Origin of the sequence: Streptosporangium fragile, assembly GCF_039534445.1 — a bacterium.
In the GTDB taxonomy this organism is placed as follows: domain Bacteria; phylum Actinomycetota; class Actinomycetes; order Streptosporangiales; family Streptosporangiaceae; genus Streptosporangium; species Streptosporangium fragile.
This window is the reverse complement of the sequence record NZ_BAAAVI010000070.1, coordinates 1-44,141: the sequence shown is the minus strand read 5'-3', so window position 1 is coordinate 44,141 and position 44,141 is coordinate 1. Positions and strand designations below refer to the sequence as shown.

35 protein-coding genes and 4 tRNA genes are annotated in these 44,141 nt (G+C 72.3%); 23 read left to right on the top strand and 16 right to left on the bottom strand.

What is annotated here, in order from left to right; translation table 11 throughout:
• From ABD841_RS33000 to ABD841_RS32960, 9 genes are all read left to right on the top strand, one after another.
• The coding region (locus tag ABD841_RS33000; RefSeq protein WP_344979964.1) for an N-acetylmuramoyl-L-alanine amidase at window positions 1-1,425 on the top strand (1,425 nt) is incomplete at its 5' end.
• Between the two features lie 92 nt (window positions 1,426-1,517).
• Window positions 1,518-1,589, top strand: a tRNA-Gly gene (locus ABD841_RS32995).
• A 25-nt stretch (window positions 1,590-1,614) separates the two neighbouring features.
• Window positions 1,615-1,685, top strand: a tRNA-Cys gene (locus tag ABD841_RS32990).
• Window positions 1,686-1,759: 74 nt separating this feature from the next.
• Window positions 1,760-1,831 (top strand) — tRNA-Gly (locus ABD841_RS32985).
• Window positions 1,832-1,845: 14 nt separating this feature from the next.
• Window positions 1,846-1,917, top strand: a tRNA-Val gene (locus ABD841_RS32980).
• Window positions 1,918-2,239: 322 nt separating this feature from the next.
• Entirely contained in the window at window positions 2,240-3,127 is an 888-nt protein-coding gene (locus ABD841_RS32975; RefSeq protein ID WP_344979962.1) for a hypothetical protein, read from the top strand.
• Between the two features lie 65 nt (window positions 3,128-3,192).
• Window positions 3,193-4,113, top strand: coding sequence for a hypothetical protein (locus ABD841_RS32970; protein WP_344979960.1), 921 nt, complete (start codon window positions 3,193-3,195; stop codon window positions 4,111-4,113).
• Between the two features lie 127 nt (window positions 4,114-4,240).
• The gene (locus tag ABD841_RS32965) at window positions 4,241-6,091 is read left to right on the top strand and encodes an endonuclease/exonuclease/phosphatase family protein (RefSeq protein ID WP_344979958.1); all 1,851 of its coding nucleotides are present in this window, start codon (window positions 4,241-4,243) and stop codon (window positions 6,089-6,091) included.
• A 10-nt stretch (window positions 6,092-6,101) separates the two neighbouring features.
• Window positions 6,102-6,479, top strand: a complete 378-nt coding sequence (locus ABD841_RS32960; RefSeq protein WP_344979956.1) for a thiol-disulfide oxidoreductase DCC family protein — start codon at window positions 6,102-6,104, stop codon at window positions 6,477-6,479.
• 169 nt (window positions 6,480-6,648) lie between these two features.
• On the opposite strand, the gene ABD841_RS32955 is transcribed toward ABD841_RS32960, so the two are convergent.
• Window positions 6,649-7,689, bottom strand: a complete 1,041-nt coding sequence (locus tag ABD841_RS32955; protein ID WP_344979954.1) for a hypothetical protein — start codon at window positions 7,687-7,689, stop codon at window positions 6,649-6,651.
• A gap of 242 nt (window positions 7,690-7,931) precedes the next feature.
• Window positions 7,932-9,368 (bottom strand): glutamate-cysteine ligase family protein, encoded by a 1,437-nt coding sequence (locus tag ABD841_RS32950; protein WP_344979952.1) that lies wholly within the window; start codon window positions 9,366-9,368, stop codon window positions 7,932-7,934.
• A gap of 350 nt (window positions 9,369-9,718) precedes the next feature.
• On the opposite strand from ABD841_RS32950, the gene ABD841_RS32945 reads away from it, so the two are divergent.
• Entirely contained in the window at window positions 9,719-10,858 is a 1,140-nt protein-coding gene (locus tag ABD841_RS32945; RefSeq protein ID WP_344979950.1) for an alcohol dehydrogenase catalytic domain-containing protein, read from the top strand.
• 193 nt (window positions 10,859-11,051) lie between these two features.
• Window positions 11,052-11,741: an SDR family NAD(P)-dependent oxidoreductase gene (locus ABD841_RS32940; RefSeq protein ID WP_344979948.1), complete on the top strand. Its 690-nt coding sequence runs from the start codon at window positions 11,052-11,054 to the stop codon at window positions 11,739-11,741.
• 123 nt (window positions 11,742-11,864) lie between these two features.
• Here the strand turns inward: ABD841_RS32940 and ABD841_RS32935 are convergent, their stop codons facing one another.
• Entirely contained in the window at window positions 11,865-12,938 is a 1,074-nt protein-coding gene (locus ABD841_RS32935) for a class I SAM-dependent methyltransferase (RefSeq protein WP_344979946.1), read from the bottom strand.
• 239 nt (window positions 12,939-13,177) lie between these two features.
• Here ABD841_RS32935 and ABD841_RS32930 point away from each other — a divergent pair, with 239 nt between their 5' ends.
• The 5 genes from ABD841_RS32930 (at window position 13,178) to ABD841_RS32910 (ending at window position 21,305) form a co-directional block, all read left to right on the top strand.
• Window positions 13,178-15,073: a S9 family peptidase gene (locus ABD841_RS32930; protein ID WP_344979944.1), complete on the top strand. Its 1,896-nt coding sequence runs from the start codon at window positions 13,178-13,180 to the stop codon at window positions 15,071-15,073.
• Between the two features lie 664 nt (window positions 15,074-15,737).
• A complete protein-coding gene (locus ABD841_RS32925) occupies window positions 15,738-17,225 on the top strand; it encodes a hypothetical protein (protein WP_344979942.1) in 1,488 nt (495 codons plus the stop codon).
• Window positions 17,226-17,710: 485 nt separating this feature from the next.
• Window positions 17,711-19,147 carry a methyltransferase domain-containing protein gene (locus ABD841_RS32920; protein WP_344979940.1) on the top strand — a complete coding sequence of 479 codons (1,437 nt, stop codon included), beginning with the start codon at window positions 17,711-17,713 and terminating at the stop codon, window positions 19,145-19,147.
• A 207-nt stretch (window positions 19,148-19,354) separates the two neighbouring features.
• Window positions 19,355-20,329: an aldo/keto reductase gene (locus ABD841_RS32915; protein WP_344979938.1), complete on the top strand. Its 975-nt coding sequence runs from the start codon at window positions 19,355-19,357 to the stop codon at window positions 20,327-20,329.
• A 58-nt stretch (window positions 20,330-20,387) separates the two neighbouring features.
• On the top strand, window positions 20,388-21,305 hold the full coding sequence (locus ABD841_RS32910) for an ATP-grasp domain-containing protein (RefSeq protein WP_344979936.1): 918 nt from the start codon (window positions 20,388-20,390) through the stop codon (window positions 21,303-21,305).
• Between the two features lie 153 nt (window positions 21,306-21,458).
• Here ABD841_RS32910 and ABD841_RS32905 read toward each other — a convergent pair whose 3' ends face one another.
• The 9 genes from ABD841_RS32905 to ABD841_RS32865 all read right to left on the bottom strand — a co-directional run bounded on the left by ABD841_RS32905 (window position 21,459) and on the right by ABD841_RS32865 (window position 28,344).
• Window positions 21,459-21,731, bottom strand: a complete 273-nt coding sequence (locus tag ABD841_RS32905; protein WP_344979934.1) for a DUF6510 family protein — start codon at window positions 21,729-21,731, stop codon at window positions 21,459-21,461.
• Window positions 21,728-22,486 carry a ferredoxin reductase gene (locus ABD841_RS32900; RefSeq protein ID WP_344979932.1) on the bottom strand — a complete coding sequence of 253 codons (759 nt, stop codon included), beginning with the start codon at window positions 22,484-22,486 and terminating at the stop codon, window positions 21,728-21,730. The genes ABD841_RS32905 and ABD841_RS32900 overlap by 4 nt, the downstream gene beginning before the upstream one ends.
• Complete coding sequence (locus ABD841_RS32895) at window positions 22,456-23,052, bottom strand: sulfite oxidase-like oxidoreductase (protein ID WP_344979967.1); 597 nt, start codon at window positions 23,050-23,052, stop codon at window positions 22,456-22,458. Before ABD841_RS32895 ends, ABD841_RS32900 begins: the two co-directional genes overlap by 31 nt.
• Window positions 23,053-23,295: 243 nt before the next feature.
• The gene (locus tag ABD841_RS32890) at window positions 23,296-24,042 is read right to left on the bottom strand and encodes a copper homeostasis protein CutC (RefSeq protein WP_344979930.1); all 747 of its coding nucleotides are present in this window, start codon (window positions 24,040-24,042) and stop codon (window positions 23,296-23,298) included.
• Window positions 24,039-24,992, bottom strand: a complete 954-nt coding sequence (locus ABD841_RS32885) for an asparaginase (RefSeq protein ID WP_344979928.1) — start codon at window positions 24,990-24,992, stop codon at window positions 24,039-24,041. Before ABD841_RS32885 ends, ABD841_RS32890 begins: the two co-directional genes overlap by 4 nt.
• Entirely contained in the window at window positions 24,985-25,824 is an 840-nt protein-coding gene (locus ABD841_RS32880; RefSeq protein ID WP_344979926.1) for an amino acid ABC transporter permease, read from the bottom strand. Before ABD841_RS32880 ends, ABD841_RS32885 begins: the two co-directional genes overlap by 8 nt.
• Before the next feature lie 187 nt (window positions 25,825-26,011).
• The gene (locus ABD841_RS32875) at window positions 26,012-26,656 is read right to left on the bottom strand and encodes an amino acid ABC transporter permease (RefSeq protein WP_344979924.1); all 645 of its coding nucleotides are present in this window, start codon (window positions 26,654-26,656) and stop codon (window positions 26,012-26,014) included.
• Entirely contained in the window at window positions 26,656-27,594 is a 939-nt protein-coding gene (locus tag ABD841_RS32870; protein ID WP_344979922.1) for a glutamate ABC transporter substrate-binding protein, read from the bottom strand. The genes ABD841_RS32875 and ABD841_RS32870 overlap by 1 nt, the downstream gene beginning before the upstream one ends.
• A 21-nt stretch (window positions 27,595-27,615) precedes the next feature.
• Entirely contained in the window at window positions 27,616-28,344 is a 729-nt protein-coding gene (locus ABD841_RS32865; protein ID WP_344979920.1) for an amino acid ABC transporter ATP-binding protein, read from the bottom strand.
• Between the two features lie 104 nt (window positions 28,345-28,448).
• Here ABD841_RS32865 and ABD841_RS32860 point away from each other — a divergent pair, with 104 nt between their 5' ends.
• From ABD841_RS32860 to ABD841_RS32850, 3 genes are all read left to right on the top strand, one after another.
• The gene (locus tag ABD841_RS32860) at window positions 28,449-29,591 is read left to right on the top strand and encodes an ROK family protein (RefSeq protein WP_344979918.1); all 1,143 of its coding nucleotides are present in this window, start codon (window positions 28,449-28,451) and stop codon (window positions 29,589-29,591) included.
• Window positions 29,592-29,734: 143 nt separating this feature from the next.
• Entirely contained in the window at window positions 29,735-30,313 is a 579-nt protein-coding gene (locus ABD841_RS32855; protein ID WP_344979916.1) for a DUF4142 domain-containing protein, read from the top strand.
• A gap of 216 nt (window positions 30,314-30,529) precedes the next feature.
• A complete protein-coding gene (locus tag ABD841_RS32850; RefSeq protein ID WP_344979914.1) occupies window positions 30,530-31,915 on the top strand; it encodes a phenylacetate--CoA ligase family protein in 1,386 nt (461 codons plus the stop codon).
• A 15-nt stretch (window positions 31,916-31,930) separates the two neighbouring features.
• On the opposite strand, the gene ABD841_RS32845 is transcribed toward ABD841_RS32850, so the two are convergent.
• Window positions 31,931-32,353, bottom strand: a complete 423-nt coding sequence (locus ABD841_RS32845; RefSeq protein WP_344979912.1) for a type II toxin-antitoxin system VapC family toxin — start codon at window positions 32,351-32,353, stop codon at window positions 31,931-31,933.
• Window positions 32,353-32,604 (bottom strand): type II toxin-antitoxin system Phd/YefM family antitoxin, encoded by a 252-nt coding sequence (locus tag ABD841_RS32840; RefSeq protein WP_344979910.1) that lies wholly within the window; start codon window positions 32,602-32,604, stop codon window positions 32,353-32,355. The genes ABD841_RS32845 and ABD841_RS32840 overlap by 1 nt, the downstream gene beginning before the upstream one ends.
• A gap of 268 nt (window positions 32,605-32,872) precedes the next feature.
• Here ABD841_RS32840 and polX point away from each other — a divergent pair, with 268 nt between their 5' ends.
• The 3 genes from polX (at window position 32,873) to ABD841_RS32825 (ending at window position 37,631) form a co-directional block, all read left to right on the top strand.
• Window positions 32,873-34,555, top strand: coding sequence for a DNA polymerase/3'-5' exonuclease PolX (gene polX, locus ABD841_RS32835; RefSeq protein WP_344979908.1), 1,683 nt, complete (start codon window positions 32,873-32,875; stop codon window positions 34,553-34,555).
• Window positions 34,556-34,635: 80 nt separating this feature from the next.
• Window positions 34,636-35,889, top strand: a complete 1,254-nt coding sequence (locus ABD841_RS32830) for a sulfite oxidase (protein WP_344979906.1) — start codon at window positions 34,636-34,638, stop codon at window positions 35,887-35,889.
• Window positions 35,890-36,131: 242 nt separating this feature from the next.
• A complete protein-coding gene (locus tag ABD841_RS32825; protein WP_344979904.1) occupies window positions 36,132-37,631 on the top strand; it encodes a WS/DGAT/MGAT family O-acyltransferase in 1,500 nt (499 codons plus the stop codon).
• Window positions 37,632-37,712: 81 nt separating this feature from the next.
• On the opposite strand, the gene ABD841_RS32820 is transcribed toward ABD841_RS32825, so the two are convergent.
• The gene (locus tag ABD841_RS32820; RefSeq protein ID WP_344979902.1) at window positions 37,713-38,351 is read right to left on the bottom strand and encodes a TetR/AcrR family transcriptional regulator; all 639 of its coding nucleotides are present in this window, start codon (window positions 38,349-38,351) and stop codon (window positions 37,713-37,715) included.
• A 90-nt stretch (window positions 38,352-38,441) separates the two neighbouring features.
• Entirely contained in the window at window positions 38,442-39,500 is a 1,059-nt protein-coding gene (locus ABD841_RS32815; protein ID WP_344979900.1) for an alpha/beta hydrolase, read from the bottom strand.
• Window positions 39,501-40,190: 690 nt separating this feature from the next.
• Here ABD841_RS32815 and ABD841_RS32810 point away from each other — a divergent pair.
• Window positions 40,191-44,141, top strand: a 3,951-nt coding sequence (locus ABD841_RS32810; protein WP_425582078.1) for a DUF7379 domain-containing protein, incomplete at its 3' end; no start/stop codon positions are given.

The window sequence follows — 44,141 nt, the reverse complement described above, 5'->3', positions numbered from 1 at the left end:
GCGCCGGCGGCGCGGGGCGGCTACGCGGCCGTCAGGCGGGTGGCGCGCACGGAGGCCGCGCGGTCCTTCGCCGACGAGGTCTTCGCGACGATCCGGGCCGGGGCCACGCGCGTGACCGACGACGGCGAGCGGGTCTCGCTCCCGGCGATCCCGGGCCTGTCCGTGCCGCGGGACCGCGACCGCACGGCCCAGCGCCGCGCCGCGGGCGCGCCCGACTGCCCGGCGGGCGTCTCCTGCCAGTGGATCCCGGCCGCCTACCAGCGGCTCAAGAACGGCGGGTACGGCAACCACGACCGCTACACCGGCGACCGCCGGATCGACTACATCGTCATCCACGACGGGGAGACGACGTACGACGTCATGACCCGCCTGGCCAGGAAGCCCGACTACCTGAGCTGGCACTTCACCCTGCGCTCCGGTGACGGCCACATCGCCCAGCACCTGCGGGGCCGCGACATCGGCTGGCACGCGGGGAACTGGTACGTCAACTCCCGCTCCATCGGCCTGGAGCACGAGGGCTACCTGGCCAAGGGCGGCGCCTGGTTCACCGAGGCGATGTACCGCTCCTCGGCCAGGCTGGTCCGCCACCTCGCGGCCAAGTACGACATCCCCCTGGACCGGGCGCACATCCTCGGCCACGACAACGTGCCCGGCACCGCCCCCGACACCGTGCGCGGCATGCACGACGACCCCGGCCCCTACTGGGACTGGGCCCACTACTTCGAGCTGCTCGGCAGGCCGTTCGGTGCCTCGGACGTCGAACTGCTCGGCAGGCTGGCCAAGGCCCCGGCCGCCCGGACCGGGCACTCGGTGCTGATCAAGCCCGACTACGCCACCAACGCCCCCGGCTTCACCGGCTGCAAGGGGGGCTGTCCCCGTCTGGGCGGGGCGTCGGTCTGGCTGCGCACCCGCCCCTCCCCCACCGCCCCGCTGGTCGAGGACGTCGGCAAGCACCCCGACGGCGGCTCCAGCTACAGCGTCTACGACCACGCCGCCCGGGCCTCCACCGGCCAGCGGTACGCGCTCGCCGAGCGCAGGGGCGACTGGACCGCGATCTGGTACCTCGGCCAGAAGGCGTGGTTCAGCGACCCGGCCGGCGCCCGCACGTCCGTGAGCGCCACCGGCCCCCTGGTGACGCCCAGGCCCGGCCTGTCCTCGGTGAAGGTGTACGGCAGGGCCTACCCGGAGAAGGCCGCCTACCCCCGGGGCGTCCCGGTGCAGCAGCTGACCCCGCTGCAGTACTCGCTGCCTGCCGGGCAGTCGTACAGCGTCGGCATGACCGTCCGCTCCTCCTACCTCAGGGCGACCACCTTCGACCCGGCCGAGCACCGGATCGTCCGGGGCGCGACCCGCTACCACCAGATCCAGTTCGGGCACCGGATCATGTACGTCCGAGCCTCCGATGTCCGGCTGCTCCCCGGATGAAGATCCTCCGGATGGCGCTCGGTTGCGCGCATCCACCCCGCGGAGGCGCTAGAGTTTTCCACGTGCCCCCGGAGCAGTCGATCGGGGGTCACGCGGAAGTGGCTCAGTGGTAGAGCATCACCTTGCCAAGGTGAGGGTCGCGGGTTCGAATCCCGTCTTCCGCTCCGGCAGGTCCGCGAGGGCCTGACTGGTGGAGTGGCCGAGAGGCGAGGCAACGGCCTGCAAAGCCGTCTACACGGGTTCAAATCCCGTCTCCACCTCAGTGCACGAACAACGGACCCTCCGGGATCCGGTAAAGTAGTGCAGGCGCCGAGGGGAAACCCGAAGCACACACGCGGAAGTGGCTCAGTGGTAGAGCATCACCTTGCCAAGGTGAGGGTCGCGGGTTCGAATCCCGTCTTCCGCTCTGAGTTCCCCCGAGGACGATTAGCTCAGCGGGAGAGCGCTTCCCTGACACGGAAGAGGTCACTGGTTCAATCCCAGTATCGTCCACTCAAGAAACCCCAGGTGAACAACCTGGGGTTCTTTGTTTTCCCCACTGTCCGGCAGCCATCCGCCACCGTTCCCGGACTGCCCGCTCCGCCGCGTGCGGGGCCGCCCCGGCGCGGAGCCGCTCGTGCCCGCTCCGCGGGACGGCGGCGACAGGGGCGGCCCCGCGAAGGAGCGCACCGGGGGCCGCCGGCGCCCCGGAAAACATTACGATCATCTTTTTTGCCACACGATTCGGGCGAACAAAGAGGCACCATGGGAGGACGCATAACCTTAAATCAGGTTAATCGCTATGCTCTTGATCCACGGTGAAGGGGGCGAGCCTGTGCAGCGTGTGGTGGTCGATCCGGAGGTGCCCTCGGACGTTGCCGATCTTCTTCGCCGGAACGGGCCGCTGCTCTACCGCTTCCGTACCGGGCGGATCCCCCGGGAGATCGACGGCCCGCGGATCCCGCGGTCGCTCCTGGCGATCTTCGGCGTCACCGCGGGGGCCGGGGCGCTCGCCGTCCCCCTCGCCGGACCGGGAGCGGAGGTGATGGCCTTCCTGGTCGGCGCCCTGATCAGCCTGTACCTCCTCATCCTCACCGTGGTGTACATCGCCAGGAAACCCTCCCCCGTCGACTCCGTCGAGAACGTCGTGTACCGGCACTCGCAGCAGTGGCAGGGGCGCTACCTCATCCTGGAGGACTTCGACTACAGCTCCAGGGACCTGCTCGGCCGGGTCCAGCGAGCCATCGACTTCATCCTCCAGTCGCGGGTCAACGCCATGGGCATGCTCGACAGCGTGCGCAACTCGGTGATGCTGCCGGCCGAGGAGTGGGAGATCGCCCGGTTGCTGACCAAGCTCTCGGCGCTGCGGGCCAAGCACCGCAACCTCGCCCGGGGCGGCAGGAGTCCGGAGGTGGTCGCCGCGATGGCGCCGCTGGAGCGGGCCCTGGCCGCCAGCGAGGCCGCCGTGGTGGCGCGCGTGGAGGCGTTGGAACGCTACGCCAGGCACGTCTCCGAAGCCGAGCGGGCACTGCGCACCCAGAGCCAGATCGACGCGCTCCGGGCGCACCTGCCCGAGTACGAGCAGCTCGTCGCCGAGGCGGGCGCGGCGAGGTTCTCCACACCGGAGATCGGTTATCTGAGCGACGACGCCGACACGCTCAGACGGGCGCTACGCGACAGCGTCCGCTCGGCGCACGAGGCGTTCCGGCATCTCGACGGATGACTTCAGGACGATCCTGAGCGGGCGAAGGGGGCGAACCTGTGCGGCGCGTGGTGGTGGATCCGGAAGTGCCCGTCCAGACCGCCGACCTGTTCCGCAGACACGGGTCGATGCTGTCGCGCATCCGCGCCGGGTGGGTCCCGGAGCCGCCGCCGAGACCCTCACGCGCGCCCGCGTGGGGCCTGCGGATCGGCGGCCTGACCGCGACGCTCTTCCTGGTCTCCCTGCTCTTCGTCATCGACATCGGGCAGATGCTCTTCTTCGTCATGTCGCTGCTCGCCATGGTGATCATGGTCGGCCTGACCGGCGGCCGCGAGCCGCTGGAGGCGGAGTCGCCCGAGCGTGACCTCTACCTGCAGGCCCGCCGGTACGAGGGCCGCTACCTGCTGCCCGAGGACTTCGACTACAACGCGGGCCAGCTTCTCGGCCGGGCCCAGCAGGCGATCGACTTCGTCCTCCGCTCCCGGGTCAACGCCCTGGGCCTGCTCGACGACACGCGCAACACGGCGATGCTGCCCGCGCAGGAGTGGGAGATCGCCCGGCTGCTGACCAAGCTGTCGGCCCTGCGGAACGAGCACCACGAGTTCACCCGCGGCGGTGGCGGCTCGGAGGTGGCCGCCGCGATGGCGCCGCTGGAGCGGGCCCTGGCCGCCAGCGAGGCCGCCGTGGTGGCGCGCGTGGAGGCGTTGGAACGCTACGCCGGGCACGTCTCCGAAGCCGAGCGGGCGCTGCGCGCCCAGGAGCAGATCGAGCTGCTGCGCTCCCGCCTCCCCCGGTACGAGGAACTGCTCGCGGAGTCGGGTGCCGACAGCTTCTCCATACCGGAGATAGGCCGGCTGAGCGAGGACGCGAGCCATCTGGAGCGGGCGCTGCGCGACAGCGTCCGCTCGGCGCACGAGGCCTTCCGCCACCTGGACGGCCCGCCCCCGCCCCGGGACGCGCCCCCCGCCGCCGGGGACCGCGGCGACCGTCCCGGCGGACACTCGTGAGACGTGGGGGAAGTGACGCGGGTGGGCCGCGGCCGGCCCCGCCCGCGGTGGAGCCGCCGCGGGTTTGGAACGCTCTTGTCACCGCCTCCGAAGAAGGCGAGGATAGCTCGCATTCCTTGGAGGTAGCATGCGGATCCGCCTGGACGTCGCCCTCGGCGTCGTCGTACTGGTCGACGTGCTCCGGGTCTTCCTCCCGTCGCTGATCACACTGTTCGGCCGGGCGGGCAGCACCCCCGCGGAGATGATGGGCCTGTACGCCCTGTCGTGGTTCGTCCTGGCCTTCCTCGCGGTTCCGCTGGCCCGGCGTGTCCGGCCGCCGCTGGTGGCCCTCGGCGCCGCGGTCGCGCTGCTCTCGGCCCGGCTGGCGCTACAACTGACCGGCGGCGGCGACCCGCAGCTGTACGTGGCGAGCGCGGGGCTGCTGGCCGGGCTGGTCTGGTTGGTGGCGACCGCGATGGACGCCCGGGACGCCCGGCCCGCGATGGCGGGGGTGATCGCCGGTCTGGCGGCCGCCACGGTGATCCACACGGCGCTGGACGGCATCGATCTGATGTGGCGTCCCGGACCGCTCCCGTGGCTGGCGGTGGCGGTGGAGTTGTCGCTGTTCGGCTGGTCCCTGCTGCGGGCGGGACCTCCCGGGGAGGAGCGCTCCGGCGCCCCGCGCGCCTGGCTGGCGGTCGGCCCGGCCGTCCTGCTGTGGGGTCTCTACACAGGCAACGCCGCGCACGCCCAGGCGGCGACCGTCTCGGCCCAGCAGACCGCGGCCGTGGTCGTGGCCGCGTTCGCGGTGGTCTCGACGGTGCCCGCCGCGCTGCCGTTCCTGCGGCGCCCCCTGCTGCCCGCGGTCGCCCTGGTGGGCTCCGCGGTGGCGTTCACACTGGGCCGGGCCACCGTGGACGGGGTCCACGGTGTGGCGCCCGGCTGGACGATCGCCGCGCAGATCGTGGGCCAGGTCGCGCTGGGGGCCTGCCTGGCGCACGCCGCGGCGACCTCCGGCCCCGACCGGCCGGTCCGGCGCGGCCTGGCCGTGGCCGGGGGCATGCTGCTGTTCGTCGTGCTCGCCTTCGGCTACTACGCGGCCTACGACCTCTACCTGCCCAACCAGTGGGTTCCCGTGACCGCGGCGCTGGCGGTCGCGGGCACGGGGCTCGCCCGCGGTACGTGCCTGCCGCGCGTCTCCCACAGCCGGGGGTTCTTCGCCGCCGTGGGAGCCGCCGTCGTCCTGGTGGCCGCCGTCCCCCTGTGGCAGGGCGAACGGCCCCGGTGGACGCCGGCGGACGACGGGCTGCGGATCGCCGCGTACAACATCCGGATGGGGTTCGGCGAGTCCGGCAGGCTCTCGCTGGAGCAGCAGGCGGACACGCTCAGGGCGATGCGGCCGCACGTGGTGGTGCTGAGCGAGGCCGACCGGGGCTGGCTGCTGAACGGTGGCCACGACGGGGTCCGGCTGATCGCCGAACGGCTGGGCATGCACTACGTCTGGGCCCCGGCGGCCGACGAGGTCTGGGGCGACGCCCTGCTCACCAGTCTGCCGATCACCTCCATCCGCAACCACGTGCTCGTCCGGGGCGGCCCGACCGGAGCGCAGGCGCTGGAGGTGGGCCTGAACTGGCGGGGCAAGGCGGTCACCGTCATCGGCACCCACCTGCAGCCGCCGCCCGGCTGGCGCGAACTCGACCAGGTCGAGCAGCTCGGCCGGATCGTCAGGGACGCGACCCGGAGCGGCGCCCCGGTGGTCGTGGCCGGCGATCTCAACTTGGAGCCCGGGGACCGGGCCTGGCAGGTGCTGCTCGACTCGGAGCTGACCGACCCCCTCGCCCCGGTCCGGCCGTTCAGCACCGTCCCCGGGGACCGCCCGGCCGAGCAGATCGACCACGTGCTCGTCACCCCGGGTTTCGCCGGCAAGGACCAGGTCAACCCCGACGTCCCGTACTCCGACCACCGCCCGATCGCGGTCACCCTGGTCCCCGCGGACTAGTCTCGGTGCCATGACGGGACAACCAGTGCTGCTCTTCGACGGAGACTGCGGTTTCTGCACGACGAGCGTCCGGTTCGCCGAGCGGTGGATCGGCGTCCGCGCCCGGGTCTCCCCCTGGCAGGTCGAGGACCTGGCCGCGCTGGGCACCACCCGGGAGCGGGCCGAGCGCGAGGTGCTCTGGGTCGAGGGCGGCCGGGTGCGCGGCGGGGCGCAGGCGGTGGCCGCGCTCCTGTCCGCCGCGGGTCTCCCGTGGAGCGTGCCGGGGCTCGTGCTGCGGATCCCGCCGTTCCGGTGGGCCGCCGAAGGGCTCTACCGGCTCATCGCCGCCAACCGGCACCGCCTGCCCGGCGGCACTCCCGCCTGCGCGCTGCGGCCGGAGCGGAGATGAGGGACGCCCCGCTCACCGGCGTCGAACCGTTCGGCGGAGCCGCCGTCCCGGTCTCCCCGGGCGGCGGCTGCTCGCGCTGACGGGGTGGCCCGCCGGGCCGGCGCCTCTCCGAAAGCCGCCGGGCGCACGATGAGCCCACCGGACGCGCATGAGCCCACCGGGCGCACGCTCAGAGCGGCACGCCGTAGATCACGCGCCGGCCGGCGAACTCGGTCACGCTCCACAGCGTCTTGCCGTCGCGGACGGTGAGGTCCTCCGGGCCCACCGGGTACGGGCGCCTGCGCACCGTGTCGCCCACGACGACGAGGGTGCCGTTCCGCGCCGCGCCCGCGGCCTGGCTGAGGTACCAGGTGCCGCGGTGGGAGAGCGCGCCCTGGACCTTGTCCACGGGCAGCCGGTAGGCGTCCGCGGCCCGGGCGGTCCCGCCGTCGGCCTCCGGGGTGCCCGCGGCGGCCAGCGGCCAGCGGGCCACCCGGCCCACGGCGCCCGGCTCGTCGACGTACTCGCCGGAGATCAGGGTGTGGCGCTCGGTGCTGCGGTCGACGGCGACGAAGGAGAAGCGGGCGGAGCCCCCGGCGGCGGTCCAGGCGTCGGTCTGCGGCATCACGTAGCGGTAGCCGAAGGCGTTGTAGGCCCCGCCCTTCCTGCCGATCACGCCGTCGTCGTCCCCGTCGATCTCGAAGATCTGGCGGGTGTCGAAGACGCGCAGGCCCCGGTTGGTGTCGGCGACGTAGAGCAGGCCGGCGTACCAGGCGACGCCCCCGGCGTGGATGTTGATCGGCGCGATGTCCCCGTCGGGGAGGGCCCGCACGAGCAGGACGTGGCGGTAGCGGAGCGTCGCCGGGTCGAGGAAGGTCAGGCGCACGCCCCGCTCCTGGCCCGAGGACGGCTTGTGGTACCAGCTCACCACGAACGTGCCCCCGTCGATCCCGGCGTCGGAGGCGCAGCTCAGCCCCTGGGGGTACCACTCCCTGGTGGTGTTGTCGCCGGTGTTGAAGCAGTACCAGTCCACCGGCCTGGGGTTCATCCCGGCGAACGCCCCGGTTCCCGTCGGCCCCTTCCGCGCCGCGACGCGGTTGGCCTCGGCCAGGACGGTGCCGAGCGTCACCCGGGTGAGTTCCTTCTCGATGGCCGGGATGCCGGTTGCGAGGCCGCCGCCGTTCCGTGTCAAACCGAATGGCTCAACCGGTACGGCCGTCATCGCGCTCATGAAACCCTCCTCGTCGGTTCCCGCCGGTATCGACGGAGCAAGATACGGAATTCATGAGTATGCCGGGACTTAAATTACATTCGTTGTGATATTGCCCATGTGAGAATTTTTGCGCTCAGTGCGCCGGTCACGCCCCCGGCACCTCCCCGGCGGACCCACCCGGCCGTCCGGGGCCGCGGGGCTCCGCGACCGGCGGGCCGTGGACGAGGCGCGAGGCCGGTTCGCGGAGTGCGGCCGTCGCGTCAGATCGGCCAGGTGTGCACGGGCTCCCCGGTCAGCGCGAGTTCCCGGTAGCGCATCACCATGCGCGCCCGCGCCGCCGTGTCGCCCCCGGTCCCGGCCAGTGCCTCCCGCTGCCAGATCGCGCCGGTGCGGCGGCGCGTCACCCGCTCCCGGATGACGTCCAGCGCCCACCGGATCTCCTCCGGATCCACGCCCACCCGCCCGAGCCCGGCCTCGGCGACCGGGAGCAGGTCCAGGGCGAGCCGCTGGGCGGGGACCTCCTCCCGTAGCCCGGGCCAGCTCAGCGGGGCGTCCAGGCCGTGGACGGCGGCGCGGTAGAAGTTGCGGTACGCCCCGGCGAAGGGGAACTCCTCCACCGGCTGGACCGCCAGGGCGGCGGTGAGCCCCAGCAGGAACGCGGTGTTGGCCGCCATGTCCACGGCGCTGGGCCCCGCGGGCAGCGCACGCATCTCCACCCGCAGGTGGCCGCCGTCGCCCGGGTCGTAGACCGGCCGGTTCCACTGCCACACGGTGCCCTGGTGCAGCCGGAGCTCGGCCAGCTCCGGGACTCCCCCGAACCGCGTGGCCCCGCCGGTCGAGGTCATCGGGAGCACGGGTTCGAAGTCGCGGACGCACGACTCGAAGATCTCCTCGACGCTGTGCGCCCAGCCGGATCCGAAGCCCACCCGGCGGTCCCGGCGGTCGAGCCGCTCCACGTCCCGGTCGTCGGCCGCCTCCTCGAAGAGGGCGATCCGCGTCTCCTCCCACAGGTGTCTGCCGAGGAACCCGGGCGAGTTGCCGCTGACCGCGAGGACCGGGCCGATGGCCAGCTGGGCGGCGTTGTAGATGCGGGCGAAGTCGGCGGGGGTCGTGCGCAGGTGCACCTGCCAGGAGGTGTTGGCGCTCTCCAGGATCACCCCCTCCACCTCCAGCTCCAGCAGCTCGACGCCCTCGACGCGCACCCGGAACGGCTCCGCCCGCAGCCGCCGCATGCCGCGGGCCAGCGCCCGGTAGCGGCTCTCGCGGCTGAGCGCCTCGTGGGTGAAGTCGAACTCGCTCAGCGAGGGCAGGATCCCGATCGCCACGGCGTGCCCGCCCTGGGTCGCCGCCGCCGCGTCCACCACGGCCATGATCTCCCGCATCTCGCGGACCAGGGCGGTGAAGGGCCGCCCGGCTATCGGCAGCGGGGTGAGGTTGGCCTCCAGGTTGAACCTGCCCAGCTCCAGGGTCAGCCGGTCGTCACCGGCCCGCGCGCGGACCTCGTGGTTGCGCGGGAGCGGCCGGCCGTCGGGCGTCACGAGGAACATCTCCAGCTCGGCCCCGATGGTCGCGGGCCCGGCGCCGAAACCCGGCCGCGAGAGCACCTCGCGGAGCTCCCGGAGCTGCTCCGCCAGCCGGTCCCCGAAGCGGGCGAACTCCGCCTCGGTGAAGTGCTCCTTCTCGACTTTCTGCCCCATCGCACCGTCCGATCAGTTGGTTTTCATGCCTCCTCCCTCTCTCCCGGCAGGACGGTTCTAATCAGCGCGATGCGCAACCGGCCTTACGTACGGCGGTCCGGTGCCGGCACGACCGGCGGAGGCCCTCGGGCGCGGCCCTCCGCCGGGCGACCGACCCGTCGCCGGAGCGGCACCACCGGGCCGTCGGCCCGCGCCGGAGCGGTAGGCTCCGGACGGGCCGTCCGCGTCCGGCAGCGCGAGCCGTACGGTGGTCCGCGGCGGCTCTCCTTCCCATGACGCGCTGCCGACACCGGGAATGCCGCGGGGCCGCCGGGCAGGGCGAGCTCGACGAGCCAGAGGAGTGTGCGCGGGTGAGAGCGGTGGTCTTCGACGCCTTCGGAGCCGATCTGCAGGTCCGGGAGGTGCCCGCTCCCGAGCCGCCGCCGGGCGGGGCGGTCGTCCGCGTGGAGGCCACGGGGCTGTGCCGGAGCGACTGGCACGGCTGGCAGGGTCACGACCCGGATATCAAGGTCATGCCTCATGTGCCGGGGCACGAGCTGGCGGGGGTCGTCGAGGCCGTGGGCGCGGGCGTCACCTCGTGGCGGGCCGGCGACCGGGTCACGGTCCCGTTCGTGTGCGCCTGCGGCTCATGCGCGGCGTGCGCGGCCGGCGACCAGCAGGTCTGCGAGCGGCAGACCCAGCCGGGATTCACCCACTGGGGCTCCTTCGCCGAGTACGTGGCGATCGACCACGCCGACGTGAACCTGGTCGGGCTGCCCGAGGAGATGTCCTTCACCACCGCCGCGAGCCTGGGATGCCGCTTCGCCACCGCGTTCCGCGCGGTGGCCGCCGTGGGCCGGGTGCGGCCCGGCGAGTGGGTGGCCGTGCACGGCTGCGGCGGCGTGGGCCTGTCCGCCGTCATGATCGCCGCTGCGGCCGGGGCCCGGGTGGTCGCGGTGGACGTCTCCCCCGCGGCCCTGGAGCTGGCCCGCCGCTTCGGCGCCGCGGCCTGCGTCACGGCCTCCCCCGCGGAGGCCGCCGTGGCGGGCGGGGCCGCCGGTTCCGCCGGACCGGCGGAGGAGTCCGGGACCGGCGGGGGGACCGGGCCGGCCGGACCCACCGGGGAACCCGAGACCGCGGCGCGCGTCCGGGAGCTGACCTCGGGCGGCGCCCACGTCTCGATCGACGCGCTCGGCAGCCCGCAGACGTGCGCGGCGTCGATCGGGAGCCTGCGCCGCCGGGGCCGCCACGTCCAGGTCGGCCTGCTGCCCGGTCTCACCGGGGTGCCGATGAACCGGGCGATCGCCTACGAGCTGGAGATCCTCGGCAGCCACGGCATGGCCGCCCACGCCTACCCCGCGATGCTGGCGGCGGTGGTCGGCGGTACCCTCCGCCCGGACCTCCTTCTCACCCGCACCATCGGTCTCGACGAGGCGGGCCCCGCGCTCGCCGCGATCGGCTCGGTCCCCGGGGTGACGATGATCCTGCCGTCGATCCTGCCGTCGCGCTGACCACCCGCCGCGCCGCTCGCCCGCGAGCGCGGGGCCGGGCGGGGCGTGCCCGCCCCGCCCGGCCGCGGGATCTCCGGCGTCACGCCTGTTCACCGGGGTTCACCACCGATTCACCCGGGTTCACAACCGATCCGCAGGTCACTTCCAAGAGGCCGCACCCAGACTGTGCGATCTCTACGGAAGGAGAAAGCCTGTGAAGATCGCACTGGTCACGGGAGCCGGACGGGGCATCGGCCGGGAGGTCGCCCGGCAGCTCGCCGAGCACGGGATGACCGTGTTCGCCGGCGTCCGCGACGAGAGTCACGCCCCCGAGGGGACCCGTCCCGTGCTGCTCGACGTCACCGACGCCGCGACGGCCGCGAACGCGGCCAAGGTCGTCGGCGACGAGTACGGGCGGCTGGACGTGCTGGTCAACAACGCCGCGATCTGCGGCGACTACGGCGTGGCCCCCGCGGAGGCGACGGCGGAGCACATGCGGGCCACCTACGAGGTGAACGTCTTCGGGGTCGTCACGGTCACCCACGCGATGATCCCGCTGCTGCGGGCGTCCGGCGAGGGCACGATCGTCAACATGACCACCCGGCTGGCCTCGATCGGGCTCACCATCGCCGGGGACGACTTCAACTCCGGATGGCCGATGCTGGCCTACAACTCGTCCAAGAGCGCGCTCAACGCGCTCACCGTGCTCTACGCGAACGAGTTGCGCGCGTCCGGGATCACGGTCAACGCCGTCGATCCCGGTCTCTGCGCCACCGACATGACCGGCCACACCGGGGACCGCCAGGCGGCCGAGGGCGCGGCGGTGATCGTGCGGATGGCGACGCTCGGCGCCGACGGCCCGACCGGCACGTTCAGTTCGCAGGAGGGGCCCACTCCCTGGTAGGCGGGTCGCTCGCCCGCGGCCCGGCGACGTGAGCCACCACGTCGCCGGCCGGGGCGTCACCGTCACGGTGGCGGATCGGAGCCGTGACGGTTCGGAGCCGTGACGGTTCGGAGCAGTGACGGTTCAGAGCAGCGGGCGGACGGCGAGCCCGCCGCCCCAGCGCTCGACGGCCTCGGTGTCGGCGAAGGCCAGGGCACGCAGCATGTTGCCGCCGTCGCTGTTCTCGACGTTGCGGCGGAGGCGTTCCTGCAGCGGGGCGGGCAGCTTGGTGGTGCCCGCCTCGACCGTGTCGCCGTAGAACGGGGCGAAGGCCACCGCCGCGAATCCGGTGCGGCGCAGCAGCGCGGGCATCGTCTCGGCCGAGTAGAACATCAGGTGGTTCTTGGTGAACCCGTTCCAGCCGCTGCCGTACGCCTTGAGCTGCAGGGATGCGGCGTTCACGGTGAGGATGAGCAGCACCCCGCCGGGGGCGAGCAGGTCGCGGAAGCGCTTGAAGTCCTCCAGCGGGCGGGGCAGATGGGCCAGGACCGACCACAGGGTGATCACATCGAAGCCGCCCGCGGCGATCTCCGGCACGTCCTCGGGAGCCCCGAAGTGGGCGCGGGCCCGGGTGAGCCGCGCGTTGGCCGCGGCGACCGAGTCGGCGGAGAGATCCACCCCGACGGCGTCGAAGCCACGCTGCTCGGCCAGTTCGAGGAAGAGCCCGGCGCCGCAGCCGAAGTCGAGCAGCCGCCGCCCCTGCCCCGACTCGAACACCGGCCCGAAGGCGTCCATGGTCAGCCGGTAGCGGCGCTGCCGGTTGGCCGCGTAACGCCCGGTCAGGAAACCGCTGTAGCCGGCTGCGTACAGGTCGCCCAGGCGCTCGGGCCGGATGTTGGGGTTGCGGTACAGGAACCCGCAGGCCGGGCAGCGCACGACCCGGTAGCTCCACCCGCGTTTGGCGTCGGCCGGCTCGAACAGCGGCTGCTGGCGGGTCTCCCCGCACAGGTGGCAGCTGACGAATTCCTCGATCTCGCCCAGGGGCGTCCGCTCCCGGTATTCCTGGAGGGAAACGACGGGGGCCCTGCGCAGCCGCAGCCGCCACTGGAACTCGCGGACGAGCCGCTCACCCGGCCGGACGTAGATCCGCTGCCCCCAGGGCACGCGGGCGTAGCGCGAGCCGTACACGACTCGGGAGATTGCTCGTTTGACAGACACCGCGAAACGTCCCTTCAGGAGGGTCATTCGAGAAAAGAGAGCCCTCGTTAAAAGTGACACGGCGCCATCAATGACTCAACCGGGCTTTAGTTTTGATGTCATCTAGTATTTGACTAGATCAGGACAAGCCATCCCAATAATCCACGAACACCTCTCGACAATCCGAACAAAATGGATATAAGAGACAAATACCACTAAAGATCATCATCAATGGCGAAGCCAGTGATAGCGTCATTGGAATGCGTCCAGAAGACCTTGCCCTGCTCAACACCCCCGGCAGCGTGACCCTCCACGACGGCCTCCTCCTGGTCGACGTGGCCCGGCCCGACCTGGAGGCCGACGCCTACCGCGGGAGCCTGTGGCGGCTCCCGCAGGACGGCCCGCCCGTCCGCTTCACCTTCGGCGACCACGACAGCGCGCCCCGCATCTCCCCGGACGGGGCGTGGGTGGCGTTCCTGCGGTCCCACGACGGCGGCAGGCCGCAGCTCCACGTGATGCCCACCGGCGGCGGCGAGGCCCGGCCCGTCACCGACCTGGCGCTGGGCGCGGGCACGCCGGTCTGGGCGCCCGACTCCCGCAGGATCGCCTTCGTCACCCGGGTGGCCGAGCCCGGCCGCTACGGCACCGACGAGGGCGTGAGCGCCGGGGGCGAGGCGCCCCGCCGGATCACCGGCTTCCGCTACCGGCTGGACGGCGTCGGTTTCACCTTCGACCGGCGCCCCGCGCTGTTCGTGGTCGACGCCCTGGCCGAGGCCCCCGAGCCGGTGCGGCTCACCGAGGGGCCCTACGACGTCGACTCCCCCACCTGGACCCCCGACGGCGAGCACGTGCTGGTCTCCGCCTCCCGCGACCTCGACGGCGAGAGTCTGCACACGGACGTGTACGCGGTGCCCGCCGGCGGCGGCGCCCCCGTCCTCGCGGTGCGCAGCGGCGGGACGGCCGAGCACCCGGTCGCGCTGCCCGGCGGCGAGGTGCTCTACCTCGGCACGGAGTTCTCCGGCGTCGACGCGGTGGGCCGCAACCCGGGCCTGTTCCGGGCCCCGCTGCGGATCGGCGGCACGGCGACCACCGGGGTGCGGCTGACCGAGGAGGAGTCGGTGTGCTGCGAGGCCCTGCCGCCCGTCCCGGCCGGGGACGGGGTCCTGGTCGCGGTGCGGGTACGCGGCGCGGTCGAACTGCGCCTGGTCCCCGCGGACGCCCTCGACGCGCCACTGGAGAAACTCGTCCCGGTGCTGGGCGAGCGGGCGAGCGTCAAGGCGTTCACCGCGTACGGGGAGCAGGTCGTCGCGGTGGTCTCCACCCCGCGGAGCCCCGGTGAGGTGGTCACCCCCGCCGGGACGCTCACCGATTTCTCCGGCTCCCCGGGCGGGTTCGCCTCGCTGGAGGAGATCACCGCCGTCTCGCCCGACGGCTACCCGGTCCACGGCTGGCTGGCCCTGCCCGAGGGCCCGGGGCCGCACCCGGTGCTGCTGAACGTGCACGGCGGACCGTTCCACCACCACGGGTGGGGGTTCCTGGACGAGACCCACGTCTACGCGGGCGCCGGATACGCGGTGGTCCTGCCGAACCCGCGCGGCTCCGCCGGGTACGGCCAGGCGCACGGCCGGTCGGTGGTGGGCGCCCTGGGCACCGTGGACGCCGACGACGTCCTCGCCCTGCTGGACGCCGCGCTGGCCCGCCCCGAGTGCGACGCGGAACGCGTCGGCGTGATGGGCGGCTCCTACGGAGGGTTCATGACGGGCTGGCTGGCCGCCCACCACGGGAGCCGGTTCCGGGCTGCCTGGAGCGAGCGCGCCGTCAACGCCTGGGACTCCTTCGCCGGCTCCTCCGACATCGGCTGGTACTTCGCCGAGGCCTACTGCGGCCCCGACGTGGCGGCCCAGCGCGCGATGAGCCCGCTCTACCACGCCGACCGGATCACCCTTCCGTTCGCCGTGGTCCACTCCGAGGAGGACTGGCGCTGCCCGGTGGAGCAGGCCCAGCGCATGTTCGTCGCGCTGCGCCGCAACGGCGTCCCCGCGGAGTTCCTGCTCTTCCCCGGCGAGGGGCACGAGCTCACGCGGAGCGGACGTCCCCGACACCGCCTGCAGCGTTTCGAGGCCGTCCTGGAGTGGTGGTCGCGCCACCTGTCCTGACCGGATCCGCCCCGGCCGGGACTCCCGGACCCGGCCGGGGCGGGTGACCCACGGCGGGACAGGCCCGCCTCCCGGCCCCGCCCGGCGGTGGCGGGCACGAACCGCAAACAGCCCTGGACGGAAGCACCCGGCGGCCGATGACCGTCCCACGCCGCCTCCCGGCCCCGCCCGGCGGTGGCGGGCACGAACCGCGAACAGCCCTGGACGGAAGCACCCGGCGGCCGATGACCGTCCCATGCCGCCGGCTTTCCGATCCTTGACCGGGCGACCCGAGTGACGCGTTCCCGCCGGGGGTATCGCACCTCCGGCCGGACAGACATGCCGTCCTCTCCCTGTCCGCCGGAAGCGGCGGCCCGGGAGCGGCATGGATGCCGGCCGGAAGAGCGCGCCGGCGGAAACCCGCCGACGCGCCGGATCCGTCGCTCCCCCTCGCCGCTCCGTCCGCCTCCGGCGGCGGCCCCGCGGCGGCGGCCGTCCGGAACCGGTGCTCCCGCGCCGCACGGGTCCCGCCCCGGCCTCCGCACGCCGCGGCCGAGGTCCCGTTGTCGCGGGAGCCCGCCGACGGGAATCGGGTGGCGCCCTGGCCACCCCGCAGCGACCGGGAGAGACAGCAGATGACGACCGCCCTCACGACCGACCGGCGGAACGGCCCTGGAGGGTCCCGATGACGGGCACGCTCGCGCAGACGCCCGCGTCCCCGGCGGAGTCGCCACGGCACCGGGTCGTCAGCCCGGTCGTCCTGCTCGCCCTGGTCAGCCTGTTCTACGGCCTGGCCCAGCTGACGGTGGTCTCCGTTCACATGGGGATCGGCTGGGACGAGTCGATCTACGCCAGCCAGTACGCCGCGCACACGCCGCCAGCGGATTTCAGCGCGCCGCGTGCGCAGGGGATGCCGTTGCTGGTCGCGCCCGTGGTGGCGCTGACCGACTCGGTGGTCGCCCTGCGGGCCTATCTGACCGTGCTCTCCTCGCTCGCCCTGTTCGGCGCCTTCCTGGTCTGGACGCGCGTACGGCGCGGGTACGCGGTCCCGCTCGCCGCGGCGCTGTTCGCGGGCTGCTGGCTCTCGCTCTTCTACGGCAACGAGGCCATGCCCAACCTGTACGTCGCGCTCGGCACCGTCGCCGCGACCGGTTTCTTCCTGATCGACCGCTCCCGGGCGGTGACGACCGGCCGGGGTTCCCGGGCGGCGGCGGCCGGCCTGGCCGGGTCGCTGGCCGCGGTGTCGCTGATGCGGCCCTCCGACGCGCTGGTCGTCGCCGTACCCATGGCGGCCATGGCACTTCTGGTACGGCCACGCCGGATCCCCTCACTCGCGGCCATCCTGATCGGGCTGGGCGTCGGGTGGGGAGAATGGCTGATCGAGGCGGAGCTGAGGTTCGGCGGGGTCGCCGCCCGGATGCGCGGGGCCGAGGAGGCCAACCTGACGGGCCTGACCGTGTCCGTCCTCGAACACGCCCGCGCGCTGGACGGCCCCTCGCTGTGCCGGTGGAACGTCGACTGCGGGGACGTCTCCCCCGTCGCGCTGGCCTGGTGGCTCACGATCCCGCTGATCACCCTGGTCGGCCTCTGGGCGGCGTGGCGGGACCACCGTCCCGGCCCCGTCCTGCTGGCCACGGCGACCGGGCTGGCCATCGCCGCGCCGTACCTGTTCTACGTCGACTACGCCGCCCCGCGCTTCCTCATGCCGGCCTACGCGCTGCTGTCCATTCCGATCGCCGAGGGCGCGATCGCGCTGGCGCGCGCCGGCCGCCCGCCGCTGCGGCACGTCGCCGCGGCGCTCGCGGGCGTCGGCCTGCTCGCGCACTTCGCGCTCCAGGGCACCTACGCCTACCGCATGTCGGCCATCACGTTCGAGCGCCGGGAGCGGGTGGATCTCGCCACCGAGGAACTGCGGCGGATGGGGGTCCGGGCGCCCTGCGTGGTCTACGGCCAGTCGGGTGTTCAGATCGGCTACATGCTCGGCTGCCGCTCGCAGGGACTCACCCGGGGCTTCCCGGCGGAGCAACCCCCTCGGGTGCGCCAGGCCCTGAAGGACGGCGTCCAGCTCGTCATGGTCTACTCGGGCGCGCGTCCGCCGGGGTACGCGGCCGACTGGCGCATGGTGAAACTACCCGGCGGCTGGCGGGCGCGGTTCGCCCCGTCCGGAGGCTGAGACGCCACCGCGCCGGTTCACCGCGCCCTCTTGGCGCGGCGCGGGAACCGCTCATCGCGGTCCACACCCCGGACTCGTCGCACGACCCTCCCTCCACGACATGGCGCGGCCCCCTCGCCCCGCGGCTGACCGGTGAGCGGTCATGAGCGCGACCCCGCGTGGCCGGCGCGGGTCGTTGTGGCGACTTCCAAGTCGGGACAGCGGGGCCCCTCCTCCCGTTCCAAGTCGGGACAGCGGGGCCCCTCTCCCGCTCCAAGTCGGGACAGCGGGGCCCCCTCCCGCTCCAAGTCGTTCCCAAGCCCGGCGCCCTACCATAAGGGCCGTTCTCCCCACGCCGGGCGGCCCGCCGCCTCCGCACAGCGGCGACGTCCTTCTCGTGGGTCGCGATTCGCAAACCGTACCGAAGCACTACATCCCCTTGGCTGAACAACATTCGGACGCTTGGCATGGAGCGTCTCGAACGCTCCCCTGGGAGGTCTTCGACGATGGACCGTGAGAACGGTATCGAGGCGCGCTGGATGACGTGGCATGAGGCCGGAGACGAGATCGTCGATCTCCGGCGGCGTGCGTTCGTGGACGAGCTGGGCTGGAGCGAACGCTGGGTTCGCCATGCCAGGGACCCCGAAGGCCTGCACCTGTGTGCGGTGTCCGGAGGGAAGATCGTGGCCGTCATCTCCGCCTACCTCTACGAGCCGGGCGCTCCGGAACTCGCCGACGCGGCGTTGCCGGACGTGGACGGATGGACGGTCCAGCTCGGCAAACGGGTGGAGGTGGCGGAGCACCGGGGCCATCTCGTCAGCGCGCGGATCGGCACCTCGATGGTGCGCCAGATCTGCGAGTCGCTGCGGCCGGCCCGTTTCTTCCTCCTGCTCCTGCAGAACGGGCATCCCCATCTCGTCGACCGGTATGCCCGGCGGGGTTTCGCCAGATACGGCGACGTCGGCTCCGGCGACGACGCGCTCACGGTGATGACGGTGGAGGGCGAGGAGGCCCTGGAGGAGTTCCACCTCAAGAACCGCCGCGTGGACAGGGAGACGGCGTCCGGCGACGACCCGATCCCCGTCCCCTCCCTCGTGCGTTTCCTCGCCGGAACCGGGCGCGGCGACCTCCTGGCGGCGGACCGTCTCGGCGCGGAGAACCTCTACCTGGAGTCGCTGCCCCCCGGTGACGAGCTGCCGCGGCTGAGCGCCCAGGGCCGGTTGATGCTCGCCGAGCAACGGCCGCGCCTGGCCGCCACGCCGTTCCCGCCCGCGCCCGCGTCGCTGCTCGACATAGGCAGCGGGCCCGGTGACTACCTGGCGGCGATCGCCGGGGAGACCCCGTTCGCCGGATACCGCGTCCAGGGCGTCGAGCCCGCCCCCGAACTGCTCGCCAGGGCCCGGGCCGCCTTCCCCGGGCACACCTTCCGGCCCGGCAGCGCGTACGCCACCGGCGAGGCCGACTCCTCCCACGACGTGATCACCGCGCACTTCGTCCTCGTCCACCTGCGCAGCCCCGACCTGGCCCTGCTGGAGATGCGCCGGGTCCTGCGGCCCGGCGGCCTGCTGTACGTGGTCGACGGCGACAACACCAGCTTCCGCGGCCCCGACGTGATCCGCCATGTGGTCGAGACGTACAACCACGGCTACGCGGGTGATCGCCTGATCATGAAGGACCTTCCGGCGCGGGCCGCGGAGTTCGGTTTCCAGCCCGTGCGGCGTTTCGCCACGACGATGCGCAACACGGGTGGCACCGGACCGGTCTTCGGCCCGGACGAGATACGGCTGGGCAGGAAGGAGTCCTGGAGCCTCCTGTCATTCCTGCGTGAGTGGGGCGGCGGCACGGAGGCCTACCGGGAGGCGGAGGAGCACTACTTCGGCACGGAGTGCGAGATCAGCATGAACGTCGAGACCCAGGTCTACCGGCTCGGGTCCGCCGGGTAGGGCACCGGCCGGGGCGTCGCCCGCGCCGTCATCGGCCCGGGCGGGGTTCCGGAGGTCGTGATCCCCGCGCGGCGGTGCCGGGAAGGGCGCCGCCGGGCGGGACACCGACCGGTGGTCCCGGCCGGTGTCCGCCGGCTGGACGCCCGCCTCATGACCAGGACCGCCACCCGTAGGCTGGGGCCCAGGTCACGATGATCGGGAGGTCCTATGGAATACGTGCGCCTGGGGACGACGGGGCTGAAGGTGTCGCGGATCTGCCTCGGCATGATGAGCTACGGCGACCCCGCCAGGTGGAGCGAGTGGGTGCTCGACGAGGCCGCCGCGGAACCGATCGTGCGGCGGGCGGCCGACGCCGGGGTGACGTTCTTCGACACCGCGGACGTGTATTCCGCCGGCGCCAGCGAGGAGGTGACCGGCCGGCTGCTCCGCGCGATCTTCCCGAGCCGGGACGACTACGTGCTGGCCACCAAGGTGTTCTTCCCGATGGGCAAGGGGCCCAACGACGGCGGGCTGTCGCGCAAGCACATCATGGCCGCGGTCGACGACTCGCTGCGCCGGCTGGGCACCGACCACGTGGACCTGTACCAGATCCACCGGTGGGACCCGGAGACGCCGATCGAGGAGACCATGGAGGCCCTGCACGACGTGGTCCGCGCGGGCAAGGCCCGCTACATCGGCGCCTCCAGCATGTCCGCCTGGCAGTTCGCCAAGGCCCAGCACGTCGCCGAGATCAACGGCTGGACGAAGTTCGTATCCATGCAGAATCACTACAACCTGCTCTACCGCGAGGAGGAGCGGGAGATGAACCCGCTCTGCCTGGACCAGGGCGTGGGGCTGATCCCGTGGAGCCCGCTGGCCCGGGGTGTGCTCGCCCGCGCCGGATCGGCGGAGAGCACCACCCGCGCGGGCAGCGACCAGCGCATCGGCGCCCTCTACACGGACGCGGAGAACGACCGCCAGATCCTCGACCGGGTCGCCCAGGTGGCCCGGGAGCGCGAGGTCCCGCCCGCGCGGGTGGCGCTGTCCTGGGTGCTCGGGCAGCCGGGTGTGTCGGCCCCGATCGTGGGCGCCACCAAGGACCGGCACGTGGACGACGCGGTCGCGGCGGTGGACCTGGACCTGACCGAGAAGGAGCTCGCCTTCCTCGCCGAGCCGTACCGTCCCCGGCCCGTCATGCACTGACGCCCCGCGCAGTCGTGTTTCCCCGTAGACGGCCGATTTCTGGAAGGGATGGGCATACATGGCGCACGGCCACGTGCGGATCGCACTGGTGACGGCCACACCGGGACCCGGGATCAGCACCGACCGGGACATGCCCCTGCTGCACGCGGCGTTCGAGCACGCCGGCGCCGAGGCGGAGGTCACCGCGTGGGACGATCCCGAGGTCGACTGGGCGCGCTTCGACCTGGCGGTCATCCGATCGCCGTGGGACTACTCCTGGCGACCCGCGGAGTTCCTGGCCTGGGTCGACCGCTGCTCGGAGGCGACGCGGCTGGCCAATCCGCCGGAGATCGTCCGATGGAACTCACGGAAGCAGTACCTGCTGGAGATGCGCGAACGGAACGTCCCGGTCGTGCCCACGCGGTACGTCGCCCCCGGCGACCCCGTCGACCTGCCGGACGGTCACGAGTTCGTGGTCAAACCGGCCGTCGGCGCCGGGGCCCGCTTCGCCGCGCGTTACGGGCCGGCCGAGCGCGAACGGGCCGCCGCGCACGTCGGGCGGATCCACGCCGACGGCGTGGCCGTGATGGTCCAGCCGTACCTCACGCGCATCGACGTCACCGGGGAGCGCGCGCTGGTGTTCGTGCGGAACCGGTTCCTGCACGCCATCCGCAAGAAGGCCGTCCTGTCGTCGGGACTGCGCTACGACGAGCCCCGGGAGGCCCACCCCGGTACCGAGCGGTGGCAGCCGACCCGGGCCGAGCTGGCGCTCGCCGAGCGGGCGCTGGCCGCGGTCCCCGGTGCGGACCGGCTGCTCTACGCCCGGGTCGACATGGCGGACGACGAGGCGGGCGACCCGGTCATGACCGAGCTGGAGCTGGTCGAGCCCAATCTCTACCTGCGCTTCCACCGGGAATCCATCCCGGCGTTCGTCGAGGCGATCGTCGACGCCGCCGAACGGTCCCGCTCCGCCCGCGGCGGCCGGAGCAGCACCTGAGGCGCGCCCGAGGAGGTCGGGCACCGTGTCGGCCCTGCCACGCCGGTGGGGCGGGCCGGGCTCGACCGGCGGCGCGCGCAGCCCGCCGTGACCGGGTGACGCGGGGCTCCGGCGCGTCGCGTGCCGGGGCCGGGCCGTGACGCCGGGAGGGCGTCAGGAGTCGGCGGGCAGCTCGAACTGCACGCATGTCACGCCGCGCATGTCCAGCCAGGCTCGTCCGGGGCCCCGGACGAGCCGGAAGACGACCTCCTCGCACCCGGGGCAGCGGGCCACCAGCCCGGGGGCACGAGTGTAGAGGCGTGCCTCGGCCAGCGCGAGGGACCGGGCGCAGTTCGCGCACCGTCCCGTGGCGGCGGTGAGGTCGACGGCGAAAACCTCGCGGAGGGCTCCCCCGGCGGCGTTCCCGTCGACGTGGTCCTCGGTCATGATCGTCCTCCACTGGGGCCGAAGCGTTCGGTACGGATCCGGGCGGGGTCGTGGCCCGCGGCGACGAGCAGGCCGGTGACGGTCTCCACGAACCCGGTCGGTCCGCACACGAAGACGGCCGGTTCCCGCTCGGGGGCCCAGACCGCCTCGGTGAGCAGGCGGGCGTCCACGCGTCCGGGCGGACGCCCCCAGCCGTCGGGGACCTCGCGGGTGTAGGCGTAGGTGACCTCCAGACCGGAGCCGTCGGCGCTCGCGCGGTCCAGCTCGTCGCGGTAGAGCGCCGCCGCGGGGCCGCGCGCGGAGTACAGCAGCCGGAACGGCGTCCGGCTCCCGCCGACGGCGCGGGTGCGGACCATCGCCATGAGGGGCACGACGCCGGAGCCGCCCGCGACCAGCTGCACCGGTGCGGGGTCCTCCGGGCGCCAGACGAACCAGCCGCCGATCGGCCCGCGCACCTCGAGAGGGTCTCCCGGGGAGAGCACCTGCGCGAGGTACGGGGAGACCTCACCGTCGGGCACCCGTTCGACGGTGAGCTCCACGCGATCGCCTCCGGGCGCGGAGGCGATCGAGTACGACCGCTGGGTGGAGTAGCCGTCCGGGGCGGTCAGGCGCACGTCGACATGCTGGCCGGCGAGGTGGCCGGGCCAGCCCGGGACGTCCAGGACGAGCGTGCGGGCGGTCCCGGTCTCGTCGCGCACGGCGGCCACCGTGGCGACACGCCAGGTCAGTCGCCCCAGTACCGTTGCTCGCGCCATGGGTCTCCGTAGTTGTGGTAGCCGACGCTCTCCCAGAATCCCGGCTGGTCCTCGTCGAGCAGGCGGATGCCGCGCACCCACTTGGCGCTCTTCCACAGGTAGAGGTGGGGGACGAGCAGCCGGGCGGGCCCGCCGTGCTCGGGGGTGATGGGCTCGCCCTCGTAGCGGACGGCGATCCACGCCTTGCCGTCGAGGAGGTCCTCCAGCGGCAGGTTCGTGGTGTAGCCGCCGTAGGAGTGCGCCAGGGCGTAATCCGCGGACGTCTCCACATCGGCGAGCAGGGTGTCCAGCGAGACGCCCTCCCAGGTGGTGCCGAGCTTGGACCATTTGGTGACGCAGTGCAGGTCGACCGTTACCCGCTCCACCGGCAGGGCGTTGAGCTCCGCCCAGTTCCAGCGCGTCACCTCGCCGGTCTCGGTGGTGACGCTGAGGCTCCAGTCGTCGGTGGAGAGCGCGGGTGTGGGCCCGGCCGAGAGCACGGGGAAGTCCTCGGTCAGGTACTGCCCCGGCGGCAGGTCCCGATTGCCGCCGCGTCGGCCGAAGAACCCGGGCGAGACGATGCCGATGACGCCCACCTCCCAATTTCCGGCAGGTTAGTACATACGCGACATACCACTCGAACATCTCTCGAAATGGCGGATCACGAGAACGAGGTCAATCCCATCACATCCCATCTCGTCATCCGCCATCGGGCACGCCGCCGGCCGACCGGTCCGCTCCACGGCACCTGCCGTGAGGGCCCTCCGGGAACCGGCGGCTCAGGACCCGACGGCTCAGGACCCGGCGGCGGCTCAGGACCCGGCGGCGGCTCAGGACCCGGCGGCGGTGATCACTTGGGAGACGAGGCCAGGGGAGGTGATCAGGCGCGCGTACTCGGGCTGGCGCAGCTCCCCGCCCATGAACGGGTGCGGGTTGCGGTACAGGGCGGGGCTGGGCGCGTCCACCAGGGCGGCGAAGTGGATCTCGGAGACCCCGGTCGCCTCGACCACGCGGCGCACGTTACGAGGTGTGATGCCGCCGCCCGGCATGACGATCACCCGGTCGCCCGCCCGCTCGACGAGGGAGGCGATCAGTGGCGCGCCCTCCAGTGCGGTGGTGTCCTGACCCGAGGTGAGCACCCGGTCGACGCCCAGCGCGATGAGGGTGTCCAGGGCGGCGAAGGGATCGGCGGTCATGTCGAAGGCCCGGTGGAAGGTGACCGAGAGCCCCTCCGCGGCGCCGATCAGGCGCCTGGCCACCTCGGTGTCCACCTCGCCCGCCGGCGTCAGCGCCCCGATCACCACGCCCTGCGCGCCCGCGTCCCGGACGGCCGCCACGTCGCGTTCCATCGCGGCGATTTCGTGCTTGTCGTAGATGAAGTCACCGCCCCGGGGGCGGATGATCACGTGGACCCGGATCGACGAGACCGCGGCGAGGGTCGCCTCGACCGTGCCGAGGGTCGGGGTCAGGCCGCCCTCGAAGAGCGCCGAGCACAGCTCGACGCGGTGCGCCCCGGCCTTCTCGGCCGCCAGGGCGCCCGCCGTGCTGTCGATGCAGATCTCGTAGGTAAGGCTCATCTCTCCTCTTCCACAGCATGGATCTCGCCGACCGGGACGCCTCCGCCCAGCACCGGGACGCGCGCGAAGTCCGCGGCGGCCGTGACGTCGCCGCCCGCCGCCCGGAGCACGGCCAGCGCGATCGCGGTCGTCGCCCGCGGGCTCCCGTCGATGACCTTGACGGCCGCGGCGTGCCCGGTCGCGAGGGCGACGACGAGGACCCCCTCGGCGCCGCCCTTGGCCACCGCCCCCGGCAGCGCCCGCATCAGCGAGGTGTTGACGTGGCCGGTCCCGCCGACGTACTCGGGGTGCTCTCGCATGGCGTCGGCGACCGCCCGCGGCGCGGTCCCGGGCTCGGCGACGACCAGCTCGCGGACGGCCCGCGCCAGCCCGGTCAGCGAGAGCCCGAACAGCGGCGCGCCGCACCCGTCGACGGCGACATGCGCCGCCTTCTCTCCCGACAGCTCCTCGACGACGGCCCCGACCCGCCGCTGCACGGGGTGGTCCGCGTCGAGGTAGGAGCCGGTCTCCCAGCCGGAGGCCACGGCCGCGGCGAGCATCGCGGCGTGCTTGCCGGAGCAGTTCATCCGCTCCGGCGAGGCCGCCCTGCCGTCCCTGATCAGCGCGTGCCGGGTGGCCTCGTCCTCCGGCCAGTCCGCGGGGCAGCCGAGGGCGTCGAATCCGAGCCCGGCCTCGGCGAGCATCTCGGCGACCAGCCGCACGTGGCGGTCCTCCCCGGTGTGGCTGCCCGCGGCGATCGCCAGGCGCGGCCCGCGCAGGTCGGCCCCGGCCAGCAGGCACGCCAGCGCCTGGAACGGCTTGGCCGACGAGCGCGGCAGCACCGGCGCGTCGGCCCGCCCCCGGGCGACGGCCACGGTGCCGTCGGGGGCGAGCGCGACGGCGCTGCCGAAGTGCACGCTCTCGACGAACCCGGAGCGCACCACCTCGGCCAGGGGGACGAATTCAGGCACGGACGGGACTCCTTCGCGATCGGCGGGCCCGCGGGGCGCGGGTCTGGGGGGTACGCGCCTCCAGGACGCGGGCGAGCTTGGACAGCGACGCGTTGACCGCCAGGTAGATCAGCGCGACGACGATGTAGGTCTGGATGAGCAGGCCGTTGTAGGTCGCCAGGACCTTGCCGCTGTAGAGCAGCTCGGCGTAGCTGACCACGAAGCCGAGCGAGGTGTCCTTGAGCAGGCCGACCGACTGGCTGACGATCGAGGGCAGCACGCGCCGGGCCGCCTGCGGCAGGATGATCAGGCGCATGGACTGGCCGTGGGTGAGCCCGACGGCGAGACCGGCCTCGCCCTGGCCGCGTTCGACGGACAGGATGCCGGCGCGGAAGATCTCCGCGAACGCCGCGGCGTTGGAGACCGCCAGCGGCACCACGAGCTTCCAGAACAGCGGCAGGTCCAGCCCGTAGCGGGGCAGCGCGAACAGCACGACGTAGACCAGCAGCAGCGCCGGGACGGTCCGCACCACCTCCACGTACGCGGCGGCGGGCAGGCGCACCCAGCGGCGCCGCGAGAGACGGCCGAGGGCCAGCGCCAGCCCGGCCGCCATCGCGAGCGCGGCCGAGACGACCGCGGCCAGCGCGGTGGCCCAGAGCCCGCCCAGCAGGTAGCGCCACATCGGCCAGGTCGCGTACGGCGCCCACCTGTCGGCGGCGAGCTGGCCGTTGGCGGCGAACTGGCGGACGGCCAGGGCCGCGAGGAGGACCACCGCGACCGCCCCCACCACGGTCGCGACGCGGATCCTGCGCCGGGCGCGCGGGCCGGGCTCGTCGAAGAGCACGTTGCTCACCGGGCATCCTCCAGGGGTTCGTCGCGGGACGGGCCGCCCGGGACGACGGCCCCGGACGGCCGGGCACCGGCCCCGCCGGGGCGCGGGCCGTTCCGCTCCGCCGGGAAACGTGCCCGTGCGCGGCCACCGGGGCCGCCGGGGCGAGGGCTGCCCACCGGACCACCGGTCCCGCCGGGGCGAGGGCCGATCACCGGACCACCGCCAGCCGCCGTTCGAGGCGCCCGGTCACGAACCCGGCGCAGGCGGCGATCAGGGCGTAGGCCAGGCCCGCCCCGACGAAGATCGGGATGGGTTGCGCCTCGACGAGGTTCACCCGGTTGGCCGCGGCGGTCAGGTCGACCACGCCGACCGCGGCGGCGAGCGAGGTGTTCATCGTCAGCGCGATGAAGATGTTGCCGAGCGGCTGGATCACGGTGCGCAGCGCCTGGGGCAGGACCACGTGGCGCAGGGACTGGCCGAAGGTCAGCCCGAGCGCGCGGGCGGCCTCACCCTGCCCGGCCGAGACCGCGTTGACGCCGGAGCGCAGCGCCTCGGCGATGTAGGCGGCCTCGTACATCGCGATGACGATGACGGCCGTCACCAGCAGGTCGGCCTGGAGCCCGATCTCCGGCAGGCCGAAGACGGCGAGCACCAGCAGCACCAGCAGGGGCAGGTTCTGGAAGGTCTCCACGTAGACCGTGCCGATCCCGCGCAGAACGCCGACCGGGCTGACCCGCATGGCGGTGATCATGAGTCCCAGGACCGCGGCGCCGGCGAAGGACGCCGCGGTCAGCTGGAGGGTCACGATCAGTCCCTGCCAGAACTCCGGCAGGTGGTCCAGGAGAGCGGACATCAGGAACCCGGGACCGATCCGATCTGCGGCGGGGTGGGCGCCTCGCCCTGCACGACCGTGCCGATCGAGTTCTTCCACGCCTTCTGCCAGACGCCCTGGTCCTGCATCTTCTTCAGCCAGTCGTTGACGAACTTCTTGAACTGCTCGTCACCGTGCTTGAGGCCGATGCCGTACGGGTCGGTGGTGAAGGGCGTGCCGACCACCTGGACCGAGGGGTCCTTCTGGGCGTTGGCCACCAGGAGCGTCTCGTCCTGGACGTACGCGACGCCGCGGTCCTGCTTGAGCGCCTGCATGCACTCCGGGTCGCTGCCGAACGTCACGATCTTCGCCTGCGGGGCGAGCTTCTTGATCGCCGGGATGGCCGGGGTGTTGGCTCCGGCGATGACGGTCTTGCCGTTGAGGTCCTCGGGCTTGGTGATGCCCGTGGTGCCCTTCTTGACGGCGAGGGTCAGGCCCGAGGAGTAGTAGGGCCCGGCGAAGGAGACCTGCTCGGCCCGTTCCGGAGTGATCGTGTAGGTCTGGAAGACGACGTCCACGGTGCCGTTGCTCAGCAGCGCCTCGCGGGTCTCGGACGCCGAGTTGACGATCTTCACCTTGGGCTCGCCGATGATGTACTTGGCGAGGGCCTTGCCCATGTCCGCGTCGAATCCCTCGACCTCGCCGGTCACCGGGTTCTGCTGCGAGAGCAGCGGCGCGTCGAGCGACCCGCCGACGATCAGCTCGCCGCGCTGCTTGATCTTCTCCATCGTGGAGCCGGGCAGGATGTCGGCGGCGGCCGCCACCGGCGCCGACGCGATCACGTCGCCGCCCTTGGCCGCGCCCGGCACCGCCGAGTCGCCGCCCGGCACCGCCGAGCCGCCCGCGTCCGTACCGCCGCAGGCCGACAGGCCGAGCATCGACACGGCGGCGACAGCGGCCAGCCGCTTCATGGACACCATCGGGCCCACCATCCTTTTCGATCAGTGAGTGAGTACTTTGGCCAGGAAGTCCCTGGCCCGGTCGGTCCGGGGCGCCTCGAAGAAGGCGGCGGGCTCGGCCGTCTCGACGATCCGGCCGGCGTCCATGAACACCACGCGGTCGGCCGCCCGGCGGGCGAAGCCCATCTCGTGGGTGACGACGACCATCGTCATGCCGTCGGCGGCCAGCCGGACCATCACGTCGAGGACCTCGCCGACCATCTCCGGGTCGAGCGCCGACGTGGGCTCGTCGAAGAGCATCACCTTGGGACGCATGGCCAGCGCGCGGGCGATGGCCGCCCGCTGTTGCTGCCCGCCCGACAGCTGCGCGGGCAGCTTGCCGGCCTGCTCGGCGATGCCGACGCGGGCCAGCAGCTCCCGCGCGGTCGTCTCGGCCTCGGCGCGGCTCACGCCGCGGACCTTCATGGGCGCGAGCACGATGTTCTCCAGCACGGTCTTGTGCTGGAACAGGTTGAACGACTGGAAGACCATGCCGACGTCGGCGCGGAGCCCGGCCAGCGCGCGGCCCTCCACCGGGGCGGGTACGCCGTCGATCAGGATGTCGCCCGAACCGGCGGTCTCCAGGCGGTTGAGGCAGCGGCACAGCGTGGACTTGCCGGACCCGGAGGGGCCGACCACCACGACGACCTCACCCCGCGCGACCTCAAGGTCGATGTCGCGTAGTACATGGTGATCGCCGAACCATTTGTTCAACCCTTTGACCTGGATCATCGCCATCTTCCTTCGAAATCGAAGACAAAGCGGAACGTAATGGATGATTCTCCAGCAAGTCAACACGTTGCTGCAGTAAGTACAGACGTGGTATTCCTCTGTTCATGTCAGGCAAAGAGCGGCTGCTCGTGCGGGGGGCGCAGAGCGATCTCCTGCGTCTCGTGGCCATCGGCCACGCCGAGTCGCGTGCCCAGCTGGCCCGTCTCTCCGGCCTGGCGGCGTCGAGCGTCTCCCTGCGCGTCGAGGAGCTCATCGGCACCGGCCTCCTCGTCGAGGAAGGATCGGGCACCTCCAGCGGGGGGCGGCGGCCGCGGCGGCTGCGGCTCAGCCCGACCGCCGGGCTGCTCGCGGTGGCCGACCTCGGGGCGCACCACGCCCGCTTCGGCCTGCTCGACCTCAGCGGCACTCCCCTGGTCATCGAGGAGCGCCCCTGCGACATCGCCCGGGGCCCCGAGGAGACCCTCGACTGGATGGCGGCCTCGTTCGAGGAGCTGCTGCTGGCCTACGGCCCGCCCGGCGTCCCGCTGCGGGGCGTCGCCACCGGCATCCCCGGCCCCGTCGACCCGGCCAGCGGCCGGGTGGTGTCGCCCTCGCGCATGCCCGGCTGGAACAACTTCCCCGTCGCCGAGCACCTCGGCGCGCACTTCGACCTGCCGGTGCTCGTGGAGAACGACGCCAACCTCATGGCCGTCGGCGAGGCCCGCTCCTGGCCGGAGTGCGACAACCTCATGGTGCTCAAGGCGGGCAGCGGCATAGGGTGCGGAGTGATCGTCGGCGGGCGCCTGCACCGGGGCCGCGGCTCGGCCGGCGACATCAGCCACGTCCGGGTGCGGACCGACTCCTCCACCATGTGCTCGTGCGGCCACCCCGACTGCCTGGAGGCCTACGCGAGCGGGGCCGCCCTCATGGGCGCCCTGTCCGAGCTGGGCATCCCGGCGCGGCGCCCCTCGGACGTCGTCGCCCTGGTCGAGGACGGCGTACCCGAGGCCACCGCCCTGGTCAGGAACGCCGGACGCCTCATCGGCGAGGTCCTCACCGTCCTGGTCAACTTCCTCAACCCGGACGCCATCGTGATCGGCGGGAGCCTGTCCACGGCCGAACCGCTGATCGCGTCCATCCGGGCGGCCGTCTACGAGCGCTGCCTGCCGCTGGCCACCCGCGACCTGGAGATCGCCGTCACCCGCGGCGGTCCCGACGCCGCCCTGCTGGGCGCGGGCTCCCTCCTGCTGGACGCCGTCCTGAGCTGAGCCCCGGGCCGTGTTCCCCCTTCCGGGGAGTCATGTGCTCCTTTTGTCATGATTTAACGCTTGTCGCGCTACACAGTCGCAGATAGGCGCATATGTCGAGGAGGTGCTTGTTCCGACCCTGGAGTGATCCACGGAGGATTCCGATGGCCCGAAAGATGATCACCCTGCTGGCCGTCATCGTCATGCTGGGCGGCACAGCCGGCGCCGTCACCCCGCCGCCCGCCCTGAACCGGCAGGACAAGGTGTTCCTCGCCCGGGCCCACCAGGGCAACCTGGCCGAGATCGAGGCCGGCCGGGCCGCCCAGGAGAAGACGGTCGGCCAGGAGGTGCGCGAGAGCGGCGAGATCGTACGCGAACTGGGGATGAAGCTGGTCGTCGACCATGTCAAGCTCGACGCGGACCTGCGGAGGGTCGCCGGTCAGCTCGGCGTGGAGCTTCCCGACGGGCCCAGCGGAGAGCAGCGCAGGCAGCTCGACGAGGTGCTGGCGAAGAGCGGGGTGGAGTTCGACCAGGCATGGCTCGCCGCGCAGATCGCCGCACACCGTCAGACGCTGGCCGAGGGGAGGAGGGAGCTCCAGAAGGGGTCCTCCCCCGAGGTGAAGCAGCTCGCCGCGGACGCCGCGCCCGTCGTGCGGGAGCACCTGGACCTGCTGCTCAAGGCCCAGCGCGGTGAGTCGCCCAGCCCGGCCGTGACCGTGGTGCCGAGCCCGTCGGAGAGCTGACCCGCCGGGACCGGGGCATCCGCGCTCTCCTCGCCGACCGCCCGCAGCTTCGACCCGGACGCCGAACTCGCCACGCTCCCGGAAAGCATCCACGCTCTCCTCGCCGACCGCCCGCAGCTTCGGCGCCGCCGGAGCGGAGACCGCCCCGGGCCTCGTCCCGCCACGCGTCCGCGGCACATGGTGGCGGGACGGAAGCGGAGGCCGTACATTCGGCGGATGGATCCTCGTGACGGCGTGGTCGAGCTGTTCCACCGGGTGGCGGCCTCGGTGCCCGCCTACGGCGCGTTCCTCGCGGAGCACGGCGTGGCGGCCGAGCAGGTCAAGACCTACGAGGATTTCACGCGGCTGCCGCTCACCACCAAGGACACCTACACCCGCCGCTACCCGCTGCCCGAGCTGTGCCGGGACGGCAGGATCGGCGACATGATCGCGGTGTCGTCCGGGTCCACCGGCACCCCGTCGTTCTGGCCGCGCTCGGCCGCCGACGAGGAGGTCATCGCCGAGCGGTTCGAGCAGGTCTTCCGCGACGCCTTCCGCGCCGCCGAGCGCAGGACGCTCGCCGTCGTCTGCTTCGCGCTCGGCACCTGGGTGGGCGGGCTGTTCACCCTCGCCTGCTGCCGGCGCCTCGCCGCCAGGGGCTACCCGATCACCGCGATCGCCCCCGGCAGCGACCGGCGGGAGATCCTGCGGGTGATCCCGGAGCTGGCGCCGCACTTCGACCAGGTCGTGCTGCTCGGGTACCCGCCGTTCCTCAAGGACGTGATCGACACCGGGGTGGCCCAGGGGCTCCCCTGGTCCGACTACTCGATCAAGCTGGTCACCGCCGGGGAGGTGTTCAGCGAGGAGTGGCGCACGCTCGTCGCCGAGCGGACCGGGATGACCGACCCTGCCTGCGACACCGCCTCCCTCTACGGCACCGCCGACGCCGGGGTGCTCGGCAACGAGACCCCGCTCTCCGTCCGGATCCGCCGCTTCCTGGCCGGCGACCCCGAGACGGCCAGGGAGTTGTTCGGCGCCTCGCGCCTGCCGACCCTCGTCCAGTACGACCCGCGGGTGCGCTTCTTCGAGGAGCACGAGGGCACCCTGCTCTTCTCCGGCGACAACGGCATCCCGCTGATCCGCTACCACATCGCCGACGAGGGCGGCCTGATCCCCCACGACCGCATGCTCGCCTTCCTCGCCGAGCGCGGCTTCCACCTCGCCGAGACCGGCCCGGACCTGCCGTTCGCGTACGTCTTCGGCCGCAGCCACTTCACCGTCTCCTACTACGGCGCCAACGTCTACCCGGAGAACATCGCGGTCGGCCTGGAGCAGCCGGAGGTCAGCGCCCTGGTGACCGGCAAGTTCGTACTGGAGGTGACCGAGGACGAGGAGCGCGACCGGCACCTGGCGGTGACCGTCGAGCTCGCCCCCGGCCTGCGGGGCTCCGCCGAGACCGCCGGGACGATCGGCCGCTCGATCCTCGCCCAGCTCCGCCGTCTCAACAGCGAGTTCGCCAACTACGTGCCCCCGGCCAGGCAGCTCCCGATCGTCCGCCTCCGCGAGACGGGCGACCCCGACTACTTCCCGCCCGGCGCCAAGCACCGCTACACCCGGGCGTGACCACCCACCGTTCCGTCAGCGCGGCGGTTCGAAGGGGTTGACCACGGACACGCCCGTCCCCTCGAAGTCCTTGACGTTCCTGCTGACCAGTGTCCACCCGTTCACCCTGGCCGTCGCGGCGATCAGACCGTCCATCGCCGGAAGCGGGCGGACGGCGTTCAGCCGTCCCCACTCCTCCGCGACCTCTGAGGTGACGGGAACGATGCGATCGGCGAACTGCCGGTGAAGTCCGTGAAGCCAGCGTTCCAGAACCGTCGCCTGCGCGGGATCGCTGCGTCGGCGAAGCTCGACTCCGCAGCGGATCTCACCGACCGTCAGGCTGCTGAGGTAGAGAGTGTGCCCGTGAGCCCCGCCTATCCAGGCCCTGACGTGAGAGCTTCCGTTCCGCTTGCGAACCTCGGAGACCACGTTCGTGTCAAGCAGGTAGCCGACGCCCATCAGTCGAAATCCACCTCTCGGGGCAGGTCCCGGCTCCGGGGGAACTCGACATCGTCGTCCCAGTCGGGGTCGGCGAGAAGGAACCGCCCGAAATCTGGAGCGTCGCCCTTGAGACGGCGGTACTCGGCGATGTCGATGACCACGGCCACCTCCTCGCCGTGCCGGGTGACCACTTGAGGACCCTCACTGACCGCCCGCCGTACGACCTCGCTGAAGCGCTGCTTCGCTTCCTGAACCTGCCATCCGCCCACGAAGACCCCCTGTCCAGTCTGTCTAGATTGAGGGTAGGCCAATACAAGATCACATGCAGCGGCAGGCGTCATCCACCCGGTCGATGCCGATCTCCCACGTCACACCGGCCTCCCGGAAACCACAACCTCGGCTTGTCTCCGCCCCGGAGGACATCGCCGTTCCGTCAGCGGGCCGCATCCGGTCACCCCTGAACCTCTGTGACGATCCGGGCCCCGAACCGGCTCGCCGGGGCCGGGAAACGTCGGTGGGATCTTCTAGGCTGGCCGTATGGCACGAGCTAATGACGACGTCGCGGCCGCGTTGGAGGAGTACGCCGACCTGTTCGCCATGACGGGCGGCGACGCGTTCCGGGTGCGCAGCTACCAGAAGGCGGCCAAGGCCATCGCCGGGTTCCCGGACGACATCGCGGCGACGCCCGTGCGGAGCGTGCCGGGGGTGGGCGAGGCGATCGCCAAGAAAGTCGAGGAGTATCTCGAAAGGGGCAGTTTCCGGCAGCTCGACGACCTGCGGGGGAAGGTGCCCGAGGGGGTGCGGAGGTTGACCCGGGTCCCGTCCCTGGGTCCGAAGAAGGCCGTCTTCCTCTATCAGGAGCTCGGCATCGACTCCCCCGAGGCCCTGGTGAAGGCCATCGGCGAGGGGCGCCTGAAGGGGGTGCGGGGCTTCGGCGCCAAGACCGAGGAGAACCTGCTCAGGGGCGTCGAGCAGCTGGAGCGGAGCAGCGCCAGGGTGCACACCGGCGTGGCCATGGACCTGGCGGAGCGGATCATCGCCTCGCTGCCCGCCGAGCGGATCGCCTACGCCGGGTCGCTGCGCCGGATGAAGGAGACCATCGGCGACGTCGACATCCTCGCGGTGGGCCCCGAGTCGCTGATGGACGACTTCAAGGCGCAGCCGTACGTCGCGGAGGTCATCGCCTCCGGTGAGAAGAAGACCTCGGTCCGCACCACCCAGGGGGTCCAGGTCGACCTGCGGCTGATCCCCGCCGAGTCGTGGGGCGCCGGGATGCTCTACTTCACGGGCTCCAAGGAGCACAACGTGCACCTGCGGGAGATCACCGTGAAGAAGGGCTGGAAGCTGTCGGAGTACGGCCTGTTCGAGGGCGAGCGGGTGATCGCCGCCGCGAGCGAGGAGGACATCTACCGGGCCCTCGGCATGGAGTGGATCCCGCCGACCCTGCGCGAGGAGGGCGGCGAGATCGCCGCCGCGCTCAGGGGCGAGCTGCCCGTGCTGGTCACCCTGGAGGATCTCAGGGGCGACCTGCACACCCACACCGACCTGACCGACGGCATCGCCTCGCTGGAGGAGATGGTCGCCGCCGCGCACGCCCGGGGCTACTCCTACTACGCGGTGACCGACCACGCGCCCGACCTGACGATGCAGCGGATGACGCTGGACAAGGCCCTGGAGCAGCGTGAGTGGATCCGGCGGCTCCAGGAGAAGTATCCGGACATGCGGCTGCTGCACGGCACCGAGCTGAACATCGGCCCCGACGGCTCGGTCGACTGGCCGGAGGACGTGCTGGCGGGCTTCGACGTGTGCGTGGCCAGCGTCCACTCACACTTCACCCAGTCGCGCGAGGAGATGACCCGGCGGTTCGTCGCCGCCTGCGAGAACCCGCACGTGCACGTCATCGGCCACCCGACCACACGGCAGATCGGCAAGCGCCCCGGGGTGGACGCCGACTGGGACGAGGTGTTCCGCGCCGCCGCCCGCACCGGCACCGCGATGGAGATCGACTCTTTCCCGGGTCGTTCCGACCTCCCCTCCGACCTGGTACGGCTGGCCCGCCACCACGGTGTGAAGTTCTCCATCGACAGCGACGCCCACGCCGTTCCCCACCTCGGCAACCAGCGTTTCGGCGTCGGTATCGCCCAGCGCGGCTGGCTGACCGGCGACGACGTGATCAACACCTGGCCCCTGGAGCGGTTGCTGGACTTCCTCGGCCGCTGAGAGCGGCAGAGCCACGCCCCCTTCCCGTATTGCATTGTTTCTTGGTAGGAAATAGGTGTAAGAGGAGAGGGGGGCGTCACATGCCGCACGAAGACCTCACCCACGAGGCCGTCCACCGGCGCACCGGGGCGGTGCCCCGGCAGGCGTCCGCGCGGGACACGACGCGCACGCAGGCACCCGGAGCCGAGGAGGCGGCGGGCGGGCGACCTCCCACGACGGCCGGACAACCTCCCGCGGCGGGCGGGCGGACCGGGCCGGGGATCGTCAAACCGCTGCCACCGGAGCTGTTCGTCGTCCACGACACCAACGCCGAGATGCGCTGGGAGGCGATGCGCGACGTCGGGTTCCACGTGCCCAACGAGCGATTCTTCGTGCGCAACCACACCTCCACCCCGATCATCGACGCGACCGCCTGGCGGCTGCGGCTGCACGGCACGGGGCTGCGCAACCCCCGGAGCTTCGACTACGGGGAGCTGCTGGCGCTTCCGGCGGTGACGCGCGACGTGGCGATCGAGTGCGCGGGCAACGGGCGCAGCTTCTTCACCACCCAGCAGCACCAGGAGGTCTCCGGCACCCCGTGGCGGCTGGGCGGCATCGGGGTCGCCCGCTGGCGTGGGGTTCCGCTGGCCACGGTGCTCGACCTGGCCGGGCTCACCCCGGACGCCGTCGACGTCATGGCACGCGGGCTCGACCCGGGTTACGTCTCCGGCGGGGTCGACCTCGGCCCGGTGCGCCGGCCCATCCCGGTGGCCAAGGCTCTGCAGGACGTCATCCTCGCGTACGAGATGAACGGCCGGCCGCTCCCGCCCGACCACGGCCACCCGGTACGGCTGGTCGTCCCCTCCTGGATCGGCCTCGCCTCGATCAAGTGGGTCGGCGACATCGAGGTCTCCGCCTCGCCGCTGTTCTCGCCGTGGAACACGGAGCTCTACCGGATGTTCGGCGCCGCCCACCCGCCGCAGGGCGGCGCCCCGCTGACCGTCCGGGGCGTCAGGAGCGCCTTCGAGCTGCCGTGGAACGCCACGCTGGCCGCCGGGCGGGCGCACGTGCTGCACGGCCGGTCGTGGTCGGGCCACGGCCGGATCACCGCGGTGGAGGTGAGCGTGGACGGCGGCGTCACCTGGCGGCGGGCCCAGCTGCGCGGCCCGCACGTGGTACCGGCCTGGGCCCGCTGGCACGTCACCTGGAGCCCGCAGGAGACCGGACCGCGCACGCTGCTGGCGCGCGCCGTCGACGAGACCGGCGCGACCCAGCCGCAGCGCACCCCGCACAACGAGTTCGGCTACCTCTTCGACGCGGTCGTCCACCACCCCGTGACCGTCGTGAACCCGTGAGCCCCGGCGCGGATGCCGTGGCCCGCGGGCCCGCGCCTCACCGTGGGCAAGGTCCCGGAGGGCTCCGCCGGACGGACATGCTCACCGGCGGCAGCGGGAAGACTCCGGAAAGCGATGATCGGCTGGACCTCCGGACTTCGCCGGAAAGACGCCCGAGGTCGTACGGAGGAAACGAAGGGGAAACGTGCCGACGTGATGATGACCGCACGTGTTCTCCCGTTTTCCGTTAGGAGGCTCGACCGATGCGCCAGCTGACCGCGCTCGACGCGCAGTTCCTTCACGCCGAATCGGCGACCACCGCGGCGCACGTCGCCGGTCTGGCCATTCTCGACCCGGGCTGCGCCCCGGGAGGCACCGTCACACGCGAGGCCCTGGTCGAGCTGCTCCGCGAGCGGCTGCACCTCGCCCCGGCCCTCAGGCTGCGCCTGGCCACGGTGCCGTTCGGCCTCGACCGCCCGTACTGGGTGGAGGACACCGGCCTCGACGTCGCCGCCCACGTCCACGAGACGACACTCCCGGCGCCGGGTGACGAGGCCCGGCTCGCCGGGGAGATCGCCCGGATCCACGAGCGGCGCCTGGACCGCAGCCGGCCACTGTGGGAGATGCACCTGATCCGAGGCCTGAACGGCGGCCGGGTGGCCCTGTACGCCAAGGTCCACCACTGCGCCATCGACGGGGTGTCCGGGGCGGAGACGCTCGCCGCGCTGCTGGACCTGACGCCCGAGCCGCGCCCCGTGGAGCCGCCCGCGCCCGAACCGCCCCCCACCGCGCCCGGGCTGGCCGGCATGCTGGCCGGGGCGGTGTCGCGGTCGGTGACCCACCCGGTCAGCGCGCTGCGCTCACTGGCCCGGATGGCGGCCGACCTGGACGTGATCCCGGTGGCCGCGGCGCTGCCGGGCGCCCGGACGGTCGCCGCCGCCGCCCGGGTGCTCTCCGGGAAGGACCGGCCACTGCCGGAGCTGCCCTCGCTGTCGGTGCCGCGCACACCGTTCAACGGACCGATCGGCGCCGAACGGCGCTTCTCGTACGGGTCGATCCCGCTCGCCGACGTCAAGCGGGTCGCCCGCGCCTTCGAGGCCAGCGTCAACGACGTGGTCATGGCACTGTGCGCGTCGGCGCTGCGCGCGTGGCTGCGCGAGCGCGAGGCACTGCCGGAGAGGCCGCTGATCGCCGCGGTCCCGGTCGCGGTCCGCACGGCGAGCGCCCGGGACGTGGTCGGCAACCAGATCTCGGTCATGGTCGCCCCGCTCCCGACCGACCTGGGGTGCCCGCGGGAGCGCCTACGCGTGACCGCGCGGACGATGCGCACGGCCAAACGGCGCTTCGCCGGCTCGCCCGCCACCTGGCTGGGCGAGCTGTCGTCGGTGCTGCCCCCGGCCGTCACCGCGCTGGCGACGCCCGTGGTCTTCCGGCTGGCCTCGATCGTGATGCCGCCGGTCAACCTGATCGTCTCGAACGTGCCGGGACCGCAGTTCCCGCTGTACCTGTGCGGCGCGCGGGTGCTCGCCTACCACCCGATGTCGGTGCTGACCGACCTGAGCGGCGGGGTCAACATCACCTGCTTCTCCTACGACGGCTCGCTGGACTTCGGCATCCTGTCCTGCCCGAACCGGGTGGCGGACGTCTGGCGGCTCATGGGCCACCTGCGGGAGGCCATGGACGAGCTGCTGGAGCTGGTCGAGCCGGTACGCCCGGCAGGGCCCGTCGCGGCCCGGCCGCCGCGGGAGATGATCCCGGCCTGAGAGCCGGTCTGCGGACCGGCCGGTCCGGGAGGACGCGCCGGCCCGGAGCCCGGACCGCGGGCCCCGCCGGAGCGGAGGCTTTCAGCCGAGGGCGTGGGCGATCAGCTCGGCGACCGCGTCGGGGTCGATGTGGTGGCCGGTGAGCTGGCAGAGGTTCTCCTGGTAGAGCAGCACCGCGGCGAAGGTGACGGCGGCGACCTCCAGCCGGGCGGCGTCGCCGCGCGGGGTGGGCAGCGCCAGTTCCAGCGCGAACCGGGCCCGGCGGATGATCTCGCCGTTCAGCCGGCCGAGCCGGTCGCGTACCGAGCCGTGCGTGTCGGCCTCACGGAACAGGATGCGGCGCATCGCCGGGGAGGCGCTGAGCGGCAGGCGCCTGGCCAGCCGGGACAGGGTGCCCGCCGCGTCGCCCGGGACGGCCTCCACCTCGGGGGACTCCTCCACGAGGGTGCGCTCGTCGATCAGCGTGACCAGGACATCGATCTTCCTGGGGAAGTAGTGGAAGACGAGCCCCTTGGGCACGTCGGCCAGCCGGGCGATCTCCGCGGTGGGGGTGGCCTCGTACCCCACGCCGGCGAACAGTTCCTCGGCGGCGTCGAGGATGCGCGTACGCGCGTCGGCGTCGGAGGCGTCGCGCGCGCGATCGGACCCGCCGGAGCGGCCGGAGCGGCTGGATCGGCTGGATCCGCCGGAGCGGCCGGAGCGCTGTCGGAGGCTGCCCACAGGCAGACGATAGCCAGGGGCGGGCCCGGATTTCCATGCCGACGGGGCGACAGGGCCGTACGGGATCCCTCCTGCGGAGGGGCACCGGGCTCATCTGGCCCCGACGGACTCCAGGAGCATGGGGAGCGCCCGGCGCAGTTCCCGGTTCCAGTAGGTCATGTTGTGACGGCCCGGGTAGAAGTGGGGCTCGTAGGGGATGTCGAGCGACCGCAGGCGGCCGGTGAAGGCCGCGGCCGCCTTGCGAGCCAGTTCCTCGGTGATGTCGCCGAACAGTTCCCCGTCGCGCTTGCCCCCGTCGCCGGCGGCCACGTAGAGGCGGACCCCGCGCAGTCGCCCGGCCAGGTGGTAGGGGTTGTGCCGCTCCCACACCTCGCGGTCCTCGCGTGGGTCGCCCCAGAGGCGCTTCCAGTCGGTGCCGAAGCAGCCCGCGGTGGTGCCGAGCATGACCGCCACGTCGACGCCCGGCAGGAGAGTGTGCAGCGCCCCGCTGAAGGAGGCCGCCGCCTTGAAGCCGCCCGCCGCCGCGTAGAGCATCGCCCCCTGGCCGCCCATCGAGTATCCGGCGACGGCGCGCTCGCCGCCGGCGGCGTACCGGCTCTCCAGCAGGGGCAGCAGCTCCCGCAGGTGGTGGGTCGCCCACCGGGGCGGGCCGCCGTCTCCGCCGTTGTGCCAGTCGGAGTAGCTGCCGCACCTGCCGCCGTCGGGCATCACCACGATCACCGGGTCGTCCTCGGTGAGCTCGGCGACGTCGGACCTCGACCACGACCGGTAGTCGTCGAGGCCCCCGTGGAGCAGCCAGAGTGTCGGCCAGGTCCGCCCCGCCTCCCGGGACCAGCCTCTGGGCAGCAGCAGGCGCACCCTGGTGACGTCGCCGAGTGCGGCCGAGCGGAGGGTGAGGTCCATCCGGCGCTCGTCCAGCCGCTCCTCCTCGATCACCTCGATGCCGTCGGGAAGCCTGTCCTGCTTCCCGGGCCCGCCGGAGGCCTCGGGGGTGGCGGAGCGCCCGGCGGAGGGAGCGGCGGGCGGGTCGGCGACGGGACGGCGCTGGTTGGAGATGAGGGCGATCGAGGCGGCCACCACCAGCACGAACAGCCCGCCCGCGATCACGGCGGCGACGAGGCAACCGCGTAATCGTGAACTCTGTGCCATGGCAGCCTCCGACAGCCCTTATTGACACGGCGCACAATAATGTCCCGCATCCACCCTAAACGTCCGGCGAGCGCGCGGGTATCCGGGAACCGGGTGCGAGCGCGAGCTTCGCCGAGCCGGGTCTTCTCCCGCTCCACCTCGCCGGAGAAGCCCTTGCGCGCCGGGGCAGCGACTTCAAGTCCCCGACAACTTCCTCCAAGTGTTTCGCAAGATCGATCAAGATACTGGCAATCAATCGCACCAATGCCTATTGGTCATAGCCGTTTAGCCCCAAAGGAGGCGTCCGGGTCCCCCCGAGTGACGCGTTCACGCTGCCCATCCGCGCAGGAAAAACTCTTTCACGTCGGAAACCGGCTTCGTCCTTGTCCCAGACCCCGCATCCGGGGAAGGCGCGAACACACAGTCGACGGCCTGACACATCCCACAGGAACCGACCCATCACCCCGTCCAGGCTTCGCCACGCGGGTCCACCGGCTCTGTTTCCCCGCTCCCACGGGCACGCGAAGCACACGAAGAAGAGCTGAGCGCCCGGGCTTCAAGAAACCTGCAGCCCCGCCCGGATATCCCACGCTCCGGGACATGTCCCACCCGACGTTCGCGCGCCGTGCCCGGCGCGCGGCCTCAGCTTTCGGAGATTCATCCTTGAACCGGTTACTCAGTCGCACCTTCACACGGCGGGCAGCACTGCTCGTGCTCGCCGCAGTGGTCGGCTCCCTCGTCACGCCGAGGCCCGCCGCCGCCGAATCCGGGTCGGCAGCGCCCCAGGAAAAGGCGACAGCATTCGACGAGCCTCTTCCGAAATTCGTCGACCTCGGCAATCTCAACGACTTCGCGGGGGATGTCGGAGACATCAACAACAAAGGCCAGGTCGCCGCGGCGTTGCGTCCGTGGCCTGACGCAAGGGCGAGAGCCGTTCTGCTCTCCGCCGGGTCCGGCGGCGCGGGCACGCAGATCACGGATATCCAGTCGAGTCTCAGCGGCGACGTCCTCTTCAGCTCCGCCGGGGACGTCAACGACGACGGCACTGCCGTCGGCCGGTACACGTTCAGGAAATCCGACGGGTCCACCGGTCACGCGAACTTCGTCTACAAGGACGGCACGGCCACCCGTCTGGACCTGCAGTACTCGGTGATGGCCATCAACAACCGCGGGCAGATCATAAACTCCCGCGAGGTGCTCGACATCGACGGTTCCCTGCTCAAGCTCGAACCGTTCAAAGGTCAGCGGGTGGAGGCTTTTGCCATCAACGAAGCCGGTGAGGTCGTCGGCGGCGCCGACATGGACCCCAGCCCGACGGCCGTGGAGTTCGTCGCCTTCCGCACCAGGCCGGGTGAACCCATCGACGTCAAACGGGACCGACTGGACTTCCACGGCAGCACCGTCGCCTACGACATCAACGACAAGGGGCAGGTAGCCGGCTACGGGAACGACGACGTGAGCGACGGTTACGTCCCCATCATCTGGAACAAGGACGGCGTTCCCCGGAAGATCGGGACTCCACACGGCGGCGTCATGTATGCGATCAACAACGACGGTGTCGGCGCGGGGATAATGTTCGACTCCAATGGCTCCTACCGCGCCGCCGTCTACACGGAGAACGGCCCGTTCGACCTGAACGACGTGGTGCCGGAGGAAACGCGGAAAGGAATGACCCTGACGAAGAGTGTCGGGATCAACGACCTCGGCCAGATCGTCGGCATCGCCAAGGATCATGAGAACCACGCTCACGCCTTCTTGCTCGACCTGGGCATCAAGAAACCCGCCGTCTCCCTCTCCATCAAGACCCGGCGCTATCCCTCCGATGAGTGGCTCGACGTGTCACCGGGGACGGGCAGGACGATCGACGGCAACCAGGTCCGCCTCGACGTCGAGATCACCAACCCGAACGGCGACAAGACCCTCTCCAGGAAACTCCGGGTGGTCGAGCAGGTGTCCGGCAAACCTGTGCCCGGCGGGGAGATCGATGTGGTTCTCGCGCCAGGTAAGACCCTCAGAAAGCAGATGACATGGGACACCGAAGGCTACGCCTGGCACAAGGGCCAGGCGAGCTCGGACCGCGCCCTGGTCGCGCAGATTCTCACCGCCGACGGTTCCGTGGAGGTCACCAGTCGCACCGAACCCGTCGTCATCCTGCCGAAGCCCGTGGTGCTCGTGCACGGCTGGAAGAGCGACGCGGCGACGGCATGGGGGAACTACGGGCCCATTCTGAAGTCCGGTCACCCGGAGTTGAGGGGATTCGCGGTCGGTGACGGGCAGGTGCCCGGCACCCTCGACACCGGCACACTGTCAGACCCCGGCAAGCTCACCATGACGGTGTCGGGGAACGCCGAACAACTGGCGACATACATCGAGGGCGTGCGCGGACGGACGGGCGCGTTCCATGTCGACGCTCTCGCCCATTCCATGGGCGGGGTGATCACCCGGCAGTACGTCCAAGACAATATGCCGAACTCACCGGACGGCAAGCCGGTGGTGAGCCGGATGCTGCAGATGGGCACCCCGAACGAGGGAAGCCTCTACGCCGACCTCCTGGTGCTGGCACACGAGGTGAAAGGCCTCCAGCCGCCTTTCTTCCCGGCCACACTGGAGATAACTACGTCGCAAATGCGTAGTTTCAATAAACTAGTCACGAATCTCAGGGGTGTGAAGCCCTCCAACCTCGTGGGTGTGGGCTGGCCGGTGCTCTCCGCAGACGAGGAGGACGGCGTCTTCGAGGACGGTGACGGCATCGTCGCGGCGTCGAGTGCGCGATTCATATACATCGACGTCCCCACTACCGGCACCCCGCACCTCGGAATGACCGAATCGCCGGGAGACTTCCTCACCTATGTCAAGCCGCGGCTGGCGTCACTGCTGGCTTACGTCGGCAATCCGGACGGCGCGGAGCCGACCCTGAAGCGGGACGCCGCCGCGAAGCCGGGCAAGACCACTGCCGCAGCGGCAGCGGGCGACGGCGATGCCGCCGCGGAGGCCGCCACGGCTGCGGTGTCGGTGTTCGCGACGCCGTCGGCCGTGGTGGAGGCGGGCAAGACGGTGAGCGTGCCGGTGGAGGTGCCGGCGGGCACGCGGTTCGGGGTCACCGGGGTGCTGCCGCAGACGGTGGGGTTGCTGCTGCGCGACCCGTCGGGCAAGGCGGTCGCCTCGTACGCGGCCGGCGGCGATGCGGCCAGGCAGCCCGTCCAAGGGCTGAGCGTCACCGCCCCGCAGGCGGGGGCGTGGAAGCTGGAGGTCACCAACACCGGCACCGCGCCCGTCATGGCCGAGCTGGGCGCCTGGATCGCCGGAAGCACGGTAAGGGTGGCGGCCGCGGCTGAGGTGTCGGAGGACGGCCGGGTGGCGGTGACGGCCACGGTCACCGACGGCGGGCAGCCGGTCACCGGGGCGATGGTGAAGGCGATCCTGCGAGGGCAGGACGGTGCCCGGCACGAGCTGACGTTCAAGGATGACGGGGCCGCCGGGGACGGTGTCTATGCCGCGACGAGCGAGGCGCTGGCCGACGGCGTCTACAACCTCGTGGTCAAGGCGGAGACCGCCAAGTGGCTGCGGACCACGCTGGAGTCCGTGAAGGTGGCCAAGCCGGACCTGCGGGAGTTCGAGCTGAAGCTGTCGGCCGATCCGGGCGGGTCGGTGACCGCGTCGCCGGCGCTGGAGAAGTACCGGGCCGGGACGACGGTGACGCTGACCCCGGCCGCGGAGGCCGGGCGGATCCCGGCCGGGTGGGTCGTGGACGGGCAGGAGCGGCCGGCCGGGACGCTGCGGCTGGTCATGGACGGCCCGCATGAGGTGGTGGCCCGGTTCGGGTCCTACACCGTCACCGAGCTGGGCGGTGCGGCCGGCCGGTCGGCCGAGTTCACCAAGGCGGCCGCGCTGAACGACCGCGGGCAGGTGGCGGTCACGATCGAGGCGCCCGGGACGGCGGGGCGCCGGCATGCGATGCGCTGGCAGGACGGGACGTTCACCGAGCTGGGCGGCCTGGCCTGCACCGATCAGAACGGCCCCGCGTGTGATGCCCATGCCACCGGCATCAACGAGGCCGGGGAGGTCTCCGGTGCGGCCCACACGCAGGTGAACGGGGTCAACGAGGCGCACGCGGTCACCTGGCGCGCCGATGGCACGGTGCGTGATCTGCAGCCGGACTCCGGCCCGCCGCGCACCACCGGCTGGGCCTGGGATCTCAACGACAACGACCAGGTGTTCGGCACCCTGGGCGGCAAGCACGTGATGTGGGATCAGGGACCGGCGATCCAGCTGCCGGATGAGCCGGAGTTCGACTGGCGCCCGGGGTCGGCGGTCCTGTATCCGCGGATCAACGGCCGGGGCCAGGTGGCCGGGGGGTATGTGACCGATCGCGGCGTGGACGGCATTCCCGCCGGGTGGAACCCGGCCCTCTACCAAAACGGGACGGTCACCACGCTGGGGGATCCGGCCTGCCCGTTCACCGAGACGCAGCACCCGGCCGGGCACGCCTATGACGTCAACGCCGCCGGGGTGGTGGCCGGGGAGCTGATGTGCCGGGCCAACCGCGACGCTTCGCACGCGTATGTGTGGCGGGAGGGCCGGCCGACGGATCTGGGGGTGGGCCGGGCGACCGCGGTCAGCGACGCCGGGCTGGTGGCCGGGCTGACCGCGGAGGCCTCGCCG

Bases quoted from the DNA above. Each gene is read 5' to 3' on its own strand.
- ABD841_RS32965 (WP_344979958.1), top strand. From the start codon at position 4,241: ATGCGGATCCGCCTGGACGTCGCCCTCGGCGTCGTCGTACTGGTCGAC.
- ABD841_RS32960 (WP_344979956.1), top strand. From the start codon at position 6,102: ATGACGGGACAACCAGTGCTGCTCTTCGACGGAGACTGCGGTTTCTGC.
- ABD841_RS32955 (WP_344979954.1), bottom strand. From the start codon at position 7,689: ATGAGCGCGATGACGGCCGTACCGGTTGAGCCATTCGGTTTGACACGG.
- ABD841_RS32950 (WP_344979952.1), bottom strand. From the start codon at position 9,368: ATGGGGCAGAAAGTCGAGAAGGAGCACTTCACCGAGGCGGAGTTCGCC.
- ABD841_RS32930 (WP_344979944.1), top strand. From the start codon at position 13,178: ATGCGTCCAGAAGACCTTGCCCTGCTCAACACCCCCGGCAGCGTGACC.
- ABD841_RS32925 (WP_344979942.1), top strand. From the start codon at position 15,738: ATGACGGGCACGCTCGCGCAGACGCCCGCGTCCCCGGCGGAGTCGCCA.
- ABD841_RS32920 (WP_344979940.1), top strand. From the start codon at position 17,711: ATGGACCGTGAGAACGGTATCGAGGCGCGCTGGATGACGTGGCATGAG.
- ABD841_RS32915 (WP_344979938.1), top strand. From the start codon at position 19,355: ATGGAATACGTGCGCCTGGGGACGACGGGGCTGAAGGTGTCGCGGATC.
- ABD841_RS32910 (WP_344979936.1), top strand. From the start codon at position 20,388: ATGGCGCACGGCCACGTGCGGATCGCACTGGTGACGGCCACACCGGGA.
- ABD841_RS32905 (WP_344979934.1), bottom strand. From the start codon at position 21,731: ATGACCGAGGACCACGTCGACGGGAACGCCGCCGGGGGAGCCCTCCGC.
- ABD841_RS32900 (WP_344979932.1), bottom strand. From the start codon at position 22,486: ATGGCGCGAGCAACGGTACTGGGGCGACTGACCTGGCGTGTCGCCACG.
- ABD841_RS32890 (WP_344979930.1), bottom strand. From the start codon at position 24,042: ATGAGCCTTACCTACGAGATCTGCATCGACAGCACGGCGGGCGCCCTG.
- ABD841_RS32875 (WP_344979924.1), bottom strand. From the start codon at position 26,656: ATGTCCGCTCTCCTGGACCACCTGCCGGAGTTCTGGCAGGGACTGATC.
- ABD841_RS32870 (WP_344979922.1), bottom strand. From the start codon at position 27,594: ATGGTGTCCATGAAGCGGCTGGCCGCTGTCGCCGCCGTGTCGATGCTC.
- ABD841_RS32865 (WP_344979920.1), bottom strand. From the start codon at position 28,344: ATGATCCAGGTCAAAGGGTTGAACAAATGGTTCGGCGATCACCATGTA.
- ABD841_RS32860 (WP_344979918.1), top strand. From the start codon at position 28,449: ATGTCAGGCAAAGAGCGGCTGCTCGTGCGGGGGGCGCAGAGCGATCTC.
- ABD841_RS32855 (WP_344979916.1), top strand. From the start codon at position 29,735: ATGGCCCGAAAGATGATCACCCTGCTGGCCGTCATCGTCATGCTGGGC.
- ABD841_RS32850 (WP_344979914.1), top strand. From the start codon at position 30,530: ATGGATCCTCGTGACGGCGTGGTCGAGCTGTTCCACCGGGTGGCGGCC.
- ABD841_RS32845 (WP_344979912.1), bottom strand. From the start codon at position 32,353: ATGGGCGTCGGCTACCTGCTTGACACGAACGTGGTCTCCGAGGTTCGC.
- polX (WP_344979908.1), top strand. From the start codon at position 32,873: ATGGCACGAGCTAATGACGACGTCGCGGCCGCGTTGGAGGAGTACGCC.
- ABD841_RS32830 (WP_344979906.1), top strand. From the start codon at position 34,636: ATGCCGCACGAAGACCTCACCCACGAGGCCGTCCACCGGCGCACCGGG.
- ABD841_RS32825 (WP_344979904.1), top strand. From the start codon at position 36,132: ATGCGCCAGCTGACCGCGCTCGACGCGCAGTTCCTTCACGCCGAATCG.
- ABD841_RS32815 (WP_344979900.1), bottom strand. From the start codon at position 39,500: ATGGCACAGAGTTCACGATTACGCGGTTGCCTCGTCGCCGCCGTGATC.